The sequence below is a fragment of the Ottowia cancrivicina genome, assembly GCF_029813755.1.
GTDB classification, from domain to species: Bacteria; Pseudomonadota; Gammaproteobacteria; order Burkholderiales; family Burkholderiaceae_C; genus Ottowia; species Ottowia massiliensis.
Window position 1 is genome coordinate 1 of the sequence record NZ_JARVII010000015.1, and the last position, 56,768, is coordinate 56,768.

At 66.8% G+C, this 56,768-nt stretch carries 46 protein-coding genes and 2 pseudogenes (1 of these 48 running past the window's edge); 18 read left to right on the forward strand and 30 right to left on the reverse strand.

Annotated features, from left to right (window positions below):
* A partial coding sequence (locus tag QB898_RS08135) for a hypothetical protein (RefSeq protein WP_279524537.1) occupies nt 1–206 on the reverse strand: 206 nt, incomplete at its 3' end.
* Between the two features lie 55 nt (nt 207–261).
* Nucleotides 262–1,020, reverse strand: a complete 759-nt coding sequence (locus QB898_RS08140; protein WP_279524538.1) for a hypothetical protein — start codon at nt 1,018–1,020, stop codon at nt 262–264.
* A 291-nt stretch (nt 1,021–1,311) separates the two neighbouring features.
* Here QB898_RS08140 and glyQ point away from each other — a divergent pair, with 291 nt between their 5' ends.
* A complete protein-coding gene (gene glyQ, locus QB898_RS08145; protein WP_050716393.1) occupies nt 1,312–2,220 on the forward strand; it encodes a glycine--tRNA ligase subunit alpha in 909 nt (302 codons plus the stop codon).
* A 520-nt stretch (nt 2,221–2,740) separates the two neighbouring features.
* Here the strand turns inward: glyQ and QB898_RS08150 are convergent.
* Nucleotides 2,741–3,340: a hypothetical protein gene (locus QB898_RS08150; protein ID WP_102283784.1), complete on the reverse strand. Its 600-nt coding sequence runs from the start codon at nt 3,338–3,340 to the stop codon at nt 2,741–2,743.
* Between the two features lie 372 nt (nt 3,341–3,712).
* On the opposite strand from QB898_RS08150, the gene QB898_RS08155 reads away from it, so the two are divergent.
* Nucleotides 3,713–5,986, forward strand: a complete 2,274-nt coding sequence (locus tag QB898_RS08155; RefSeq protein ID WP_279524539.1) for a heavy metal translocating P-type ATPase — start codon at nt 3,713–3,715, stop codon at nt 5,984–5,986.
* Between the two features lie 751 nt (nt 5,987–6,737).
* On the opposite strand, the gene gyrB is transcribed toward QB898_RS08155, so the two are convergent.
* From gyrB to dnaA, 3 genes are all read right to left on the reverse strand, one after another.
* The gene (gyrB, locus tag QB898_RS08160) at nt 6,738–9,302 is read right to left on the reverse strand and encodes a DNA topoisomerase (ATP-hydrolyzing) subunit B (protein WP_279524540.1); all 2,565 of its coding nucleotides are present in this window, start codon (nt 9,300–9,302) and stop codon (nt 6,738–6,740) included.
* 269 nt (nt 9,303–9,571) lie between these two features.
* Complete coding sequence (gene dnaN, locus QB898_RS08165; protein ID WP_050714899.1) at nt 9,572–10,702, reverse strand: DNA polymerase III subunit beta; 1,131 nt, start codon at nt 10,700–10,702, stop codon at nt 9,572–9,574.
* 148 nt (nt 10,703–10,850) lie between these two features.
* On the reverse strand, nt 10,851–12,293 hold the full coding sequence (gene dnaA, locus QB898_RS08170) for a chromosomal replication initiator protein DnaA (RefSeq protein WP_279524541.1): 1,443 nt from the start codon (nt 12,291–12,293) through the stop codon (nt 10,851–10,853).
* A gap of 370 nt (nt 12,294–12,663) precedes the next feature.
* Between dnaA and rpmH the strand changes: the two genes are divergently transcribed.
* From rpmH to yidC, 4 genes are read left to right on the forward strand one after another with little or no spacing between them, the layout of a single operon-like run.
* On the forward strand, nt 12,664–12,798 hold the full coding sequence (rpmH, locus tag QB898_RS08175; RefSeq protein ID WP_006299042.1) for a 50S ribosomal protein L34: 135 nt from the start codon (nt 12,664–12,666) through the stop codon (nt 12,796–12,798).
* Between the two features lie 26 nt (nt 12,799–12,824).
* Nucleotides 12,825–13,340: a ribonuclease P protein component gene (locus QB898_RS08180; RefSeq protein WP_279524542.1), complete on the forward strand. Its 516-nt coding sequence runs from the start codon at nt 12,825–12,827 to the stop codon at nt 13,338–13,340.
* Nucleotides 13,341–13,379: 39 nt separating this feature from the next.
* The gene (yidD, locus tag QB898_RS08185; protein WP_279524543.1) at nt 13,380–13,682 is read left to right on the forward strand and encodes a membrane protein insertion efficiency factor YidD; all 303 of its coding nucleotides are present in this window, start codon (nt 13,380–13,382) and stop codon (nt 13,680–13,682) included.
* The gene (yidC, locus tag QB898_RS08190; protein WP_102283789.1) at nt 13,679–15,370 is read left to right on the forward strand and encodes a membrane protein insertase YidC; all 1,692 of its coding nucleotides are present in this window, start codon (nt 13,679–13,681) and stop codon (nt 15,368–15,370) included. Before yidD ends, yidC begins: the two co-directional genes overlap by 4 nt.
* 671 nt (nt 15,371–16,041) lie before the next feature.
* On the opposite strand, the gene lpxC is transcribed toward yidC, so the two are convergent.
* The 15 genes from lpxC to mraZ all read right to left on the reverse strand — a co-directional run bounded on the left by lpxC (nt 16,042) and on the right by mraZ (nt 34,723).
* Entirely contained in the window at nt 16,042–16,965 is a 924-nt protein-coding gene (gene lpxC / locus QB898_RS08195; protein ID WP_279524544.1) for a UDP-3-O-acyl-N-acetylglucosamine deacetylase, read from the reverse strand.
* 122 nt (nt 16,966–17,087) lie between these two features.
* Nucleotides 17,088–18,314 carry a cell division protein FtsZ gene (ftsZ, locus tag QB898_RS08200; protein WP_279524545.1) on the reverse strand — a complete coding sequence of 409 codons (1,227 nt, stop codon included), beginning with the start codon at nt 18,312–18,314 and terminating at the stop codon, nt 17,088–17,090.
* Between the two features lie 130 nt (nt 18,315–18,444).
* Complete coding sequence (gene ftsA, locus QB898_RS08205) at nt 18,445–19,674, reverse strand: cell division protein FtsA (protein WP_050714895.1); 1,230 nt, start codon at nt 19,672–19,674, stop codon at nt 18,445–18,447.
* Nucleotides 19,675–19,706: 32 nt separating this feature from the next.
* The gene (locus tag QB898_RS08210; protein ID WP_279524546.1) at nt 19,707–20,540 is read right to left on the reverse strand and encodes a cell division protein FtsQ/DivIB; all 834 of its coding nucleotides are present in this window, start codon (nt 20,538–20,540) and stop codon (nt 19,707–19,709) included.
* Nucleotides 20,537–21,505 (reverse strand): D-alanine--D-alanine ligase, encoded by a 969-nt coding sequence (locus QB898_RS08215; protein ID WP_102284577.1) that lies wholly within the window; start codon nt 21,503–21,505, stop codon nt 20,537–20,539. The genes QB898_RS08210 and QB898_RS08215 overlap by 4 nt, the downstream gene beginning before the upstream one ends.
* Nucleotides 21,506–21,527: 22 nt before the next feature.
* Nucleotides 21,528–22,946 (reverse strand): UDP-N-acetylmuramate--L-alanine ligase, encoded by a 1,419-nt coding sequence (murC, locus tag QB898_RS08220; RefSeq protein ID WP_279524547.1) that lies wholly within the window; start codon nt 22,944–22,946, stop codon nt 21,528–21,530.
* A 259-nt stretch (nt 22,947–23,205) separates the two neighbouring features.
* On the reverse strand, nt 23,206–24,300 hold the full coding sequence (gene murG / locus QB898_RS08225) for an undecaprenyldiphospho-muramoylpentapeptide beta-N-acetylglucosaminyltransferase (protein ID WP_279524548.1): 1,095 nt from the start codon (nt 24,298–24,300) through the stop codon (nt 23,206–23,208).
* Nucleotides 24,297–25,565, reverse strand: a complete 1,269-nt coding sequence (gene ftsW, locus QB898_RS08230) for a putative lipid II flippase FtsW (RefSeq protein WP_279524549.1) — start codon at nt 25,563–25,565, stop codon at nt 24,297–24,299. The genes murG and ftsW overlap by 4 nt, the downstream gene beginning before the upstream one ends.
* On the reverse strand, nt 25,562–27,067 hold the full coding sequence (gene murD, locus QB898_RS08235) for a UDP-N-acetylmuramoyl-L-alanine--D-glutamate ligase (protein WP_279524550.1): 1,506 nt from the start codon (nt 27,065–27,067) through the stop codon (nt 25,562–25,564). Before murD ends, ftsW begins: the two co-directional genes overlap by 4 nt.
* A gap of 4 nt (nt 27,068–27,071) precedes the next feature.
* Nucleotides 27,072–28,262 (reverse strand): phospho-N-acetylmuramoyl-pentapeptide-transferase, encoded by a 1,191-nt coding sequence (gene mraY, locus QB898_RS08240; RefSeq protein ID WP_279524551.1) that lies wholly within the window; start codon nt 28,260–28,262, stop codon nt 27,072–27,074.
* Complete coding sequence (murF, locus tag QB898_RS08245; RefSeq protein ID WP_279524552.1) at nt 28,252–31,305, reverse strand: bifunctional UDP-N-acetylmuramoyl-L-alanyl-D-glutamate--2,6-diaminopimelate ligase MurE/UDP-N-acetylmuramoyl-tripeptide--D-alanyl-D-alanine ligase MurF; 3,054 nt, start codon at nt 31,303–31,305, stop codon at nt 28,252–28,254. The genes mraY and murF overlap by 11 nt, the downstream gene beginning before the upstream one ends.
* Entirely contained in the window at nt 31,305–33,026 is a 1,722-nt protein-coding gene (locus tag QB898_RS08250; RefSeq protein WP_279524576.1) for a peptidoglycan D,D-transpeptidase FtsI family protein, read from the reverse strand. The genes murF and QB898_RS08250 overlap by 1 nt, the downstream gene beginning before the upstream one ends.
* 35 nt (nt 33,027–33,061) lie before the next feature.
* Nucleotides 33,062–33,361 (reverse strand): cell division protein FtsL, encoded by a 300-nt coding sequence (gene ftsL / locus QB898_RS08255; protein ID WP_050714889.1) that lies wholly within the window; start codon nt 33,359–33,361, stop codon nt 33,062–33,064.
* A complete protein-coding gene (gene rsmH / locus QB898_RS08260) occupies nt 33,358–34,284 on the reverse strand; it encodes a 16S rRNA (cytosine(1402)-N(4))-methyltransferase RsmH (RefSeq protein WP_279524553.1) in 927 nt (308 codons plus the stop codon). The genes ftsL and rsmH overlap by 4 nt, the downstream gene beginning before the upstream one ends.
* A 10-nt stretch (nt 34,285–34,294) precedes the next feature.
* Nucleotides 34,295–34,723, reverse strand: coding sequence for a division/cell wall cluster transcriptional repressor MraZ (gene mraZ, locus QB898_RS08265; protein ID WP_050714887.1), 429 nt, complete (start codon nt 34,721–34,723; stop codon nt 34,295–34,297).
* Nucleotides 34,724–35,118: 395 nt separating this feature from the next.
* On the opposite strand from mraZ, the gene QB898_RS08270 reads away from it, so the two are divergent.
* The 4 genes from QB898_RS08270 to QB898_RS08285 all read left to right on the forward strand — a co-directional run bounded on the left by QB898_RS08270 (nt 35,119) and on the right by QB898_RS08285 (nt 39,208).
* Nucleotides 35,119–36,261 carry a deoxyguanosinetriphosphate triphosphohydrolase gene (locus tag QB898_RS08270; RefSeq protein ID WP_279524554.1) on the forward strand — a complete coding sequence of 381 codons (1,143 nt, stop codon included), beginning with the start codon at nt 35,119–35,121 and terminating at the stop codon, nt 36,259–36,261.
* A 366-nt stretch (nt 36,262–36,627) separates the two neighbouring features.
* Complete coding sequence (locus QB898_RS08275) at nt 36,628–36,876, forward strand: lipopolysaccharide assembly protein LapA domain-containing protein (protein WP_346429804.1); 249 nt, start codon at nt 36,628–36,630, stop codon at nt 36,874–36,876.
* Between the two features lie 8 nt (nt 36,877–36,884).
* Nucleotides 36,885–38,075 (forward strand): lipopolysaccharide assembly protein LapB, encoded by a 1,191-nt coding sequence (locus QB898_RS08280; RefSeq protein ID WP_279524555.1) that lies wholly within the window; start codon nt 36,885–36,887, stop codon nt 38,073–38,075.
* 128 nt (nt 38,076–38,203) lie between these two features.
* The gene (locus tag QB898_RS08285) at nt 38,204–39,208 is read left to right on the forward strand and encodes a recombination-associated protein RdgC (protein ID WP_279524556.1); all 1,005 of its coding nucleotides are present in this window, start codon (nt 38,204–38,206) and stop codon (nt 39,206–39,208) included.
* 174 nt (nt 39,209–39,382) lie between these two features.
* On the opposite strand, the pseudogene QB898_RS08290 reads toward QB898_RS08285, so the two are convergent.
* Nucleotides 39,383–39,637, reverse strand: a pseudogene (locus QB898_RS08290) (hypothetical protein); the annotation flags it as partial.
* On the opposite strand from QB898_RS08290, the gene QB898_RS13435 reads away from it, so the two are divergent.
* From QB898_RS13435 to nagZ, 3 genes and pseudogenes are all read left to right on the forward strand, one after another.
* Nucleotides 39,618–39,875 carry a hypothetical protein gene (locus tag QB898_RS13435; RefSeq protein ID WP_428982775.1) on the forward strand — a complete coding sequence of 86 codons (258 nt, stop codon included), beginning with the start codon at nt 39,618–39,620 and terminating at the stop codon, nt 39,873–39,875. The pseudogene QB898_RS08290 and the gene QB898_RS13435 overlap by 20 nt on opposite strands.
* Nucleotides 39,815–40,582, forward strand: a pseudogene (locus QB898_RS08295) (5-methyltetrahydropteroyltriglutamate--homocysteine S-methyltransferase); the annotation flags it as partial. The gene QB898_RS13435 and the pseudogene QB898_RS08295, both read left to right, overlap by 61 nt.
* Nucleotides 40,583–40,686: 104 nt before the next feature.
* On the forward strand, nt 40,687–41,760 hold the full coding sequence (gene nagZ / locus QB898_RS08300; RefSeq protein WP_279524557.1) for a beta-N-acetylhexosaminidase: 1,074 nt from the start codon (nt 40,687–40,689) through the stop codon (nt 41,758–41,760).
* Between the two features lie 204 nt (nt 41,761–41,964).
* Here nagZ and smc read toward each other — a convergent pair whose 3' ends face one another.
* The 3 genes from smc to QB898_RS08315 form a co-directional block, all read right to left on the reverse strand.
* Nucleotides 41,965–45,486 carry a chromosome segregation protein SMC gene (gene smc, locus QB898_RS08305; RefSeq protein ID WP_279524558.1) on the reverse strand — a complete coding sequence of 1,174 codons (3,522 nt, stop codon included), beginning with the start codon at nt 45,484–45,486 and terminating at the stop codon, nt 41,965–41,967.
* A 132-nt stretch (nt 45,487–45,618) separates the two neighbouring features.
* The gene (locus QB898_RS08310; RefSeq protein WP_279524559.1) at nt 45,619–46,221 is read right to left on the reverse strand and encodes a class I SAM-dependent methyltransferase; all 603 of its coding nucleotides are present in this window, start codon (nt 46,219–46,221) and stop codon (nt 45,619–45,621) included.
* 224 nt (nt 46,222–46,445) lie between these two features.
* A complete protein-coding gene (locus QB898_RS08315) occupies nt 46,446–47,144 on the reverse strand; it encodes an ABC transporter ATP-binding protein (RefSeq protein WP_279524560.1) in 699 nt (232 codons plus the stop codon).
* Between QB898_RS08315 and QB898_RS08320 the strand changes: the two genes are divergently transcribed.
* Nucleotides 47,143–47,826 carry an arylesterase gene (locus tag QB898_RS08320; protein WP_279524561.1) on the forward strand — a complete coding sequence of 228 codons (684 nt, stop codon included), beginning with the start codon at nt 47,143–47,145 and terminating at the stop codon, nt 47,824–47,826. The two genes, QB898_RS08315 and QB898_RS08320, sit on opposite strands and share 2 nt — an antisense overlap.
* Before the next feature lie 130 nt (nt 47,827–47,956).
* Here QB898_RS08320 and QB898_RS08325 read toward each other — a convergent pair whose 3' ends face one another.
* A complete protein-coding gene (locus tag QB898_RS08325; RefSeq protein WP_279524562.1) occupies nt 47,957–48,322 on the reverse strand; it encodes a hypothetical protein in 366 nt (121 codons plus the stop codon).
* 53 nt (nt 48,323–48,375) lie between these two features.
* On the opposite strand from QB898_RS08325, the gene QB898_RS08330 reads away from it, so the two are divergent.
* Both QB898_RS08330 and sstT read left to right on the forward strand, forming a co-directional pair.
* The gene (locus tag QB898_RS08330) at nt 48,376–49,308 is read left to right on the forward strand and encodes a 1,4-dihydroxy-2-naphthoate polyprenyltransferase (protein WP_050714875.1); all 933 of its coding nucleotides are present in this window, start codon (nt 48,376–48,378) and stop codon (nt 49,306–49,308) included.
* 430 nt (nt 49,309–49,738) lie between these two features.
* Nucleotides 49,739–51,004 carry a serine/threonine transporter SstT gene (gene sstT, locus QB898_RS08335; RefSeq protein WP_279524563.1) on the forward strand — a complete coding sequence of 422 codons (1,266 nt, stop codon included), beginning with the start codon at nt 49,739–49,741 and terminating at the stop codon, nt 51,002–51,004.
* A gap of 187 nt (nt 51,005–51,191) precedes the next feature.
* On the opposite strand, the gene rsfS is transcribed toward sstT, so the two are convergent.
* The 4 genes from rsfS to QB898_RS08355 form a co-directional block, all read right to left on the reverse strand.
* Complete coding sequence (gene rsfS, locus QB898_RS08340) at nt 51,192–51,689, reverse strand: ribosome silencing factor (RefSeq protein ID WP_311464622.1); 498 nt, start codon at nt 51,687–51,689, stop codon at nt 51,192–51,194.
* Nucleotides 51,686–52,351: a nicotinate (nicotinamide) nucleotide adenylyltransferase gene (gene nadD / locus QB898_RS08345; protein WP_279524564.1), complete on the reverse strand. Its 666-nt coding sequence runs from the start codon at nt 52,349–52,351 to the stop codon at nt 51,686–51,688. Before nadD ends, rsfS begins: the two co-directional genes overlap by 4 nt.
* Nucleotides 52,352–52,473: 122 nt before the next feature.
* Nucleotides 52,474–53,385, reverse strand: coding sequence for an oxygen-dependent coproporphyrinogen oxidase (hemF, locus tag QB898_RS08350; protein WP_279524565.1), 912 nt, complete (start codon nt 53,383–53,385; stop codon nt 52,474–52,476).
* A 506-nt stretch (nt 53,386–53,891) separates the two neighbouring features.
* The gene (locus QB898_RS08355; protein ID WP_279524566.1) at nt 53,892–55,103 is read right to left on the reverse strand and encodes an aminotransferase-like domain-containing protein; all 1,212 of its coding nucleotides are present in this window, start codon (nt 55,101–55,103) and stop codon (nt 53,892–53,894) included.
* 626 nt (nt 55,104–55,729) lie between these two features.
* Between QB898_RS08355 and QB898_RS08360 the strand changes: the two genes are divergently transcribed.
* Both QB898_RS08360 and QB898_RS08365 read left to right on the forward strand, forming a co-directional pair.
* The gene (locus QB898_RS08360) at nt 55,730–56,467 is read left to right on the forward strand and encodes an ABC transporter ATP-binding protein (RefSeq protein WP_233199867.1); all 738 of its coding nucleotides are present in this window, start codon (nt 55,730–55,732) and stop codon (nt 56,465–56,467) included.
* 23 nt (nt 56,468–56,490) lie between these two features.
* Nucleotides 56,491–56,768 carry the start of an ABC transporter permease gene (locus tag QB898_RS08365; protein ID WP_279524567.1) on the forward strand. The gene runs 2,113 nt beyond the window's last position, so only the first 278 of its 2,391 coding nucleotides appear in the window; the start codon lies at nt 56,491–56,493; its stop codon lies off the right edge, out of view.

Sequence of the window (56,768 nt, forward strand, 5' to 3'; positions counted from 1 at the left end):
TGGCCCAGCAAAGTGCCGTCCTCGTCGCGGTACGAAGCGGTTTCGCCGCCCTGCTTTTTCTGCCACTCGTGATAGCGGCGAATGCGCGCGGCCGCTGCATCGGTGAAATCAGCATCCGCACGCTTCTTCTGCGTCGAAACCCGCCGCTGGCGGGCAAACTTTTGCCGCGTGAAGTTGCTTTGCGCCTGGCTGGTGAAGGCAGGCAAAAAAATGCCGCCGTGCGGAGCAGCGGCGGCATGGTTTCGGAAAGTGCTCTGGCGGTCAGACGGCGCCGTTTTTGTCTTGGCGGCGCGCCTGCCGCTGCCGCGCGGCCAAGCCTGCCACACCAAGGCCCGCCAGCAATAGCGCCCAAGGCGCGTCAGCGGGCACGGCCTGCACGGCGCTGGCAGACGCGGCGTTGCAATTGGCGGTGACGGTCACGGTAGCGTAAATGCCCATCGGGGTTGTTGGGTCCAGCGTAGCTTCAGCGTTCTTGACCTCGAAAATGAGCCGGTTGGCCCCGTGGGTCCAGGCCAGCGCCGGGGTGAATGCGGCGCTCAGCGCGCCGAATCCAGACTGCGCAGTGGCAACGAAAACGCCGCCGGGATTGGCTGTGTTGGACACGCCCGTTCGCAGCAGGTCGTTATCCACGGATACCTGAATGGAAGTCTGGATGCTGCTCAGGTCAATGCGGTTGTTCACCTGAATGCCTGGCGAGCGGAAAGGAATGGGGTTGGTGGTGTCGAACGTTGGGTTGGTGGCCGGGTCGGCGGGCGATAGCCACGCCGTCCCTGCGGGAGGCGTACTGCCGGATGGGTACCAGGCGCTGTTCTTGTATGTAGTAGTGGCCGCACCCCATGAGCCGCTGTGCTGCCGCTCCCAGCCGGCTCCAGTGGCAAACGTTAGGGGCGTGGCCGGGCCTGCTGCGGCCGTGGGGCAGGTGAGTGAAAGCGCGGACTGGCCGTGGGCCGCGCTGGCCAGGGCTGCCAGGGCAACAGCGCCAGCGAGATGGCGCAAGACAGTCACAGTACGATGAACCATGTTTTCTCCTTAAGTTGAATTCGCACAAAGCTTGCATGACACAAGAACAGAATTACGCGTTTTTACGGCCAACAAGTGAAATTGGCAATGTTTGTTCCAAATAGATGCATCAAATACAGGGAACACCGATTGTTGCCTATGTAATACGCAAGCGTCGGACTGCCACGTGAGCGGGCGCGGCGCAGGGTGAAGCGCTTGTTCCGCACGCGCTCCGCGCGGGCCTGCCGCCTAGAATCCTGCGCTTTGCCTGCTTCATCCGTTCAATGGCGCTTGCACGCGCCTGATGCCACCATGCTCAGCTTCCAGCAAATCATCCTTACCCTCCAGAAATACTGGGCCGATCAGGGCTGCGCCCTTTTGCAGCCGTATGACATGGAAGTGGGCGCGGGCACCAGCCACACGGCCACCTTTTTGCGCGCCATCGGCCCAGAGCCGTGGAAAGCCGCCTACGTGCAGCCCAGCCGCCGCCCCAAAGATGGCCGCTACGGCGATAACCCCAACCGCCTTCAGCATTACTACCAGTACCAGGTGGTGCTCAAGCCCGCGCCGGACAACATCCTGGACTTGTACCTGGGCAGCCTGCGCGCGCTGGGTTTTGACCTGAAGAAAAACGACGTGCGCTTTGTGGAAGACGACTGGGAAAACCCCACGCTCGGCGCTTGGGGCCTGGGCTGGGAGGTGTGGCTCAATGGCATGGAGGTCACGCAGTTCACCTACTTCCAGCAAGTCGGCGGCATTGACTGCCGCCCCGCCACGGGCGAAATCACCTACGGGCTGGAGCGCCTGGCCATGTACCTGCAAGGCGTGGACAACGTCTACAAGCTGCTGTGGACCGAGGGGCTGACCTACGGCGATGTCTATCACCAAAACGAAGTGGAGCAATCGGCCTACAACTTCGAGCACAGCGATGCCGATTTTTTGTTCGCCGCCTTTGCCGCGCACGAGAAAAAAGCGCTGGAACTCATTGAAGAAAAACTGGCCTTGCCCGCCTACGAACAAGTGCTCAAGGCCGCCCACACCTTCAACTTGCTGGACGCGCGCGGGGCCATCTCCGTGACCGAGCGCGCTGCCTATATTGGCCGCATCCGCACCCTGGCGCGCGCCGTGGCCCAAAGCTACTACGACAGCCGCGAGCGCCTGGGCTTTCCGCTGGCGCCGCGCGAGTGGGTGGCGCAAATCACGCCGAAAAAGGCGGATTGAGGTTTTGCCGCAGGCCGCTCGCGCCCGGCGGCCTGCCTGGGCCAGCCGTTTTCCTGCTTTCCCGATCAGCCTTTGCCCTGAGCTTGCCAGAGCGCATCAAAAACAGGAGCAAATTTGAGGGGCATAAATACCGGTTTGCGCCCTTTTCACTAGGACTTATTGCTATGGATAAAGGAGCTATATCGAAGCATGCTCCGCATCCATTCCCTGCCAGCGCGTTTCGTGCGCCGTGCGCACGCATGGGAGCTGTTTCAAGAAACCGGCCGCCAGTTGGGCGCTGAAGCGGCGGCCAGAAAAATGGCTGACGGGCAAACCCGTCAGCCATGAGGGAGAGGCTTGAACCCAGTCGCAAGCCGTTTGCGCGATGGGCGTAGCGGCTTTTATGTCAGAACCTGTTTAAAGCCTGGCCGTGATGGGGGTGGACCGGAATGGGCCGCCAACCGCAGACGGGCCTTGCAGCCCAGCGGGAATTTGGCCCCGAGTCTGCGCTTTTGCACCCACGGACAGGCTCCGAATGGTCTCAATTGGCCGGTTCGGGCTGACGCACCTTGAATTGGCGGCATTCGGCTGCGTCCCAGCGTTTGTTGCAGTGCTTCCAGCCGCAGGCGTTGCGCTTGAACGGATTGTTGCCAGCCTGGCGCAGACACTGGCCCAAGGGCGTGCGGGCGCTGTTGCCTTGGTGCGAGAGGAGATCGCCGCCTTCCGGGCACTGGCCCTTGCCCCAGCGGCCCTGGCAGTGCTGGCGCATGCAGCGGCTGCGCGCTACGGGATTGATGCCAACGTGATCCAGGCAGCTTTTGAGGCTGAGATTTGGATTGGCGTGCGGGTTGGCGCCAGAGCTGAAGGGGCGTGGGCGGTTTTGCGTTTCCTCCGCTTCTTCGGCATCGGGCGCGGCACGGCGCGCCGGACTGCGGGCCTGCCGGGCGCGGCTGGGGCCAACGCGCTCGGGTTCGGGGTATTCGCCGCGCGCCTTGGCTTCACGATATTGGCGCAGGGATTCAGCGGCCTGGGGCGAGTTGCCGCTGGCGTGGACGGGCCAGGCCGCCAGCCAGGCGGTCAGCGCCAGCAGGCAGGCCATGAACGCGCGGACGGCGTTGATGCGATGAAAGTGCAACGGCATTTCAAGCTCCTTTCAGAAGAAAAATGTTGCTGAATGCGCTCACCTTAACAGTGCCGGGCCGCAGTCTTGTTGCGGACTGTTTCGTCCGGCTTTGTCTGCAGCAGGGCGGCTTCGCCGCTTCACTTGTTCACGGCCTGCCTTGCGGGCGCGGGAAAAAGAGCTGGAGTGGAGCAGGGCGCGGGTGCAGACCGGGCGAGACGCGCCAAGAAGTTTCCGGTTTGCGGATGCCAGCGGCCACTCATCAACAGGTTCGCGCTGGCGTGGCGCTTGCGAGATAGCCGCCCGCACGTTCAGCCGCTCGTTTTCCATTCAGCCGATAGGGCGATGGGGGCGGTTTGGCAGCGCGCTCGTGACAAGGCGCACACTGCGGGCATGAACGACGAAAACACTTCCCTTCACAGTCTGGACTTGGGCGTGGGCGGCATGACCTGCGCCAGTTGCGTGGCGCGCGTGGAGCGGGCGCTGAAAAAAGTGCCGGGCGTGCAGCAGGCGGCGGTGAATCTGGCGACCGAAAGCGCGCGCGTGACGTATGCCGCCAGCGCAGACGCGGCCAGCATGCCGGCGCTGCTGCGCCGCGCCGTGCGCGACGCGGGCTACGAGCCGCGCGCCGCCGATGCCGCGCTGGCCGCGCCCGAAGGCGGCCCGTGGGCGGGCTTTGCGCCCGTGGGGCTGGGGCTGCTTTTGTGCGCGCCGCTGGTGCTGCCCATGCTGCTGATGCCGCTGGGCGTGGCGTGGATGCCGCCCGCGTGGGTGCAGTTCGCGCTGGCCACGCCGGTGCAGTTCGCGCTGGGGGCGCGCTTTTACCAATCGGCCTGGCACGCACTGAAAAACGGCAGCGGCAACATGGAGCTGCTGGTGTCGGTGGGCACCACGGCGGCCTGGCTGCTTTCGGTGTGGATGTGGCTGTTTTCAGCGCCGGGCAGCGGGCACGCGCACGGCGCGGACGCCAGCGCTTCCGCGCATCTGTACTTTGAAAGCGCCGCCGTGGTGGTGACGCTGGTGCGGCTGGGCAAGTGGCTGGAAGAGCGCGCCAAGCGGCAAACCACATCGGCCATACGCGCGCTGCACGCGCTGCGGCCCGAGGTGGCGCATTTGATGGACTGGGACGGCAGCGAAAAGGACATTCCCGTCGATGAGCTGCGCGCGGGCGACATGCTGGCCGTGCGCCCCGGCGAGCGCATTCCGGCCGATGGCGTGGTGGCCGAAGGCAGCACGCAAGTGGATGAATCCATGCTCACCGGCGAGCCGCTGCCCGTGCCCAAGGCGGCGGGCGACAAGCTCACGGGCGGCGCCATCAACGGCGAAGGCCGCGTGCGCCTGCAAGTGACGGCGGCGGGCAGCGAAAGCGTGCTGGCGCACATCATCCGTCTGGTGCAAGACGCGCAAGCCGTCAAGGCCCCCGTGCAGCGGCTGGTCGATCAGGTGGCCGCCGTGTTCGTGCCCGTGGTGCTGGGGCTGGCGCTGCTGACTTTTGCGGGCTGGTGGCTGGCCGGGCTGGGCGTGGAAGGAGCGGTGATTCGCGCCGTGGCCGTGCTCGTCATCGCCTGCCCGTGCGCGCTGGGGCTGGCCACGCCCACGGCCATCATGGCGGGCACGGGCGTGGCCGCGCGCCACGGCATTTTGGTGAAAGACGCCGTGGCGCTGGAGACCGCGCACAAAGTGCGCACAGTGGCTTTCGACAAAACCGGCACGCTCACCGTCGGCCAGCCGCGCCTGCTGCGCCTGCTGCCCGCGCCCGGCGTGCAGGAAGCGGGCGCGCTGCAACAAGCCGCCAGCCTGCAATCGGGCAGCGAACACCCGCTGGCGCGCGCCGTGCTGGCCGCCGCGCAGCAGCAAGGCATCAAGACCGAAGCGCCGCAAGACGCGCGCGCCGTGCCCGGGCGCGGCACGCAAGGCGTGGTGCAGGGGCAGGCCGTGCTCATCGGCAGCCTGCGCTGGATGCAGGAGCTGGGCGTGGACTTGTCGCCCTTTGCCGCCGCCTTGCAAGAGCAGCAGGCGCAAGGAGCCACGGTGTCCGTCATGGCCGTGCGGCCAGGCGATGCGGGCGGCGATGAAGGCAGCAATGTGCCGCCGCAAGCCGTGGCGCTGCTGGCCTTTGGCGACGAAGCCAAGCCCGGCGCGCGCCAGGCCATTGAAACGCTGCACCGGCAGGGCATACGCGCCGTGATGATTTCCGGCGACAACCGCAGCGCCGCCGAGGGCATGGCGCGCCGCCTGGGCCTGAAGCCCGAGGCGGGCGAAGTGCTGGCCGACGTGCTGCCCGGCGGCAAGGCCGAGGCCATCGCCCGGCTCAAGGCCGCAGGCGGCGCGGTGGCGATGGTGGGCGACGGCGTGAACGACGCCCCCGCGCTGGCCGCCGCCGATGTGGGGCTGGCCATGGGCAGCGGCGCCGACGTGGCCATGCACGCCGCCGGCGTCACCCTGATGCGCGGCGACATCGCGCTTGTGCCCGCCGCGCTGGACATCTCGCGCCGCACGGTCGCCAAGATTCGCCAGAACCTGTTCTGGGCCTTCATCTACAACACGGCAGGCATCCCGCTGGCCGCCTTCGGCCTGCTCAGCCCCGTGCTGGCAGGCGCGGCCATGGCGCTGTCGTCGGTGAGCGTGATGAGCAACGCGCTGCTGCTGCGGCGCTGGAAGCCGTGAGGCAAAAGGGCCGCGCCAACAGCGCCGATGCAGCGCGCAGAACCTGTTCAAAGCCCGGTCATGAACCGGTCTTTGCAGTCCCCCGGTAACCGCTTATTTCGCTACCTGTTTAATAGCATCAAATCCCGTCAAACCATGCGGGAGAGGCATTTTCTTGGTCTTGGATTTGCTCTTCGGAATGAAGCAAGAAGTGCAAGGCCGTGGACACGCCTTGCAGCTCATTCCGATCCGTCCTTTCGTCCCTCGCGAATCGCGCGGACTGCACAGGCCGGCAGGTCGGGTGAGGAAGACAAACCGCCTTGGCCCTGCCGAAAGATCGCTCTGGCAATCGTGAAGTCATGACCATGCGGGCCGAATCCCGTTGGTCAGGCATGAAGTGAGAGGATGGCGCCGCCTGGGCTGCTTGAGTCTGGAAAAGAAGCCCTCCATCAGATAACGGCACTCCATTCACCAAACTGGCGCGGGTCCACTGCGGACAGGGCCGCCAGTGCGCTCAGGCATGAAGCACGGCTTCAGTAAAGGAAAGGGGGGTGCTTTTCCGCTCCTCTTCACTCAGCAGGGCCACCGGGTATGCCAAGGCAGTGCGGGGTCAATAGATCCTAAAAAGAGAGCGAATTTAATGGGGTGAAAACATCGCTCTGCGCACTTTCCACTAGGACCTGATGCTATGAATAGAGGAGCGAAATAACGGCTTTCGCTTTCCGTCTGCGTCTGTCTGCTGTTTCCGCTCCGCTGGCCAGGCCCAAGGTCTTCAGGCATCGATGTTCATGGCGCGCAGGGCGTTGGTTTCGATGAATTCGCGGCGCGGTTCGACTTCGTCGCCCATGAGGGTGGTGAAGACGCGGTCGGCTTCGATGGCGTCGTCAATTTGCACGCGCAGCAGGCGGCGGACGGCGGGGTCCATGGTGGTTTCCCAGAGTTGCTCGGGGTTCATTTCGCCCAGGCCTTTGTAGCGCTGGCGGGCGGTGGTGCGTTCGGCTTCGCTGATGAGCCAGTTCATGGCCTGGTGAAAGCTGGAGATGGCGGCCTCGCGCATTTTTTCGCCTTCGCCGCGCGTGACTTTGGCGCCGGCGCCCAGCAGCTGGCCGAAGGTGAGGGCGGCGTCGTGCAGGGCGGCGTAGTCGGCGCCGCGCATGAAGTCTTGCGTGATGACGCTGCTTTTGGTGTTGCCGTGCTTGCGGCGGCTGATGCGCAGCAGGGGCGCGCCGGTGCGAGGGTCAGTTTCGTGGGCGACACGCACGGCGTTGCCGTTGATTTGGTCGGCTTGCAGGCGGCGGGCCAGGGCTTCGGCGCTGGCGCTCAGGTTGTCTACATCGAGCGTGACGCCGCCGGCGATGGCGCGCAGGGCGTCGGCGTCCATGAAGTGGCTCAGGCGCTCGATGATGTGTTCGGTGACCTGGAATTTGTGGGCCAGATCGGCCAGCGGCTCGCCGGAAAGGGCGCGCGGCTGTTCGCCGCCGGTGTGCAAGGTGGCGTCGCGCAGGGCGATGCGGGTGAGAAAGGATTCCAGCGCGTTGGTGTCTTTCAGGTACAGCTCTTCTTTGCCGGCCTTGACTTTGTAGAGCGGCGGCTGGGCGATGTAGATGTGGCCGCGCTCGACGATTTCGGGCATTTGCCGGTAGAAGAAGGTGAGCAGCAGGGTGCGGATGTGGGCGCCGTCCACGTCGGCGTCGGTCATGATGATGACGCGGTGGTAGCGCAGCTTGTCGATGTTGAAGTCGTCCTGGCTGCCTTTGCCCGATTCGGGGTCAGTTTTGCCGATGCCGGTGCCCAGCGCCGTGATGAGGGTGACGATTTCCTGGCTGGACAGGAGTTTTTCGTAGCGGGCGCGTTCGACGTTGAGAATCTTGCCGCGCAGGGGCAGGATGGCCTGGAACTTGCGGTCGCGCCCCTGCTTGGCGCTGCCGCCGGCGGAGTCGCCCTCGACGATGTAGATCTCGCACAGGGCGGGGTCTTTTTCCTGGCAGTCGGCGAGCTTGCCGGGCAGGCCCATGCCGTCGAGCACGCCTTTGCGGCGGGTCATTTCACGGGCCTTGCGGGCGGCTTCGCGGGCGCGGGCGGCGTCGATGATCTTGCCGCACAAGATTTTGGCGTCGGCCGGGTTTTCTTCGAGGAAGTCGGTGAGCGCGCGGGCGACGATGTCTTCCACCGGCGCGCGCACTTCGCTGGAGACGAGTTTGTCCTTGGTTTGGCTGGAGAACTTGGGTTCGGGCACTTTCACCGAGAGCACGGCGCACAGGCCCTCGCGCATGTCGTCGCCGGAGACTTCCACTTTGGCTTTCTTGGCCAGTTCGTTGTCGGCGATGTATTTGCCGATGACGCGGGTCATGGCCGCGCGCAGGCCCGTGAGGTGCGTGCCGCCGTCGCGCTGGGGGATGTTGTTGGTAAAGCACAGCACTTGTTCGCTGTAGCCGTCGTTCCACTGCATGGCGACTTCCACGCCGATTTCGGTGCCGGCGATGCCGCCGTAGCTTTCGGCGGGGCGGCTGCCGCTGGCGTAAAACGTTGTGGGGTGCAGCACGCGCCGCGCGCCGTTGATGAAGGCGACAAAGCCTTTGACGCCGCCGCTGCCGGCGAAGTCGTCTTCTTTGCCGGTGCGCTCGTCGATCAGGCGGATGCGCACGCCGTTGTTCAGAAAGCTCAGCTCGCGCAGGCGCTTGGCGAGGATGTCGTACTGGAAGGTGTGGTTCTCGCGGAAGATGTCGGTGTCGGGCAGGAAGCGCACTTCGGTGCCGCGCTGGTCGGTGTCGCCAGTGATGCGCATGGGCGAGACTTCAACGCCGTCCACCTTTTCCAGCAGGGGGTTTTGCACGATGCCGCGCGAGAACTGGAGTTCGTGCACCTTGCCTTCGCGGCGCACCACCAGCCGCAGCCACTGGCTCAGGGCATTGACGCAGGACACGCCCACGCCGTGCAGGCCGCCGGAGACTTTGTAGCTGTTTTGGTTGAATTTGCCGCCCGCGTGCAGTTCGGTGAGGGCGATTTGCGCGGCACTGCGGCGCGGCTCGTGCTTGTCGTCCATCTTCACGCCGGTGGGAATGCCCCGGCCGTTGTCTGCCACGCTCACGGAGTTGTCGCCGTGGATGGTGATGAGGATGTCGTCGCAAAAACCGGCCAGCGCCTCGTCGATGGAGTTGTCCACCACTTCAAACACGAGGTGGTGCAGACCCGTGCCGTCGCTGGTGTCGCCGATGTACATGCCGGGGCGTTTGCGCACGGCTTCCAGCCCTTCAAGAATCTGGATGGCGCCTTCGCCGTAGCCGCCGCCGTCTGCGGGCGGCAGGGCATCGGGCGCGGGGGTGTTTTCTTCGGTCATGGGAATGATCCTTTCAGAGGGGCCTGGGCTGCGGCCCGTGGCGCAAGAGCGAGCGGGCTGCTTTTGAAAAGCCGAAACCCGCCGTGCGGGGCGGGTTGGGCGAGGCGGTTTACATCAAGAAAAAGAGCAAATTCAAGGTGCCTGGAAAGGCCTTTTGCGCACGTTTCACTAAGACTTGTTGCTATTGAATCAGGAGCTATTTCAGGGGCTGACTGAGGCATGGGGGAGAAGCGGGCGCGAGGGCCGCCGCCAGCTTTGTGCGCCCTGGCTCAGATGCGCATGGGCATGACGACGTATTTGAAGTTGTCATCGCCCGGCAGGGTGATGAGCGCGGAGCTGTTGGCGTCTTGCAGGCCGATGGTGATCATCTCCTGCTGCTTGAGGGTGGAGAGCACGTCCATCAGGTAGGTGACGTTGAAGCCGATTTCGATGGCGTCGCCGCCGTAGTCAATGTCCAGCTCATCCACCGCCTCTTCCTGCTCGGCGTTGCTGGAGGCGATGCGCAGCGTGCCCGGCTCCAGGTTCAGGCGCACGCCCTTGAATTTGTCGCTGGTCATGATGGCGGTGCGTTGCAGGCACGCCAGCAGCACGGCGCGGCCCAGCGTGACGCTGTTCTTCGGGCTTTGCGGGATGACGCGGTTGTAGTCAGGAAACTTGCCCTCCACCAGCTTGGTGACGAACTCCATGCCTCCAAAGCTGAATTTGGCCTGGTTGGCGGCGAACTGCATTTCAATCATGGGCGCTTGCTCGCCTTCGGGCGCGGCGGCGTCAGACAGCAGGCGCTCCAGCTCGATGACGGTTTTGCGCGGCAGGATGACTTGCTGCCGGGGCACTTCCACATCCAGCGTGGCGCTGGTGAAGGCCAGGCGGTGGCCGTCAGTGGCCACCAGGCTCAGGCGCTTGCCGTCGGTCTCGAACAAGATGCCGTTGAGGTAGTAGCGGATGTCGTGCACGGCCATGGAAAACGACACCTGCCCCAGCAAATCCTTCAGTGTTTTCTGCGGCACGCTGAAGGCAGGGCCAAAGCCGGGCGCTTCCTGCACGAGCGGGAAGTCTTCGGCGGGCAGGGTTTGCAGGGTGAAACGGCTTTTGCCGCCCTTGAGCAGGAGCTTTTCCTGCTGCGACTCCAGGCTCACCGTCTGGTCGGCGGGCATGGTGCGCAAAATGTCGATGAGCTTGCGCACGCCCACGGTGGTGGCAAAGCTGCCTTCGTCGCCGCCCAGCTCGGCATGGGTGCGAATCTGGATTTCCAGATCGCTGGTGGTGAGCTGGATGCTGCCGCCTTCCTTTTTCAGCAGCACGTTGGCCAGCACGGGCAGCGTGTGGCGGCGCTCCACGATGCCCGCCACCGATTGCAGGGCGGACAGGAGCTGGTCTTGCGAGGTTTTCAGGACGATCATGTGGTTTTCCCGGGAAATCTGGCGGCGTATTGTGACTTTGGAAATGCTATTGATAAGAGCGCGACGAAACGGGCCTGAATCCGTCTTTTGTCTTACAGGAATATGAGGGTTCAGCTATTGATTCGTGAGCGAATTCAGCCTGGACGCTTCATCCCTTGATGGTTTGCTCCAGCACATGCAGCTGCTGGTTCAGTTCGGTGTCTTGCTTGCGGTCAGCGCCGATCTTGCGCACGGCGTGCAGCACGGTGGTGTGATCGCGCCCGCCGAAGGACTCGCCAATTTCAGGCAGGCTTTTTTGCGTCAGCTCCTTGGCCAGGTACATGGCGATCTGGCGCGGCCTGGCAATGGCGGCGGGACGGCGCTTGCTGTACATGTCAGCCACTTTGATTTTGTAGAAGTCGGCCACGGCCTTCTGGATGTTTTCCACGCTGATCTGGCGGTTCTTGATGGACAGCAGATCGCGCAGCGCCTCTTTGGCCATCTGGATGGAGAGCTTTTCGCCATTGAAGCGCGAGTAGGCCAGCACCTTGTGCAGCGCGCCTTCCAGCTCGCGCACGTTGGAATGCACGCCCTTGGCGATGAAAAAAGCCACTTCTTCGGGCAGCTCCACGTCCACGGCGGCGGCCTTGTTCATCAGGATGGCCACGCGCATCTCGAACTCCGGCGGCTCCAGCGCCACCGTCAGGCCCGAATCAAAGCGCGAGACCAGGCGCTCGTGAATGTTGGTCAGCCCCTTGGGGTAGGTGTCGCTGGTCATCACCACATGGCTTTTCTTGGCCAGCAGCGCCTCGAAGGTGTTGAAGAACTCTTCTTGTGTTTTTTCCTTGTTGCCGGTGAAAAACTGCACGTCGTCGATCAGCAGCAAGTCCAGCGAGTGGTACTTCTCGCGAATGGACTCGAAATTCTTGTTCATGGAGGCGCGCACCACGTCCGAGACGAACTGCTCGGCGTGGATGTAGAGCACGCGCGCTTGCGGATTGAGCTGCTGCAAACGGTTGCCCGTGGCGTGCATCAAGTGCGTTTTGCCCAGGCCCACGCCGCCATAAATGAACAGCGGGTTGTAGAGCTTGCCGGGCGCGCTGGCCACGTGCAGCGCGGCAGCGTGCGCCATGCGGTTGGCGGTGCCTTCCACCATCGTCTCGAAGGTCAGGGACGGATTGAGCTGGCTGCGCGGACGCTCGGCGGGCGCAGGCGTGTCTGCTTGTTGAGGCTCTTGCCGGGCGGTTTGAGTGGTTGGTGCGGCTTGTGCCGGCGCCGGGCGCGCGGCGGCCGCTTTGGGCCGGGCTGCGGGCGCGGCGGCCACGGCCAAGCGCACCTGCACGGGCGCGCCACAGACTTCTTCCAGCGCAGCGGCGATGTGGCCCGCGTATTTCTCGCGCACGAAGTCCAGCTTGAAACGGTTGGGAGCGAACACGGTGACGCTGGCGCCTTCGTCATCCATCTGCGCCGTCAGCGGCTTGATCCAGAGGTCAAACAGCTTCTGGTCGATTTGCTGCGACAGTGCTTCGACGCAAGCGGGCCAGGGCGAAGCGGCGTGCGGGAAGGAAGCAACTGGAGAAGAAGCAGAGGGCGGGCGGGCGGCGCTGGGCATGGAGAGACGGGCGGAAAGCAGCAAACGAAAAACAGAAGGGCGGCAGATGAAGCAGCAGGCCAAAGCGGCGGGCGGCGCCCGGTCGGCGCTGAGCGCAGGGCGCGGAAAGCGCGGCGGCGGGCCAAGCCTGCGGCGCTTGCGCATTCCCATGACAGCGAAAAGGAAACAGGAGTCGAAGCGCGCGGAAAACGGAGCCGGGCAAAAATTCTATCCACAGGCTGCGGCTTGACACAATCCCGCCCCTGATGGCAGGCAATTGCCCGTGCCCGCTGATGATGGCGGAATTTGTGATAATCCGCCGTTTACCTGCGCTGCGGCGCAGCTGCTTTTTTCCGACTCTCGTACTGCAAAAAGGACAAGCATCATGGCCATGAAACGCACTTACCAGCCCTCCAAGATCCGCCGCGCCCGCACGCACGGCTTTTTGGTGCGCATGAAAACGCGCGGCGGCCGCGCCGTCATCAACGCCCGCCGCGCCAAAGGCCGCAAACGCCTGGCCGTCTGAGCCGTCGCGGCGGCTTCAAAAGGCACATGAGCGCAGGGGCAGCAGGCGAACCAGACGCGGCGGGCCGCGCGCTTTCAGCCGCAGCGCCCCGCTCCTGGCTGCGGCTGAAAACGCGCGCCCAATATCAGGCCGTGCTCAAAAATCCGCCAGCATCCCGCACGGCGCATTTCGCGCTGCACCGTCTGGCGTGGAGCGGCAGCGCCGCCGTAACGCCTGCCGAAAGGCAAAAACCGGTCTTCACGCCCGCCAGCGGCGTGTGGCTGGGCGCGATGGCGCCCAAGCGCTGGGCGCGCCGCGCCGTCACACGCAACGCCATCCGGCGCCAGATTTATGCGCTGGGGCAGCAAAAGGCGGGCGGCTGGCCCGCTGGCGCCTGGCTGGTGCGTTTGCGCGCCGGCTTTGACCGCAGCCAGTTTCCCAGCGCTTCATCCACTGCCCTCAAACGCGCCGTTCGCAGCGAGCTGGAGCGGCTTTTCGCGCGCGCCTTGCCGTCTGCAAACACAAAGCCCGCAGCGGATTTACTGCCGCCCGGCCTTTCCTAACCGCCCAATCGCTTCCCGGATTGCCTTTCTTTTCTCGCCATGTGCAAGCTGCTCATTGCCCTGGTTCGCGGCTACCGCCTGTTGCTGTCGCCCTGGCTGGGATCGGCCTGCCGCTTTGAGCCGACTTGCTCTCTTTACGCCATTGAAGCGCTGGAGCGCCACGGTGCGCTGGCAGGCAGCTACCTCACGCTGCGGCGGCTGGGCCGCTGCGGCCCCTGGTGTGCAGGCGGTCATGATCCCGTGCCTGACGCGCCGCCGCGCCTCTGCCGTCTTTTCACTTCGCCGCCGGCTGCTTCACGCCGCCCGCCAGCGTCCGCTTCCCCAACCGAACCAACTCCATGAACGACATTCGCCGCACCATCCTGTGGGTCGTTTTTGCCCTCTCCAGCATCTTGCTGTGGGACAAATGGCAGGTCCACAACGGCCGCCCGGCCACGTTCTTTCCCAGCCCGGCGGCCACAGCCCAGGGGCCGCAAGGCGCGGGCGCTGCGCCTTCAGCCGTGCCTGCGGCCACGGGCGCATCCGGCGCTTCTGCGCTTTTGCCCGGCCAGGCCGCGCCAGCCGCTCTGCAACCGGCCAGCGAGCGCATCGAAGTCACCACCGACGTGATGAAGCTCGTGTTCGATACCCGGGGCGGCTCCATCATCCACAGCGAATTTCTGGCGTATGACGAGGCGGGCCGCCCCGGCAAACCCTTCGTGCTGCTGGACGACAGCCGCGAGCGCATCTACCAGGCCCAGTCCGGCCTGGCCAACCCGCAAGGCGCGCCTTTGCCCACGCACGAAACCGTCATGCAGTTCAGCGGCGAGCGCGCGCTCAAGGACGGCGAAAACACCCTTACCCTGCGCTTTGAATCGCCCGAAATCGGCGGCGTCAGACTTGTAAAAACCTACACGCTGGAGCGCGGCTCCTACGTCATCCACACTGCGCACGAAATCATCAACGGCGGCCAGCAGCCCGTTTCGCCTCAGCTCTACGTTCAGCTGGTGCGCGATGGCGGCAAGGAAGCGGGCGAGACCGGCTTTTATTCCACCTTCACCGGCCCGGCCTTCTACACGCCCGAAAAGAAATACCAGAAGGTTGAATTCAAAGACATCGCCAAAGGCGACGCCAGCTACCAGAAAACATCGCCAAACGGCGGCTACGTCGCCATGGTGCAGCACTACTTCGCCAGCGCCTGGGCCTTCGATGAACAAACCGCGCTGGAAAACTCCGCCCGCCAGGTGTCGCCCAACCTGTATGCAGCCACCATGCTCACGCAGCCCAGGCTGGTAGCGCCCGGCGCAAGCGAAACGCTCAATGCGCGCCTGTTCATCGGCCCGCAAATCGAAACCGTGCTGGAGCATGTGGCCCCCGGCCTGGAACTGGTCAAGGACTATGGCTGGTTCACCATCCTCTCCAAGCCGCTGTATGCCCTGCTCAACTGGCTGCACAGCCTGCTGGGCAACTGGGGCTGGGCCATCGTCGCCCTGGTCGTGCTGCTGAAAATCGCCTTCTACTGGCTCAACGCCAAGGCCTACGCCAGCATGGCGAAGATGAAAGCCATCAGCCCGCGCATCACGGCCCTGCGCGAGCGCTACAAGGACAAGCCGCAAGACATGCAGCGCGAGATGATGCGCATCTACCGCGAAGAAAAAGTGAACCCCCTGGGCGGCTGCCTGCCCATCCTGATCCAGATTCCGGTGTTCATTGCCCTGTACTGGGTGCTGCTGTCCAGCGTGGAAATGCGCGGCGCGCCCTGGATTCTGTGGGTCACTGACCTGTCGGTGAAAGACCCCTACTACATCCTGCCGCTGGTCATGGCGCTCACCACCCTGTTTCAAACGGCGCTCAACCCGCTGCCGCCCGATCCCATGCAGGCCAAGATGATGTGGATCATGCCGCTCGTGTTCAGCGTCATGTTCTTCTTCTTCCCTGCGGGCCTGGTGCTCTACTGGATCACCAACAACATCCTCACCATCGCCCAGCAGTGGATCATCAACACGCGCCTGGGCGTGCCACCGCAGTTCAACCTGCCCAAGTTCAAGTAAAACGAAAAAGCCCGCAATTGCGGGCTTTCTCGCGTTTGTCCGCGCACCGTTTTTGGGAATGCGTTGCGGAAGGAGGCGGCGCTTCAACGCAGATGTGTTCGCTTCCGCCTTGCGGCGGCCTTTCACGGCAAAGCGAAGTTCTGACGTTGGACAAACGCGCTGGTCACATGTCCTATCGCCCGCAAATCTTCAGAGCGTGTTCACAATCTGCCCGGAATGGCGAAAAGCGCAAGCTCAGGCGGGCTTGCGGGCGATTGACCGCTGCGCGCCCCTGAGCGGATGGCACCCACCAAATGGCATCAGAAACAGGAGCGAATTTGGGAGGCATGAAACACTGCTTTGCGCAATCCCTACTAGGACATCATGCTATTGATAAAGTAGCAAAATATTGCCTGCCCGCTTTTTCGAGATGAGGCCAAAAGCAGATTCAAAGGCACTCTTGAAGGCACAGGCAACAGGTGGCAGATGCTGGATGCACCTCTGTCATGCTTGTCTATTCATAGCTGAATGTCCTCGTGAAATTTGCGCGAAACGGCGGTTTCTGCCTCGTAAGTTCGCTCCTATCTTTGAGGCAATATGACAAGCTGGTTTTGCTGTTTGACAAAGCCTTGCTGCATGGCGAACCTTTCGGAGGCGCCTTTGGCATCTATGCACGGATTGCGGGCGGTTTTCTACCAAGCTTTGGCCAGCTGGCCAAAGCCTGCTGGGGCCTGCTGCTCGTCTGCGAAGCTCACGATTTCATAAGCGTCGGGCTGCGCCAGCAGTGCGCGCAGCAGCTGGTTGTTCAGCGCATGGCCAGAGCGGAAAGCGCTGTAGGCTGCCAGCATGGCGTGGCCTATGCAATAGAGGTCGCCAATGGCATCCAGGATCTTGTGCTTGGCAAATTCTTCGTCGTAGCGCAGGCCATCGGGGTTGAGCACTTTCACGTCGTCCATCACGATGGCGTTATCCAGTCCGCCGCCCAGCGCCAGGCCATGTGAGCGCATGGCTTCGACATCGCGGCTGAAGGCGAAGGTGCGCGCGCGCGCGATGTCACGGCTGTAGCGGCCTGATCCCAGATCAAACGTCACGCGTTGCGTGGTCGCGTCCACGGCGGGGTGGCTGAATTCGATTTCAAAGCTCAGTGTGAAGCCGTGCAGCGGCTCCAGCCGCGCCCATTTGAGCTGAGGCCCTTCGCCTTCGTGCACTTCCACGGGCCGCTTGACGCGCACGAACCGCTTGGGCGCGGGCTGGATCTCGATGCCCGCGCTTTGGAGGAGATAGACGAAAGCGGAGGCGGAGCCGTCCAGAATGGGAACTTCTTCCGCCGTGATGTCGATGTAGAGGTTGTCAATGCCCACGCCTGCACAGGCCGACATCAGGTGTTCGATGGTGCGTACGCGCACGTCGCCTTGAGTCAAGGTGGTAGCCAAGCGCGTGTCATTGACCGAATCGGCGCGCACGGCAATGGTGACGGGCGCGGCCAGGTCGATGCGCCGGAACACGATGCCCGTGTTCACGGGCGCGGGGCGCAGCGTCAGCTCAACGCGCTTGCCGCCGTGCAGGCCAACGCCTGCGGCGTGGACGATGGATTTGAGGGTGCGTTGCGCAAGCATGGTTTCAGGTGATCGGAGCGCGTCAGCAAAAAAGCCGGTGACGCAAGTGGCAAAAGGCCGGATGGCTTTTTGCACAGCCATCCAGCCTCTTGGGGGCAGGGCGCCTGGAACGTGCGCGAAATTCAGTCTGCCTGCTTGCGCAAAAAGGCAGGAATGTCGTAGTTATCCACTCCGCCGCTGACGGCCGGGCGCGCGGCGGGCGCTCCGGGGCGGGCGGCGCCTGCGCGCGCAGGCGAGGCGCGAAACGCCGAGGAAGACAGGCCCAGGTGACCGAAGTCGGAGGTCTGGAAGCCATTGCCTGCGGCGGGCGTGGACAGCATCACGTTGTCCGTGCCCGTGCGCAAGCCGCCTTGCAGCACCGACATGGGCTGGCGCATGGCGTTGGGATTGGACAGGCCCGTGGCCACCACGGTCACGCGGATTTCATCGCCGAGCGCATCGTCATAAGCCGCGCCATAGATGGTTTGCGCTTCAGGCGAGGCATAGTGGCGAATGGCCTCCATGGCCGTTTTGGATTCGTTCAGCTTGAGCGAACCGCGCGCCGCCGTGATGAGCACCAGCACGCCACGCGCGCCGGAGAGATCAATGCCTTCCAGCAAGGGGCAGGCCACGGCTTTCTCTGCGGCAATGCGGGCGCGATCGGGGCCGCTGGCCGTCGCCGTTCCCATCATGGCTTTGCCGGGTTCGCTCATGACGGTGCGCACGTCTTCAAAGTCCACGTTCACGAAGCCATAGTCGTTGATGATTTCAGCGATGCCGCCCACGGCGTTTTTCAGCACATCGTTGGCTTCGGCGAAGGCGTCTTCCTGCGTGATGTCGTCGCCCAGCACGTCAAGCAGTTTTTCATTGAGCACCACGACCAGCGAATCGACGTTGGCCTCCAGCTCCTGCAAGCCCGCCTCGGCATTGGCCATGCGGCGTCCGCCTTCCCATTCAAACGGCTTGGTGACCACGCCCACGGTCAGAATGCCCATGTCCTTGGCAATACGCGCAACCACGGGAGCCGCGCCGGTGCCCGTGCCGCCGCCCATGCCTGCCGTGATGAACAGCATGTGCGCGCCCCGGATGGCCTGGCGGATTTCGTCGGCGGCGGCTTCAGCGGCTTCGCGGCCCTTGTCAGGCTTGCTGCCAGCGCCCAAGCCGCTGGTGCCCAGCTGAATGGCCTGACCCGCGCGGGTACGGCCCAACGCTTGCGCATCCGTATTGGCACTAATGAATTCGACGCCTTGCACATTGCGGTTAATCATGTGATCTACGGCGTTGCTGCCGCCGCCGCCTACGCCGATGACTTTGATGCGTGTTCCTGTATTGAAGCCGCTGGCATCGGTGTCGATCATTTCAATGGGCATTTTTCTGTCCTTTATTTGGTTTTCTGTGCTGTCACAGAGGGAAAGTCAATGAAATCTTTTGCTACAACCCCGGATGATCCGGAGAATGAATAAACCAAGGCATTATTTTGCAGGAAATATGGCGCTCATGTCATAGATTCCCTATAAAAAAGTCCCTGATACGGCTGAACATCAATTTGATGCCGCCCGCTTCTGCGGCTTTGAAGCCACGCATGCGCGCCAGGCGCGCTTCTTCCAGCAAACCCATGACCGTGGCCACCCGAGGGTGCGCCAGCATGTCGGACATTTCCTGCGCGCGCCTGGGCACGGCCACGCGCACGGGTTTGAGAAAAATGTCTTCGCCCAGATCAACCATGCCCGGCATGGAGGCGCTGCCGCCTGTCAGCACGATGCCTGCGGATTGCATCTGCTCTTCCAGGCCGGACTCGTGAATGACTTGCTGCACGAGGGAGAAGATTTCAACCACGCGCGGCTCGATCACGCCCGCCAGCGCCTGCTTGCTGATCTGGCGCAAGTCTTGCTCGCCCATGCCGCTCACGTCCACATCCACTTCGCGGGGCGCCAGCATCTGCTTGGCCACGCCATGCTCCACCTTGGTGTGCTCGGCGTTTTCCATGGTGGTGTGCAGGCCGATGGCGATGTCGCTGGTCATCAGCTCGCCCGCAATGGGAATGACGGCCGTGTGGCGTATGGCGCCGCCAAAGAAGATGGACACATCGGTCGTGCCCGCGCCAATGTCCACGCAGACGGCGCCCAGCTCGCGCTCGTCGTCCGTCAGAACGGCCAGGCCCGAAGCCAGCGGGTTGAGCATGATCTGGTCCACCTCCAGGCCGCAGCGGCGCACGCACTTGAGCACGTTTTCGGCCGCGCTTTGCGCGCCGGTGACGATGTGCGCGCGCGTTTGCAGCCGTTTGCCGCTCATGCCCACGGGTTCGCGCACCAGATTGCCGTCGATGATGAATTCCTGCGGTTCCACCAGCAGCAGGCGCTGGTCGGCCGCCGTGTTGACGGTCTTGGCCGAATCCACCGCGCGCGCCACGTCTTGCACGGTGACTTCCTTGCCCTTGACCATCACCATGCCGCTGGTGTTGAGGCTGCGGATATGGCTGCCTGTCAGGCCCGTGTGAACGCGGCTGATGTTGCAGCCCGCCGTCTGCTCGGCCTCCTTGATGGCTTGGTCAATGCTGCCTACCGTGGCTTCAATGTCCACCACCACGCCGCGCTTGATGCCCTTGCTGGCCGCTGTGCCCAGCCCTACCAGGCGCAGCTGGCCGTCGGGCTGCACTTCGCAAGTCACGGCCATGACTTTGGCGGTGCCTATGTCCAGGCCGGTGATCAGGTTCTTGTGTTCTTTCGCCATAACGTTTCTCTTGTGCGTCCTTTCTCCTGAAGTCAGGGCTGTGCGTGAGTGGTGCTGATGCCGTGCAGCCGCAAGGCGTAGCCGCCGGAGTGGCGCAAGTCCGCCGAGGCAATGGCTTGCGGCTGGCGCTGGTGGCGCGCCGCCACTTCGCCCGCCGTGGCCGCGAACTGCGCCAGGCGCGTGGCCAGCTCGTCCGCCGTGCCGCCGCCCAGCTCCAACGTGGCGTTCTGGTTCAGGCGGGCGCGCCAGTTGCCGCGCTCAAGCAAGGTCAGCTCCTGCATGCGCAGGCCAAGAGGCGCGAGCAGGGGCGCCAGCCGCTGATACATGGCCAGCACTTCGGCCGCCTGATCCGGCGGCCCATCCAGCCGGGGCATGGAAGACATGGATCCGGATGCAGCCGTTTCGCTTTCCGGCGCCAGACCGTCAGGATCGGCGCTGCCGTCGTCGTCTCCATCCTGCCCGTCAAAGATTTCGCCTTGGGCATTGAGCAGCTGCTTGCCCTCTTCTCCCCAGTAGGCCACGGGCACGTGCTCCTGCAAGGTCACGTGCAGCAGATTCGGGAACTCCCGCCGCACCACGGCCCGCCGCACCCAGGGGGCGGATTCAAAAGCCGCTTGCGCCTGCGCCATTTGCAGGGTGATGAAGTTGCCCTGCAGCAGCGGCACGATGTTGGCTTGCAGGCTGCTTGCGCTGTTGTGCTCCACATCGCCATCCACGGTGATTCGCCCTATGGCGAACACGGGCTGGCGCAGCGCCCACCATGCGGCAGCGGCCACGCACGCCAGCGCCACGCCGGCCAGCAGCAATCTGGCGGCGAAGTCCATCAGGCGCACGTCCCACGACGCCATGGCGGGCGCGCCGCTCATGCGCGGCCCTCCGCGTAGTCCAGCGTGGCCTCGGCCAGCAGGCGCAGGCACAAGTCCTCGTAGTCCAGGCCCGTGGCGCGGGCGGCCATGGGCGCGAGGGAGTGGCTGGTCATGCCGGGCGAGGTGTTGATCTCCAGCAGCCAGGGCTGGCGCGTGGCGCGGTCAATCATTACGTCCAGCCGCCCCCAGCCACGGCAGCCGATCACGCGATAGGCGCGCTCGGCCAGGGCATGCAGCCGGGCTTCTTCCTGCGGCGGCAGGCCGCTGGGCACGTGGTAGCGCGTGTCGTTGCTGAGGTATTTGTGCTCGTAGTCGTAGTTGCCGCCTGGCGCTTCAATGCGCACGGTGGCTTGTGCTTGCGCCGTCTCGCCCGCGCCCAGCACCAGGCAAGTCACTTCCTCGCCGTCTATGAACTGCTCGCACAGCACGTCGGCGTCCAGGCGGGCAGCGGCTTCAACGGCGGCGGCCAGCTCGCCGGCCTGCATGACTTTGGTCAGCCCCAGCGAAGAGCCTTCGCGTGCGGGCTTGACGATGAGCGGCAGCCCCAGCGTCTGCACCACCTCTTGCAACTTCTGCGGGGCATGGCCGCCCTGGCGCAAAAAGACGTGGCGCGGCGTGGGCAGCCCTTCGGCCAGCCACACGCGCTTGGTCATGATTTTGTCGATGGCAATGCTGCAAGCCTGCACGCCCGCGCCGGTGTAGGGCAGGCCCAGCAGCTCCAGCGCACCCTGCACGGTGCCGTCTTCGCCGTAGCGGCCATGCAAGGCGATGAAGCAGCGGGCAAAGCCTTCGCGCCGCAGCTCGCCCAAGTCGCGCTCTGCGGGGTCGAAAGGGTGGGCGTCCACACCGCGCGCGCGCAGCGCCTGCAAAACGCCCTGTCCCGATTGCAACGAGATTTCGCGCTCCGACGAGCGCCCGCCCATGAGAACGGCCACTTTGCCAAACGGCTTGTCTTGCACGGTCATGCTGTTTTCTTTCAATGAATCATCAGGCTGCGATTTTGATAGCAGGCCGGGCCTGTTCCACCACTTTGGCGGGCACGCTGCCGATGGAACCCGCGCCCATGCACATCACCACGTCGCCCGCGCGCGCGTGGGTCAGGATGGCTTGCGGCATGTCGGCAATGTCGTCCACGAACACCGGCTCCACCTGGCCTGCCACGCGCAGCGCGCGCGCCAGCGTGCGGCCATCGGCGTGGGCCACAGGCTCTTCGCCGGCGGCGTACACCTCGGCCAGCAGCACGGCGTCGGCGCTGCCGATGACTTTCACGAAATCCTCGAAGCAGTCGCGCGTGCGGCTGTAGCGGTGCGGCTGGAAGGCCAGCACCAGCCGCCGCCCCGGAAACGCGCCGCGCGCCGCCGCCAGCGTGGCCGCCATTTCCACGGGGTGGTGGCCGTAGTCGTCTATCAGCGTGAAGCGCCCGCCTCCGGCGGCCTGCACTTCGCCGTAGCGCTGGAAGCGCCGGCCCACGCCGTTGAATTCGGCCAGGGCTTTTTGCACGGCCGCGTCAGGCAGGTTCAGCTCGGTGGCAATGGCAATGGCGGCCAGCGCGTTGAGCACGTTGTGCTCGCCCGCCAGATTGAGCGTGACGGGCATGTCCGGCAGGCGTATGCCATTGGCGCGCTGCACCGTGAACTGCATCTGGCCGCCAGCGGCGCGCACGTCCACGGCGCGCACTTGCGCATCCTGGCCAAAGCCGTAGGTCGTCACGGGGCAGTTCACCTCTTGCAGGATTTCGCGCACCGCCGGGCTTTCCACGCACAGCACGGCCACGCCGTAAAAGGGCATGCGGTGCAGGAAGTCGACAAAGGCTTTTTTCAGCCGCGCGAAGTCGTGGCCGTAGGTTTCCATGTGGTCGGCGTCGATGTTGGTGACGGCCGCCATCACGGGCATGAGGTTGAGAAACGACGCGTCCGATTCATCCGCCTCGGCCACGATGTATTCGCCCGCGCCCAGCCGCGCATTGACGCCGGCGCTGTTGAGCCGCCCGCCAATCACGAACGTAGGGTCCAGCCCCGCCTCGGCCAGCACGCTGGCCACCAGGCTGGTGGTGGTGGTTTTGCCGTGCGTGCCCGCAATGGCGATGCCCTTGCGCAGGCGCATCAGCTCGGCCAGCATCACGGCGCGCGGCACCACGGGAATGCGCTTTTCGCGCGCGGCCAGCACCTCCGGGTTGTCGGGCTTGACGGCGGTGGAAGTCACCACGGCGTCAGCGCCCTCGATGTGCGCGGCCTCGTGTCCCACGAAGGCGCGTATGCCCAGCTGCTGCAAGCGCCGCAGCGTGGCGCTGTCGGCCAGGTCCGAGCCGCTGATGACGTAGCCCAGGTTGTGCAGCACTTCGGCGATGCCGCTCATGCCGGCGCCGCCCATGCCGACGAAGTGAATGCGGCGTATGGCTTGTTTCATGGTGTCAGGTCTTTCACGATGTCCAGGGCCTCTGTCTGCGCGTCTGCACAACTGGATAATTCGCTTCTTTTTCCATAGCTTGATGTCCTAGTGAAACGTGCGCAGCAGGCGTTTTTCGATGCCTTTGATTTGCTCCTGATTTCGGAGTAACTTGATGGAATGGCGCAGGCGTGCCTTCCAGCCTGCTCCGGCCCGTCCGGCCTGATGGAACGAGGGCCTTGCGCTCTCATCCTGGCAGCAAGGGGCAAGACTGGGGCGTTCATGGCTGGCGCAGCTCCTGGCAGGCGTCGGCCACGGCCTGCGCCGCGCCGGTTTTCTGTTTCTCCCGGGCCGCCTGCGCCTGCTTGAGCAGCGCACTGCGGCTGGCGCTGCCCAGCAGGCGCGCGAGCTTTTGCGGCGTGAGATCGGCCTGCTGAATCAGCTGGCCCGCGCCGGCATCGGTCAGAAAGCGCGCGTTGGCGCTCTGGTGGTCATCCACGGCGTAGGGAAAAGGCACGAACAGCGCGGCCGCGCCCACGGCGGCCAGCTCCGTCACCGTGGCCGCGCCCGCGCGGCAAATCACCCAGTCGGCATCGGCAAACGCCTGCGCCATGTCGTCAATGAAGGGCACGGTTTCGGCCTGCACGCCAGCGGCGGCGTAGGCGGCCTTGAGCGCATCAATCTGCTTGGCGCCGCTTTGGTGCAGCACCTGCGGGCGCTCGCCTTCAGGCAGCAGGGCCAGCGCCTGCGGCACGATGTCATTGAGCGCCTTCGCGCCCAGGCTGCCGCCCACCACCAGCAGGCGCAGCGGGCCGCTGCGGCCCGCAAAGCGTTCGGCAGGCGGCGGCACTTGCAAAAAGGCCGATCGCAACGGGTTGCCCACCCATTCGCCGCGCGGCAGCGCGCCCGGAAAGGCGGTGAACACGCGCCGCGCCAGCCGCGCCAGCAGCCGGTTGGACAGGCCCGCCACCGAGTTCTGCTCGTGCAGCACCAGCGGCTTGCCGCACAAGGCGCCTGCCAGCGCGCCCGGCACGGTCACGTAGCCGCCCATGCCAATCAGCACGTCGGGCCGCACGCGGCGCACCACGGCACGCGCCTGGCGCAAGGCGCGCCACAGCCGCCAGGGCAGCGCCAGCAGCGCGCGCCAGCCCTTGCCGCGCACGCCGCCAAATTCAATGGCCTCAAAGGCAAAGCCGCGCGGCGGCGCCAGCTGCTCTTCCATGCTGCCGGGCGTGCCCAGCCAGTGCACGCGCCAGCCGCGCGCGCGCAGCTCTTCGGCCACGGCCAGGCCGGGAAAGATGTGGCCGCCGGTGCCGCCGGCCATCATCAGGGCGCAAGGCGGCGGGTTCTGGCTTGTCTGGTTTGCCTGGCTCATGCGCGTGCTCCATAGCCGTACATCAGCTGGCGGTTTTCCGCGTCCACGCGCAGCACGATGGCCAGCGCCACCAGATTGACCACCAGCGCCGAGCCGCCGTAGCTCATGAGCGGCAGCGTCAGCCCCTTGGTGGGCAGCGCGCCCAGATTCACGCCGATGTGAATGAACGCCTGAAAGCCCAGCCACAGGCCGATGCCCTGCGCCACCAACCCCGAATACACGCGGTCAATGGCGATGGCCTGCCGCCCGATGAGCAGGATGCGGCGCGTCAGCCACATGAAGGCCAGCGTCACGCACACCACGCCCGCCAGGCCCAGCTCTTCGCCGATGACGGCCAGCAGAAAGTCGGTGTACGGCTCGGGCAGCCAGTGCAGCTTTTCCACGCTTGCGCCCAGCCCCACGCCCCACAGCTCGCCGCGCCCCAGCGCGATGAGCGCCTGCGTGAGCTGGTAGCCCTTGTTGCGGGCGTTCTCCGGATCCCAGGGGTTCATGAAGGCCAGCATGCGGGCGCGCCGCATGTCCGAGAAGTACAGGATGAGCGCCATTACCGCCGCCGTGAGCGCCAGCACGATCAGGAAGATGCGCCAGTTCACCCCGCCCAGCCACAAAATGCCCAGCGCGATGATGGCGATCACGATGAAAGTGCCCATGTCCGGCTGCTTCATCAGCAAAATGCCCAGCAGGCCCACAATGCCCACCAGCGGAAACACCGTGCGCACGAAGCCATCGCCGCTCTCGATGCGCCGCACCATGTAGCCCGCCACGTAAAGCGGCGTGACGACTTTCAGCAGCTCCGCCGGCTGGAAAGTGAACACGCCAAAGTTGATCCAGCGCCGCGCGTTGTTGTAGACCACGCCCACGCCCGGCAGCAGCACGGCGATCAGCAGCGCCAGCATGGCCGCGAAAATCCAGGGCGAGGCCCGCTCCCACCACAGCATGGGCACCTGAAAGGCCAGCGCGGCGGCAATCAGGCCGATGACCATCCACTTGAGCTGCCCCAGCAGGAAGTTGTAGGGCGACAGGTGTGCAAAGCGCGGGCTGTCGGGCAGCGCGATGGTGGCCGAAAACACCATGACCAGCCCCAGCGCGAGCAGGCACGCGGCCACCCAGATCAGCGCCTGATCCATCTCCGGCACGCGCGTGGGCGTGCTGGCCACGCGCACGTATTGCGCGCCGCCAATGCGCACGGGCAAATCGTCCACCGCCGCACGGGCCGGGCGCGCGGCCCAGCCCGCGCCAAACAGGGATGCAAACCACTGCCTCACGGCGCGGCCTCCAGCAGCGCGCCCGCTTCGGCGGCCTGCGCCTGCACGGCTTGCGCGAAGGCTTCGGCGCGGTGCGCGTAGTCGCGGAACATGTCCATGCTGGCGCAGGCGGGCGAGAGCAGCACGGCGTCGCCCGGCTGCGCGGCGCGGCGGCACAGGGCCACGGCCTCGTCCATGCTGGCGGCCTCGTGCAGGCTGACGCCAGCGCCAGCCAGCGCCTGGCGGATTTGCGGCGCATCGCGCCCGATCAGCACCACCGCGCGGGCGCAGCGCGCCACGGGCGCGGCCAGCGGCGAAAAATCCTGCCCCTTGCCCAGCCCGCCCAGAATGACAACCAGCTTGCGGCCGGCCCCCAGCCCTTGCAGGGCCGCCACGGTGGCGCCCACGTTCGTGCCCTTGCTGTCGTCAAAGTATTCGACCCCGGCAAAGCAGCCTATGGATTGCACGCGGTGCGGCTCGCCCCGGTATTCGCGCAGGCCGTAGAGCATGGGCGCCAGCGGGCAGCCTGCCGCGTGCGCCAGCGCCAGCGCCGCCAGCGCGTTGAGCGCGTTGTGGCGGCCCTGAATGCGCAGGGCGTCTGCGGGCATGAGGCGCTGCAAGTGCAGCGCATCGTCCGCGCCTCTTGGGCCTTCGGCATCGTGCGCGCGCACCAACCAGGTCATGCCATGAACCGTTTCCAGCCCGTAATCGCCTGGCTGCGCGGGCAGGCCGCTGCCAAAAGTGATGACCGTGCGCGGCGCGGGCCGGGGCGCTCCTTTGATCGATCCTTTGGCTGTTTTCGCCGCCACGGGCGCGGGGCGCATGGCGGCCACCCATTCGTCATCGCGGTTGAGCACCATCGCGCCAGCTGCGCCAAACACGCGCGCCTTGGCCGCCGCGTAAGCCTGCATGCTGCCGTGCCAGTCCAGATGGTCTTGCGTGACGTTGAGCACGGTGGCCGCCGCCGGCTCGAAGGCATGCGCGGCGTCCAGCTGAAAGCTGGACAGCTCCAGCACCCAGACATCGGGCAGGGCATCGGCTTGCAGCCTTTCGGTGAGCGTGTCCAGCAGCGTGGGGCCGATGTTGCCGGCCACGGCCACTGTTTTGCCCGCGCGCTCTGCGAGCTGGCCCGTGAGCGCCGTCACGGTGGTCTTGCCATTGGTTCCCGTGATGGCGATGACGGCGGGCGCGTAGCCGCGCTGCGCCTTCAGATCAGCCAGCGCCTGGCTGAACAAGTCCAGCTCGCCCGCCACGGTCACGCCGCGCCGCGCCGCTTCGTCCAGCACGGGCTGCAACTGGGCCGGGGCCAGGCCGGGGCTGCGCAGCACGCAAGTCACGGTTTCATCCACCAGGCTGGCGGTCAGTGCGCCGCCCGCAAAGCGCACGCCTTCAGGCAGGCTGGCGCGCTGCGGCGGAGCCTCGCGCGTGTCGGCCACCGTCACCTGGTCGCCCTGGCGCAAGCGCCAGCGCGCCATCGCCAGCCCCGAAAGGCCCAGACCCAGAATCAGCACGTGTGCGCCCATCGCCTTACCTCAGCTTCAGCGTTGCCAGCCCGGCCATGCACAGCAGCATGGTGATGATCCAGAAGCGGATGACCACTTGCGTTTCGGCCCAGCCCTGTTTTTCAAAGTGATGGTGCAGCGGCGCCATCTTCAGCAGCCGCCGGCCTTCGCCGTAGCGGCGTTTGGTGTATTTGAAATAGGCCACTTGCGCGACGACCGACAGCACCTCGGCCACGAACACGCCGCCCATGATGGCCAGCACGATTTCCTGGCGCACCACCACGGCCACCGCGCCCAGCGCGCCGCCCAGCGCCAGCGCGCCCACATCGCCCATGAACACGCGCGCCGGCGGCGCGTTGAACCACAAAAAGGCCAGGCCCGCGCCCATCATGGCGGCGCAAAACACCAGCACTTCTCCCGCGCCGGGAATGAAGGGAAACAGCAGGTATTTCGAGAACACCGCGCTGCCGCTCACGTAGGCGAAGATGCCCAGCGAGGAGCCGACCATGATGACCGGCATGATGGCCAGCCCGTCCAGCCCGTCGGTGAAGTTCACGGCGTTGCTGGAGCCGACGATGACGCAAAAGCTCAGCGCCACAAAACCCAGCACGCCCGCCGGGTAGCCGATTTCCTTGAAAAACGGCACCAGCAGCGTCAGCCGCGCGGCGTTTTCGGGCGCGAAATCCAGCGGCAGACCCGCCGCCACCCATTGCGTGAACAGCGCCCAGGCTTCCTGCGTGGAATTGCCCAGCAGGCTGAAGGCCAGCAGCAGCACGGCCAGCAGGCCCACCAGCGTTTGCCACATGAATTTCTCGCGCGAGCGCATGCCCTCCGGGTCTTTGCGCACCACCTTGCGCCAGTCGTCCACCCAGCCGATGGCGCCAAAGCCAAAAGTCACCAGCAGCACGATCCACACGAAGCGGTTGGAGAGGTCAAACCACAGCAGCGTGGCCACCGCAATGGCCAGCAGCACCAGCACGCCGCCCATCGTGGGCGTGCCGTTTTTGGCCAGGTGCGTCTGCATGGCGTAAGTGCGCACGGGCTGGCCGATCTTCAGCTCCGTCAGGCGGCGGATGACCCAGGGGCCAAAGGCAATGCCGATCAGCAGCGCCGTCATGGCGGCCATGACGGCGCGAAAGGTGATGTATTGAAAGATGCGCAGAAAGCCCCACTCGGGCATCACGCCTTGCAGCCACGCGGCCAGATTAAGCAGCACCGCTTGCTCCTTGTTGTTCCAGTGTCCGCACGAGCCGCTCCATCTGCATGAAGCGCGAACCCTTGACGGCGATGCAGCCCGCTTGCGGCAGCAGCGCCAGCGCCGCCGCTTGCAGGGCATCCATGTTTTCAAAATGACGGCCGCCCGCGCCAAAGGCCCGCACGGCGTGCGGCGTCAGCCCGCCCAGCGCCAGCAAATGCGTGACGCCCCGGCTGCGGGCATACGCGCCCGCTTCGGCATGAAAAGCCGCGCCCTGGCGGCCCACCTCGCCCATGTCGCCCAGCGCCAGCACGCGCGGGGCGGGCATGCCCGCCAGCACGTCAATGAGCGCCAGCACGGAATCGGGGTTGGCGTTGTAGGTGTCGTCAATCAGCGTGACGGCGCGGCCTGCCACGTGCAGCAGCGCCGCGCGCGAGCGGCCCGCCACGGGGCGAAAGGCTGTCAGCCCTGCCGCCATCGCCTCAACCGGCGCGCCCGCCGCCACGGCGCAGGCCAGCGCGGCCAGCGCGTTGAGCAGGTTGTGGCGGCCTGCGGCGTGCAGGCTGAAAGCCACTTCGCCCACGGGCGTGACGGCGCTGGCGCGCCAGCTTTCGCCTTGCCAGAGCGCCTCGCGCGCGAACACGCCCGCGCCTGCGGCCTGCTCTCCAAATGAAAGCAGGCGGTGCGGCCCCGCAAGCGATGCCCACAGCTTTTCATGGGCATCGCCCGCCGGAAAAATGGCCGTGCCGCCTGTTTGCAGGCAGCCAAAGACACTGCCGTTTTCCCGCGCCACGGCTTCCACGCCCGGCATGAATTCCTGGTGCTCGCGCTGCGCGTTGTTCACCAGCGCCACGGCAGGCGCGGCCATGCGGGCCAGCACGGCGATTTCGCCGGGGTGGTTCATGCCCAGCTCCACCACGGCCACGCGGTGTGCGGGGCGCAGGCGCAGCAGGGTCAGCGGCACGCCCACGTCGTTGTTCAGGTTGCCTTGCGTGGCCAGCGCGGCGCTGCCGTGCCAGGCGCGGAAGATGGCGGCCAGCATTTGCGTGACCGTGGTTTTGCCGTTGCTGCCCGTCACGGCCACCAGCGGCCCGGCAAAGCAGCGGCGGCGCCAGCCAGCGGCCATTTGCCCCAGCGCGCGGCGGGCATCGGGCGCGGCTAGGCCGGGCAGGCCGCTGGCTTGCAGCTGCGGCCAGCTGGCGGTATCCACCAGCGCGCAGGCCGCGCCTTTGCGCGCGGCTTCGGGCAGAAAGTCAGCGGCGTTGAAGCGCTCGCCGCGCAGCGCCACGAACAAGTCGCCCGGCGCGAGCGTGCGCGTGTCGGTATGCACGCGGGCCACGGGCGTGGCCGCATCGCCTGCCAGCTGCGCGCCTTCCACCCATTGCGCCACTTCGCCCAGCGTCAGGCCCATGTCTTGCGCCGCCGGGTCGTTGTCAGAGGTTGGTTTGCTATTGCTTTGATAGCTGAAAGTCCCCGTATTCAAAGGACCTGCGCCGGTTTTGGCTCTGTTTCGGGCCAAGGCGCGGCGGGCTTCGGCCTGATCCGAGAAAGGGCGGCGCTCACCCTTGATTTCCTGATAGTCCTCATGGCCCTTGCCGGCGATCAGCACCACGTCCGCCGGCTGGGCCGCCTGCAAGGCCAGGGCGATGGCGCGGGCGCGGTCAGGCTCGGCGCGCGGCTGGCTGCCGGGCGGCAGACCGCGCAGCACGTCGGCCATGATGGCTTGCGGGTCTTCGCCGCGCGGGTTGTCGCTGGTGACGAGCACTTCATCGGCCAGCCGCGCGGCGGCCGCGCCCATCAGCGGGCGCTTGCTTTTGTCGCGGTTGCCGCCGCAGCCGAACACGGCCCAGAGCCGCCCGCCGCGCGCAGCCGCCAGCGGGCGCAAGGCTTGCAGGGCTTTTTCCAGCGCGTCGGGCGTGTGGGCGTAGTCCACCACGGCCAGCGGCTGGCCGGCCGCGGCAATTTGCTCCATGCGGCCCGGCACGGCGGGCAGGCGGCTGCACGCACGCGCGGCGGCGGCCAGCGGCACGCCCAGCGCGCGCATGGCGGCCATCACGCCCAGCACATTGCTGACGTTGTAGGCGCCCACCAGCTCTGTTTGCAGCGCGCGGGGCGCGCTGCCTGCTTCATGCACGGTGAAGGCCAGCCCTTGCGGGCGCTGCTCCAGTCCGCTGGCCCACAGGCGCGCGCCTGCGGCGGGCGCTGCGCCGCCCTGGCACAGCGCGTAGCCCCACACGTCCACGCCGCGCTGGCCGGTGGCTTCGGCCAGCGCGGGGCCTTGCGGGTCGTCCAGGTTGATGACGGCCGCTTGCAGGCCGGGCCAGGCAAACAGCGCGGCCTTGGCCTGCCAGTAAGCCTGCATGCTGCCGTGCCAGTCCAGATGGTCTTGCGTGAAGTTGGTGAACACGGCCACGCGCACGGCCAGCCCGGCCATGCGGCGCTCGGCCAGGCCGATGGAAGAGGCCTCCATCGCGCACGAGCGCGCGCCTTCGTCCAGCATGCGGCGCAGCCCGGCTTGCAGCTGCACGGGGTCGGGCGTGGTCAGGCCCGTGGCCTGCAAGCGGCCCGGCAGGCCCATGCCCAAAGTGCCCGCAAAGCCGCATGGATTCAGCGCAGGCAGCTCCTGATCTGATAGCAAACCGGGATGCGAGAGCGCCGCCGCCAGCCACCAGGCGCTGGAGGTTTTGCCATTGGTGCCCGTGATGGCGATGACGGGCATGCGCTGCGAAGGGTGGCCGTAGAACGCGGCGGCCACCATGCCGGCCTGCGCCTTCAGGCCGGGCAGGCAGGCCACGGGCGCGCCAGCGGGCAGGCCGGCCAGCGCGGCCTGCGCTTCTGCGGGCGAGGCGGGCGGCTCCATCAGGCAGGCCGCAGCGCCTTGCGCCAGCGCGGCGGCCATGAAGCGCCGCCCGTCGGCCGCTGCGCCGGGCCAGGCGATGAAGCCGTCTCCCGCCTGCACCTGGCGGCTGTCGGTGCGCAGCTGGCCGCGCACGCGCTGGCGCAGCCACTGGGCAGCTTCTTCGGGCGTGCGCAAGTGCGCAATGGGGGCGTCAGCCAGGGGCATCACATGGACTCCTCTGCCGCGTCGCTCACGATTTGCGGCTTGACTTTCAGGTCGGGCTGCACGCCCAGCGTACGCAGCGCCTGCTCGGTGACCAGGCTGAACAGGGGCGCGGCCACCAGGCCGCCGTAGTAGCCGCCGCTGCTTGGCTCGTCAATCATCACGACGATGACCAGCTTCGGGTCGCTGATGGGCGCCATGCCCACGAACCACGAGCGGTATTTGCCATCGCCATAAGAGCGGCCCACCAGCTTGCGGGCCGTGCCGGATTTGCCGCCCACGGAGTAGCTGTCGGTCTGCGCCTGCTGCCCCGTGCCGCCGGGGCCGGTGGCCATTTGCAGCATCTTGCGGATGGCGCCGGCCGTCTTGGCGGTGAACACCCGCGCGCCCTGCTCCAGCGGGTGGTTTTCGTCCACGCGGTTCAGGCGCAGGCGCGTGACATGCCCGTCTCCGGCAAAGGCCGAATAGGCGCGCGCCAGCTGCACCAGGGAGGCCGAGAGGCCGTAGCCGTAAGACATGGTGGCCTTTTCCGTGGGCCGCCACTGCTTCCAGGGGCGCAAGCGGCCCAGCGCCGCGCCCTTGAGGCCGATTTCGGGCCGCTGGCCGAAGCCCAGCGCGGTGTAGCTGTCCCACATTTGCTGGGGCTGGAGCTTTTGCGAAATCTTGAGCGAGCCGACGTTGCTGGACTTCTTGATCACGCCTTCCACCGTGAGCGTGCCGTAGTTGTGCACGTCGCGGATGGTGAAGCGGTCCAGCTGGTAGTAGCCGGGCGCGGTGTTGATGAGCGTCTGCGGCGTCACTTGCCCGGCGTCCAGCGCCATGGCCACCGTCACGGGCTTCATGCTGGAGCCAGGCTCGAACGCTTCGGCCAGCGCCATGTTGCGAAAGCGCTCCTGCCCGGCCTTTTTCCACTTCTCGCGGTTCGGCCACTCTTCCGGCTCGTAGCTGGGGTAATTGACCATGGCGATGATTTCGCCCGTCAGCGCATCCAGCGCCACCACGCTGCCGGCGCGCGCCTTGTGCTGCATGACGGCATCGCGCAGCTTGCGGTAGGCGTAGGCCTGGATGCGCGCGTCAATGGACAGATACACATCCTGCCCGTCCACCGGCGGCTCTTCTTCGCCCACCACCTCGATCACGTGGCCCAGCTGGTCACGGATGACGCGGCGCGAGCCGGGGCGGCCCGCCAGCTCCTTTTCATACAGGCGCTCGGCGCCTTCCAGCCCCACATTGCTGTCTCCCGCAAACCCCACCACGTGGGCGGCGGCAGCGCCTTCGGGGTATTTGCGGAAGAAGTCGCGCTGCACTTCCAGCCCCTTCATCTTGAGCGCGGCCACTTCGGCGGCCACCGAGGCGTCCAGATAGCGCTTCAGCCAGACGAAGTTCTTGCTCACGTCGTCGAGCTTGCGGTCCAGCTCGGCCCGCGGCACGTCCAGAATTTTTGCCAGCTGCGCGCGCTTGATGCCGTCTTCCTCGCGCACCTGGCGCGGGCGCACCGCCACGCTCACGGTCACGATGGAAGAGGCCAGGATTTGCCCATTGCGGTCCAGAATGCGCCCGCGCGTGGCAGGCAGGCTCATCGTGGTGACCAGGTGCACCTCGCCTTTTTGCTGGAGAAATTCCTTGCTCAGCACCTGCACATGAATGGCGCGCCCGACCAGCCCCAGAAAGACCAGGGCCAGGCCGGCCATGATGAAGCGGCTGCGCCACACGGGCGTTTTCATGTCCAGCAGCGGGCTTTGGGCGTAGCGGATGTCGTTCACGGCGCCTCCCCGCTTTGCGCCGCTGCGGGCGCAGCCTTGAGCTTCACGCGCTCCGTGATGGATGGCGTGGCCAGACGCATGCCCAGCCTCTGCATGGCCACCTCCTCCACGCGCAGGGAAGTGGCCAGCGCGCGCTTTTGCACTTCCAGCCGCGCCCGCTCCGAATCCAGGCGGCGCTCTTCGGCCATGGCCACATCCAGCTCGGCGAACAGGCGGCGCGCCTCGTGCTGCACGCGCACCATGTGCAGCGCGCTCATCACCACGGCCACCAGCAGGCAAAAAGCCAGTTTGTTCATGCCGCCTCCCCGCTCCAGGGCGCGGCCGTGCGCTCGGCCACGCGCAAGATGGCGCTGCGCGCGCGCGGATTGGCCGCCACCTCGCGCTCGCCGGGGCGCGTGCGGCCCAGCAGGCGCAAGGGCAGCGCCTGCGGCGCGGCAAACGGCGCGCGGCGGTCCACCACTTCACGCGAGTGGCGGGCCATGAACTGCTTGACGATGCGGTCTTCCAGCGAGTGAAAGCTGATGACGGCCAGCCGCCCGCCTTCGGCCAGCACGCCCAGGCTGGCCCGCAAGGCGGCGGCCAGATCGTCCAGCTCGCCATTGATGAAGATGCGTAGCGCCTGAAAGGTGCGCGTGGCCGGGTGCTGGCCCGGCTCGCGCGTTTTCACCGCGCCGGCCACCAGCTGCGCCAGCTCCGCCGTGCCCGTCAGCGGCTTTTGCTGGCGGCGCGCGGCGATGGCGCGGGCGATGGCGCGGGCAAAGCGCTCCTCGCCAAAGTCGCGGATGACGCGGGCGATGTCTTCTTCCGCCGCCTCGACCAGCCACTGGGCGGCGCTTGTGCCGCGCGTGGGGTCCATGCGCATGTCCAGCGGGCCATCGGCGCGCAAGGAAAAGCCGCGCGCCGGGTTGTCAATCTGCGGGGAACTCACGCCCAAATCCATCAGCACGCCGTCAACGCTGGCGGGCACCAGCGCGCCCAGCGCCGTAAAGCTCGCGTGGCGGAATTCAAAGCGCGCGTCGCCCATGCGCGCGGCCTCGTCCATCGCCTCCGGGTCCTTGTCAAAAGCAATCAGCCGCCCGGCAGGCCCCAGGCGCTCCAGAATGGCGCGGCTGTGCCCGCCCCGGCCAAAAGTGGCGTCCACATAGCAGCCTGCGGGGCGGGTGACGAGCGCGTCCACCGCCTCCGCCAGCAAAACCGTGGTGTGTGTCCAAGCCTGCACGCCAGCGCCCTCACAAGCAGATGTCCGCCAGCGCATCGGGCATGGGCGCCTGCATGCTCTGCGCCTCTTTGGCGCGGTAAGTGGCCCGGTCCCACAGCTCCAGATGGCTGAGCATGCCCAGCAAGATGGCCTCGCGCGAAATGCCCGCCGCCTCGCGCAGCTCCGGCGCAATCAGCACGCGGCCCGCGCCGTCCATCTCCACATCCACGGCATGGCCCAGATAAATGCGCTTCCACCACTGCGCCGACATGGGCAGCGCCGCCACGCGCTCGCGGAACTTCTCCCACTCGGGCCGGGGAAACAGCAGCAGGCAGCCTTCCGGATGGCGCGTGAGCGTGAGCTGGCTGCCGCAGCACTCGCGCAGGGCGTCACGATGCCGGGTCGGCATGGAAAGCCTCCCTTTGGCATCAAGAACGATGGACGACGGCCCCTGGAACAACGCGCACCCTTTCAAAAGGCCCGAAATCCAGTCAGAACACCACTTGCTGACTGCTTTTTGACCCCTTCAACCCACTTTTTTGCAAGGCCGGGAATGTAGCAAGGAAAGCCTTTTTCCGCCGATGGGAGCTACAAACTCTTTCAAAGGAATCAATGGTTTGGCTGTATTTGTGTTCAGGTGTTTTCAGGCCGTCCGGCGGGTACAGACCTGGCGGCAAAGCCTGAAATTCGCTCCTGTATCCATAGCGTGATGTCCTAGTGAAATCAGCGCAGGAGCTATTTTTACGCCTGTATATTTGCTCCTTTTTCTGATTGAAAAGCGGCAAAGTCCGCCAAGGCGTGCGCCACAATGTCCGCGCCGCCGGCCTTCCCGCCCCGGCCCTTTCCCGCTTTGCCATGACTTCATCTCTCGCCCCCTGGGCCAGCCGCCCCGGCCTCTCGCGCGGCAGGCGCTACCCGCAGCCGCCCGCGCCCACGCGCAGCGAGTTCCAGCGCGACCGCGACCGCATCGTTCACTCCTCGGCCTTCCGGCGGCTGGTTTACAAAACGCAGGTGTTCGTGAACCACGAAGGCGACATGTTCCGCACGCGCCTCACGCACAGCCTGGAAGTGGCGCAGCTGGCCCGCGCCATCGCCCGCGCGCTGAATCTGGAAGAAGACCTGGCGGAAGCCATCGCCCTCGCGCACGATCTGGGCCACACCCCTTTTGGCCACGCCGGGCAAGACGCGCTCAACGCCTGCATGGCCGCGCACGGCGGCTTTGAGCACAACCTGCAAAGCCTGCGCGTGGTCGATGTGCTGGAGCAGCGCTATCCCGATTACGACGGCCTGAACCTCTGCTTTGAAACCCGCGAAGGCATCCTCAAGCACTGCTCGCCATCCAACGCCCGCCGCATCGAACAGGCCGAGCCGGGCGGCGTGGCCCGCCGCTTTCTGGACGGCACGCAGCCCTCGCTGGAAGCGCAGCTGACCAACCTGGCCGACGAAATCGCCTACAACGCGCATGACCTGGACGACGGCGTGCGCTCCGGCCTGCTCACGCTGGAACAGGTGGCCGCCGAGCCGCTGGCGGCCCGCTTTCACGCCCAGGCGCTGGCCGAACACCCCAAGCTGCAAGGCCGCCGCCTGCTCTACGAAACCATTCGCCGCATGCTCAGCGAGCAGGTATACGACGTGATCCGCCACACCCGCGCCGCCCTGGCCGAAGCCGCCCCAGCCAGCGCCGACGCCGCACGCGCCGCCCCCGCGCCGCTGGTGCGCTTTGGCAGCGACATGCGCGCGCAATCCAGCGCGCTCAAACGCTTTCTCTTCGCCAACCTCTACCGCCACCCGCAAGTGGAAGCAACCATGCAGGCCGCCCGCCAGATCGTGCGGGAGCTGTTTGCCGCCTACTGCGCCGACCCCGCGCAGATGCCCGCCAGCTTCGCCGCCCGCGCGGAACGCGAGCGCGCCGTGGCCGATTTCATCGCCGGCATGACCGACCGCTTCGCCATCAGCGAGCACGAGCGCCTCACAGGCCGCCGGCTCATGCCCCGGTAGGCGCGGCAGGCTGCGCCCCAAAGCCCCGGCGCCAGCCCACGGCCCGCCAGCGAACGCCAAAAGGCGGATCGAAACGAGCCTGACGCAGGCTGCAGCAGCCCGGCGCTATTTCGCTCTTCTATCCATAGCATGAGGTCCTAGTGCATATTGCGCTGAAGGGCATATGCTGCCCCTCAAATTTGCTCCTGTTTTTAATTGGAAACAGTGCGCCAGCCCTCGATGACAACGGGCAGATGGAGGCCATCAGCAGCTGGCCCAGCGGCCATGCGCCCGCGCTTTTCGTCTGCGCTTTTTGCGCCCACGGTCAGGTTCTGAACAGCTTTTTAGAATCCCGCCTCTTTTCCCCGCCCGCCCCGTCTTTAGCCCATGCCCCAAGTTCTGAGGCCGCTCAAATGGCTGCTGAAAGCCGCGCTGTTTCTGCTTTTGTTCGCCTTTGCGCTCAACAACCAGCATGAAGCCGTTTTGCGTTTTGCCTTCGGGTTGTACTGGCAGGCTCCCATGGCGCTGATCGTGCTGCTGGCCTTTGCGGCGGGGCTGGCGGCGGGCGTGGCGGGCATGCTGCCCGCCTGGCGCAAGCGGCAGGCGGCAGGCGGCGGCAACGCGCGCCAGGAGTGAGAGGCGTCATGGAATTCGATCTGAGCTGGGTTCTGCTGGGCTTTCCCTTCGTGTTTGCGCTGGGCTGGTGGGCCTCGCGCATTGACTGGCGGCAGTGGCGGCTGGAAAACAGCCAGGCGCCCCGGGCCTATTTCAAGGGCCTGAACTTTCTGCTCAACGAGCAGCAGGATCAGGCCATAGACGCCTTCATTGAAGCCGTGCAGAAAGACCCCGAAACCAGCGATCTGCACTTTGCGCTGGGCAGCCTCTTTCGCCGCCGGGGCGAATTTGACCGCGCCATTCGCGTGCACGAGCACCTGCTCTCGCGCGCCGATCTGCCCCGCGACGACCGCGAGCGCGCCCGCCACGAGCTGGCGCTGGACTTCATGAAAGCGGGCCTGTATGACCGCGCCGAAGCCGCCTGGGCCGAGCTGGAGCGCACTGCTTACGCGCAAGAGGCCGCGCTGGGCCAACTGGTCATTTGCGAGCGCTGGCATGACTGGCCGCGCGCTGCCGCGCTGGCGCAAAAGCTGCTGGCAGGCCAGGGCCAGATGCCGCTGACGCACGATCTGGCGCGCAACCTCGCCCACAACCTGGCCCATTACCTGTGCGAGCAAGCCGCCGCCGCGCAAGAGCCGGGCGAAAAACTCGCCCTGCTGGAGCAGGCGCAAGCGCGCGCGCCCGACGCCGCCCGCCCCCGCGTGGAACGCGCCCGCCTGCTGGCCGCCCAGGGCCAGCCGCAAGCCGCGCTGCAAGCGCTGGCCGAGCTGCCCGCGCACGCCCCGCAAGCGCTGCCGCTGGTGGCCTGCGAGATGGTGGCGCTGGCCGCGCAGTGCCAGGCGCTGCCGCAAACCCGCGCCCTGCTGGAGCAAAGCTACGCGCAAGCGCCCGCGCTGGATGTGGCCGAAGCCCTGGCGCAAGCCTGCCGCGCCAGCGATACCGGCGACGCCAGCCAGCAGCAGGCGCGCCAGATTTACGTGCGCCATCTGGAGCAAACTCCCTCGCTCAACGCCGCCGCCCGCTGGCTGGCGGGCGCGCCCATCGCCCCGCCCGAAACGCACGCCGCCGTGCAGCGCGCCGTGGAGCGCGCCGCCCGGCCGCTGGCCTGCTACCGCTGCGCGGCCTGCGGCTTTACCGCCAAAACCCACTTCTGGCAATGCCCCGGCTGCCAGGCATGGGACACCATGCCCCCGCGCCGCGTGGAAGAGCTGGACAAATAGGCCGCCGCACCCCGCCATTTCCAGCCGCATTCCGCTATTTCCAGCCGCATTCCGCCCCGTCCCGCCGCGCGCCGCCCTGAAGCCGCCGCGCCTTTCTTCCCGTTCCCCCGCCTTTCGCAGACTTTTTCATGTTCAAGAACCTCATCCTCTACCGCATCCAGCCCGGCTGGCAGCCCGACGCCGCCCGGCTGGAGCAGGCGCTGGCCGCCGAGCCTTTTGCCGAATGCAGCGCCACCCAGCAAAAGTCCGCCGGCTGGCTGCCCCCGCGCGGCCACGCGCACGGCGCGCTGCTGGAAACCGTGGACGGCCAGTGGCTCATGCGCTTTGCCATCGAAACCAAATCCGTGCCTTCGGACGCCATCCGCCGCAAAGTGGAAGAAGAAGCCGCCCGCATCGAAGCCGCGCAAGGCCGCAAGCCCGGCAAAAAAGAGCTGCGCGACATGAAAGACGACGCCCTGCTGGCCCTGCTGCCGCAAGCCTTCGCCCGCCGCGCTGCCTGCTGGGTGTGGATCGACCCGCAGGCGCGCCTGCTTGCCATTGACGCAGGCAGCCAGGGCCGGGCCGACGAAATCACCACCAGCCTCATGCGCACAGCTGGCGGCGGCCCGGGCGCGCTGGCACTGGCGCTGCTGCAAACGCGCACGGCCCCGCAGGCGGCCATGGCCGCGTGGCTGGCCAGCGAAGATGGCGCTGCGCTACACCCCGAATTCAGCATCGAGCGCGAATGCGAACTCAAAGGCAGCGGCGAAGAGCCGGCCGTCGTGCGCTTTGCCCGCCACCCGCTGGAAACGCCCGAAGTGCGCCAGCACATTCAGGAAGGCAAGCTGCCCACCCGCCTGGCGCTGGGCTGGGCCGGCCGCATGAGCTTTGTGCTCACGCAAGCGCTGCAACTGAAAAAACTGCGCTACGCCGACGGCCTGTTCGACAAAGACGGCCAGAGCGACAACCGCGACGAGCGCTTTGACGCCGACGCGGCCCTGGCCACGGGCGAACTCTCGCGCCTCATCCCCGATTTGATCGAGGCGCTGGGCGGCGAAATGAACGAAATGAGCGAACCCGGCAGCGCCGCGCCTGCCGCCACGCCCGCCGTCGCTGCCGTCCAGGCTGGCGAAGACGCGGGGCCGCCATTTTGAAAACCTGCCTGTCATCTGCCATGCGCATGGCCATGAACAGGCAGAGTTGAAAACACGCCTTTTTTGCTTTTTTATCCATAGCGTGATGTCCTAGTGAAAAGGGCGCAAAGCGGCATTCAGGCCCCCTTTGATTCGCTCCTTTTTTTGATGCATCCAGTCAGGCGCCCTCCCTTCTCATGAAGCGGACGGGCAGGCGGGTTCATTGGCCCCGCCCGGCTCGTCCGCTGACTGGAACATGCTGCGCGCCAGTTCGATGAAGCCGCGCAGGCTGGCGGCGGCCTGATCGCCTTGCAAGTCGTCCGTCCGTGCGCCCAGGTGAATTTGCTTGGCGATGCCGCGCGCGCCCAGACGCACCGTGGCCAGGGGCAGCTGGCGGGCGTAGTCCTGCGCCAGCCAGCGCGGCAGGGCCGTGACGCCACGGCCGCTGGCCGAGCGCCTGGGCGAGCGCCTGTGGCTGGCGCCTTCGTGCCCGCTGCTGCACGTGCCGGTGGACCTGGCGCAGGGAGATCGGCTGGACGCGGGCATTCGCGACTGGCTGGCCTTTGTCCTGCAAAAGCTGGACGAGCTGCAAGTGCTGGGCACGACTTTGCGCCAGGGGCGCGAGGCGGTTCGCGCTGCGTCAAGCCGCCCATCCTCTTTGGCGACATCCGCCGCCCGCATGCCATGACGCTGGAATGGGCCACGTGGGCGCAGTCGCTCACGCCGCGCCCCGTCAAGGGCATGCTCACCGGCCCCGTCACTCTGCTCAACTGGTCTTTCGTGCGCGACGACCAGCCGCGCCCGCTCACCTGCCAGCAGCTGGCGCTGGCCATCCGCGAAGAAGTGCTGGATCTGGAAAAGGCGGACATTGGCGTCATCCAGATTGACGAGCCGGCCCTGCGCGAGGGCCTGCCCCTGCGCCGCCAGCAGTGGCCGGCGTATCTGGACTGGGCCATTGCATGCTTTCGCCTGGCCGCCAACGGCGTGCGCGACGAAACGCAAATCCACACCCACATGTGCTATTCGGAGTTCAACGACATCATCAGCGCCATCGCGCAGATGGACGCCGACGTCATCACCATCGAAGCCTCGCGCTCCGGCATGGAGCTGCTTGATGCCTTCGTGAACTTCCACTACCCCAACGACATCGGCCCTGGCGTGTATGACATCCACTCGCCCAACCTGCCCACGCAAGAGCAAATCGTGCAACGCCTGCGCCAAATCGCCCGGCGCATCCCGAAAGAGCGCCTGTGGGTCAATCCGGACTGCGGCCTGAAAACCCGCCAATGGCCCGAAGCCACGGGCGCGCTGGCCCGCATGGTGGCGGCGGCGCGGCAGCTGCGGCAGGAGACGGCGCAAAAGACGGCGCAAAAGACGGCGCAAGAAGAGGCGTGACGGCGGCGGACGGCAGGGCGCGGCCTTGGGCCGGATGAAGGCCGGATGAAGGCCGGATGGGGTTCTGATTCAATCGCGGCTTCGTTTTTTCACCCGCACGGCTCATGCCCCACGCTCCGCTCATCATCGACATCGCAGGCGCCGCCCTCACGGCGGAAGACCGCCGCCGCATCGCCCATCCGCTGACGGGCGGCGTCATTTTGTTCACGCGCAACTGGCAAAGCCGCCAGCAGATTGCGGCGCTGACGGCGGCCATCCGCGCCATCCGGCCTGATGCGCTCATTGCCATCGACCACGAAGGCGGCCGCGTGCAGCGCTTTCGCGAAGGGGGCTTCACGCCGCTGCCGCCCATGCGCGCCCTGGGCCGCCTGTGGGAGGAAGACGCCCTGCAGGCGCTGGCCGCCGCCACTGCCTGCGGCTACGTGCTCGCCGCCGAGCTGCGCGCCTGCGGCATTGATCTTTCGTTCACCCCCGTGCTCGATCTGGACTGGGGCCGCAGCGCCGTGATTGGCGACCGCGCCCTGCACCCGCAGCCGCAAGCGGCGGCCCAGCTGGCCAAAAGCCTGCTGCACGGCCTGCTGCTGGCGGGCATGAAAGGCTGCGGCAAGCACTTTCCCGGCCACGGCTACACGCAGGCCGATTCGCACACGCACCTGCCGCAAGACGGGCGGCCGCTGGCCGAGCTGCTTCAGGCCGATGCCGCGCCCTACGGCTGGCTGGGCCTGGCGCTGCCCGCCGTCATGCCCGCGCACGTCATCTACCCGCAAGTGGACGAGCGCCCCGCCGGTTTTTCGCCTTACTGGCTGCAAGACGTGCTGCGCGGCCTGCTGGGTTTTGACGGCGCTATCGTCAGCGACGATTTGGGCATGGCCGCTGCGCGCCAGATGCAGGGCCGCCAGCTCACCCACGCCGAAGCCGCCTGCGCGGCGCTGAACGCGGGGTGCGACCTGGCGCTGCTGTGCAACCAGTGTCTCGACGGCGGCGCGGCGCTGGATGCCGCGCTGGAGGGGCTGCAAGCCGCCCGGGGCGTGCACTGGCAGCCCCGCGCCGCCAGCGAGGCCCGCCGCCGCGCGCTGCTGCCTGCTTTTGACGCGCCAGACTGGGCCGCCCTCATGGCCCAGCCCGCCTACCAGCAGGCGCTGTCGCTCGTTGAAAAACTCGCCGCGCGCCGGGGCTGAAAAGCGGTTCAGAGCGCGCTGCCCACGGCCTTCTCGGCAGAGCGCCCGGCAGCCAGCCGGATGGCATCAAAAACAGGAGCGGATTCAGGAGGCCTCAAAACGGCTTCTGCGCTTTTTCCACTAGGACGTCATGCTATGAATGAAGGAGCGAAAACAGGCTTTCCGCAGCTTGTTCCCGCCGCCCGTTTTGCCTGAGGCTGCAGCCTACTGCGCCATGCGGATGGCGCTTTCCATGTCCACGGCGACGATGCGCGAGACGCCTTGCTCCTGCATGGTCACGCCGATGAGCTGCTCGGCCATTTCCATCGCAATCTTGTTGTGGCTGATGAAAAGAAACTGCGTGCCCTGGCCGCTCATGGCCGTGACCAGACGCGCGTAGCGCTCGGTGTTGGCGTCGTCCAGCGGGGCGTCCACTTCGTCGAGCAGGCAAAAGGGCGCGGGGTTGAGCTGGAAGATGGCAAAGACCAGGGCAATGGCCGTCAGCGCCTTTTCGCCGCCGGAGAGCAGGTGAATGGTCTGGTTTTTCTTGCCCGGCGGCTGGGCCATGACTTGCACGCCCGCGTCCAGGATTTCGTCGCCGGTCATCACCAGGCGCGCCTGGCCGCCGCCGAACAGTTCGGGAAACATGCGGCCAAAGTGCTCATTGACGGTGTGGAAGGTGTGGCCCAGCAGCTCGCGCGTTTCCTGGTCAATCTTGCGGATGGCGTCTTCCAGCGTGTTCATGGCCTCGGTGAGGTCATGGCTTTGCGCGTCGAGAAACTGCTTGCGCTCGCGGGCGGCGGCCAGCTCTTGCAGGGCGGCCAGATTGACGGCGCCCAGCGCCGCAATGCTGCGGTGCAGGCGGTCGATTTCGCCTTGCAGGCCGTGCAGGCGCACGCCGCTTTCTTCGATGGACTGGGCCACGGCGGCCAGGTCGGCGCCTGCGTCGGCCAGCAGCTGGGTGTATTGCTCGGCGCCCAGGCGCGCGGCCTGCTCCTTGAGTTGCAGCTCGGTGATGCGCTGGCGCAGCGGCTCCAGCTCGCGCTCGAGCTGCATGCGGCGCTCGTCGCTGGCGCGCAGGCGCTGGGTGAGGTCGTCATAGCGGCTGCGCTGGGCGGCCAGGGCCTGCTCGCGTTCGAGCTTGGTCGCCAGGGCCTGTTGCAGGCCGCCCTGGGCGGCAGATTCGTTCAGGCGGGCCAGTTCTTCTTCGGCGCGGGCCGCTTCGCCTTGCAGGCTGGCGGTTTGCGCGGCGGCGGTGTCGATGGCGCGGGCCAGTTCGGCGCGGCGCGCTTGCAGGCTGCGGCGGGCGAACTGGGCTTCTTGCGCCTGGCGCTCCAGGCCGCGCTGCTGCTCGCGGGCGGCTTGCAGCTGGCGGTCGGCCTGCATCACGCGGCTTTCAAGCTGGGCGTGGCGCTCTTGCTGGTCGGCCAGCTGCATGTCCAGCTCTTCAAAGCGGGCTTCGGCGCTGGCCTGGCGCTCTTGCAGCTCATCGAGCGCGGCGCGGGTTTCGGCCAGGTCGGCGTCCAGCTGGCGGCTGCGCGCTTGCGCCTGGTCGGCCAGCTGGGTCAGGCGCAGGTTTTGCACTTGCAGCTCGTGCGCGCGGTTTTGCGCTTCGGCGCGCTCGCGCTGGGCGGCGTCCAGGCGCTGGGCGGCGTCGGCGCAGGCGGCTTCGGCCTTGTGCAGGGCGGCCTGGGTTTCTTCGGCAATGAGGGTTTGGGCGCGCAGCTGCTTTTGCAGGTTTTCGATTTCTTGCGCGCGGGCCAGCAGGCCGGCCTGTTCCGAGTCGGGCGCGTAAAAGCTCACGCCGTGCGCGGTGACGCTGTGGCCGCCGGGCACATAGACCGTCTGGCCGGGCGCGAGCTGCGCGCGCAGGGCCAGGGCTTCGGGCAGGGCGCTGGCGCAAAAGCAGCCGGCCAGCCAGTGGGCGAGCAGGGCGTGCAAGGCTGCGTCGTGCAGGCGCAGGCGGCTGGCCAGGGGCTGAAGGCCCGCCGCCTGCCCGGCAGGGCCTGCCGCCGATGGCGTGGGCAGCGCGTAGAAGGCCAGGCGCGCGGGCGGGGCGTCTGGCGCGAAGGCGGCGGCTTGCTCCAGGCGGCTGATTTCCAGCGCGCCCAGGCGCTCGCGCAGGGCGGCTTCGAGCGCGCTTTCCCAGCCCGGCTCGGCTTGCAGGCGGCTCCACAGGCCCGGCAGGGCGTGCAGGCCATGTTTTTGCAGCCAGGGCTGGAGCTTGCCGCCGGTTTTCACCTTTTCCTGCAAGGCCTGCAGGGCGCCGAGGCTGGCGGCCAGTTCGGTCTGGCGGGCGGCTTCGGCGCCAGCGGCCTGCTGGCGCGCGCGGCGCTCTTCTTCCAGCGCGGGGGCCTGTTCTTGCAGCGCTTGCAGGCGGGCTTGCAGCGCCTGGGCGGCGGCGGCGGCTTGCGCCAGTTTGGCTTGCAGGGCCGCCAGGCGCTGGGCGTCGGGCGCGGCCAGGGCGCGGCGCTCGGCTTGCAGGCGCTCGTGGCGCTGCTGCTGCTGGCGGGTTTGCTCGGCCAGGCCGCGCTGCTCGGCGGCCAGCACCTGGATTTGCTGCTGCACCTGCGCCACGGCGGCGGCCTGCTGGCTGGCGGCGGCCTGTGCGGCGCGGTGGGCGTCTTCCAGGCCGGGCAGGGCGTGCTGCTGCTCTTCGAGCTGCGCGGCAAGGCATTCGGCCTGTTCTTCGGCCTGCGCGTCTTGCTCTGCCAGCTCTTCGGTTTGCGCCTGGGCCTCGGCCTGGCGGCCCGCCCATTCGGCGGCCTGCTCTTTCAGCTGCGCCAGGCGCTGGGCGGCGCGCTCGCGGTTTTCCAGCACGAAGCGGATTTCGGCTTCCAGCTTGCCCACTTCGGCGCTGGCCTCATACAGCAGGCCCTGGGCCTGATTGACTTCGCTGCCCGCTTCGTAGTGGGCCTGGCGCACGGCTTCCAGATCGGCCTCCACGCGGCGCAAGTCGGCGCTGCGCGATTCCAGATCGTTGCGGGCCTGATCGGTGTCGGCCTTCAGGTGGCTTTGCCCCTGCTCGGCCTCGCTGCGCTTGAGAAACCACTGCTGGTGCTGGCGCAAGGTGGCGGCCTCTTGCAGCTCGTTGTATTGGCGTGCGACTTCGGCCTGCTGCTCCAGCTTTTCAAGGTTGGCGTTCAGCTCGCGCAGGATGTCTTGCACGCGGGTGAGGTTCTCGCGCGTGTCTTCCAGGCGGCCCTGGGTTTCGCGGCGGCGTTCCTTGTATTTGCTCACGCCCGCCGCTTCTTCCAGAAACAGGCGCAGCTCTTCGGGGCGCGATTCGATGATGCGGCTGATGGTGCCCTGCCCGATGATGGCGTAGGCGCGCGGCCCCAGGCCCGTGCCGAGGAACACGTCTTGCACGTCGCGCCGCCGCACGGGCTGGTTGTTGATGAAGTAGCTGCTCGCGCCCTCGCGCGTGAGCACGCGGCGCACGGCGATTTCGGTGAACTGGCCCCACTGGCCGCCCGCGCGGTGGTCGCTGTTGTCAAACGTGAGTTCAACCGAGGAGCGGCTGGCCGCCTTGCGCGTGGTGGTGCCGTTGAAGATCACGTCCTGCATGGACTCGCCGCGCAGCTCGCTGGCCCGGGACTCGCCCAGCACCCAGCGCACCGCGTCCATGATGTTGGACTTGCCGCAGCCGTTCGGCCCCACCACGCCCACCAGCTGCCCGGGCAGCATGAACTGGGTGGGTTCGGCAAACGACTTGAAGCCCGAGAGCTTGATGGAATTCAGACGCACGGCGCAGGCGGAAAGTAAAGGCGCAAAAAAGCGGCGGATGATAGGCCGCCGCCATGCAGGCCAGCCGCGCCGCGCGCCCGAAGCGGCAGACCCCGGCACGTCGCTTCACTCAGCCAGGGCGGCGATGGACGCCTACCGGCAGGCTCTTCTGGCCCAGCGGAGTAGGTAGCGGTAGTAGAGGCCACGGCGGATCCGGACGCCTGGCAGCAGGTTGCGCGCGGTGGTGCGGATCTCAGTCAGGCAGGTGGTCGGTGGCGTCGTCAGGACCCCAGGGTCGGTTTCGTGATGGAGCGCTGAGCCGAGCCTGGCCCAGGGAAGTGCCAGCGCGGCAAAGGCCCAGTCCCAGGGGGTGCGTTCCTCCGCCAGCCCGACGACCAGGAGGTCGCCGTCCGGTGCCAGGAGGTCGCGCGCCTTGGTCAGGGAGTCAGCCAGGTCCATGTGGTGCAGCGACGCGACGAAGGTGATCAGGTCGTAGTGCTTCGTTCCCGGATCAAAGGCCGCGAAGCTGGAGGCGTTGAGCGTGACGTTGGGGATGCTGGCCAGACGGGCCTGTGCGCGGCAGAGCGCCGCGACGTCTGGCTCGATGCCGGTGAGGTGACCGGCGTACGGCGCGAGTCGCTGCAACAGCAGCCCGTCGCCGCACCCGACGTCCAGGATGCTCCGGCGGGGCCGCTCGGCGGCGATGCGCTGCAGCCACGGATGATAGGCGGTGTTGTGGTTCCAGTAGTCGCGCATGCGTCCATTCTCCACGTGGGAGGAGTACCGGCTAAGAAGCGGCCCGTGCTTTAGAAACAGGAGCTGATTTGAGGGGTTGAAAAGCAGCCTCTGCGCAGGTTCCACTAGGACGTCATGCTATTGATGAAGGAGCGAAAAAAGCTGGTTGCACGCCTTGCGAGCCGGGGCGCACGAAGCGTCTGGCGTGGAATGGGGCTGGCCCAGGCAGCGCCTGCTGGCATTGTTCATTCGCCCTCCGACACCCGTCCCGCTTCCACCACCAGCCGCCGCTCGCACAGCGCGGCCAGGGCGCGGTCGTGGGTGACGAGCACGAGCGTGGTGCCCAGCTCGCGGTTCATCTCCAGCATCAGCTGCATCACGCGCTCGCCGGTGGCGAAGTCCAGGCTGCCCGTCGGCTCATCGGCCAGCAAGGCGGCGGGGCGCATGACGAAGGCGCGCGCCAGCGCCACGCGCTGCTGCTCGCCGCCGGAAAGCAGCTTGGGGTAATGCCCCAGGCGCGCGGCCAGGCCCACGCGCGCCAGCATCTCGCCGGCCTGCTGGCGCGCGCGCGGCGCGCCGGCCAGCTCCAGCGGCAGCATCACGTTTTCCAGCGCCGTCATGCCGCCCACGAGCTGGAAGTTCTGGAACACGAAGCCCAGCCGCCGGGCGCGGATGGCGGCGCGCGCGTCTTCATCTACCGCAAACAAATCCTGCCCGGCAATGCGCACCGTGCCGCTGCTGGGCACGTCCAGCCCCGCAATCAGCGACAGCAGCGTGCTTTTGCCGGAGCCGGAAGCGCCGACGATGGCCGCCGTCTGCCGCTGCGCCAGCGCAAAGCTCACGTCACGCAAAATGGGCAGCTCGCCCGTGGCGTCGCGCACGGTTTTGCACAGGCGCTGCACCTCGATCAGGGGCGGCGCTTCATTCACTGGTTCTCCACTCATGTCCATTCGGGGCCTCAAACGCCGCAACTTTATCTGCCAGCTTGCCGCCGCACTCGCGCTGCCTGCCGGGGCGCGGGCGCAAACACAGGAGCAAACGCAAAGGCCCGCCATCCTCGTGGTGGGCGACTCGCTTTCAGCCGAATACGGCCTGCCGCGCGGCACGGGCTGGGTGGCGCTGCTGGAGCAAAAGCTCGCCGCTGAAAAGCAGGGCCAGCAAGGAGACTGGCGCGTGCTCAATGCCAGCATCTCGGGCGACACCACCGCTGGCGGCCGCGCGCGCCTGCCCGGCCTGCTCAAAAAGCATCAGCCCGCCATCGTCATCATCGAGCTGGGCGGCAACGACGCCCTGCGCGGCCTGCCGCTGGATGCCACCGAGGCCAACCTGCTGGCCATGACGCAGACGGCCCAAAAAACCGGCGCGCGCGTGCTGCTTGCCGGCATGCAGACCCCGCCCAACTACGGCGCGGACTACACCCGGCGCTTTGCCGGCATCTACCCCCGCATCGCCCGGCAGACGGGCGCCGCCCTCGCGCCCTTTTTGCTTGCCGGCGTGGCCGACCAGCCTGACGCCCTGGCGCACTTTCAGCCCGACCGCATCCACCCCAAGGCCGAGGCGCATCCGGCCATTCTGAACAACGTGTGGGAGCCGCTGCAAAAGCTGCTGCATGGCGGGCGTGAATAGCAGGCGTGAATAGCGGGCGGGGCGCGCCCCGCAATGCATTTTCATCGCTCACCGGGAGCGCATGGTTTTCATGTTTTCCGCTCCAAATGGCTCCGGGATGCTGCCGGATATTTGAAACGCCATCCGCAATTCAATGGCAATAAGGGCTGCGCCGTGAAAGGCGCATCGTGCCGCCATTTTCATGAAATCTGAGAAATAAGCGCTTTGCGTACCGGCGGATGAAAAGCACATTATGCATTTCATCCGGCCATTGCTCTTCTGGCAAAAATACAGGGCATTGGCGTTTTTCAGCCTGGCGCGGCGGATTTTGCAGGGCGAGGCGATTCATTTTCTTCAAGCCGAATATGCGCAAGACTGCCATTTGTTTTGCGGGCGGAGTGATGCGCCATTTCGGAAGCGGTTTTCCGCTTGCATATTCACCCATTTGCGCCAACGCGCATGCGCCCGGCCCGTTTTTGCGCTCTTTTTTCCGCTCTTGCCTGAAAGCGGGTCGCATCTTCGGGTTTCCAGCGCCCTTGAATCCTGTGGCGCAACGCTAGGATTGGCCGGATGAAGTCTTCCGCCGTCTCGTGGGTTGAAGTGGTCCGGCTGCGGACGCTGCCCGCAGCCATTGCGCCCGTTTTGCTTGGCACGGGCGTTGCCTTTGCGCTGGGCGCGGCCTCGTGGGCGCGCGCGCTGCTGGCGGCGGGCGTGGCGCTGGCCCTGCAAATTGGCTGCAACATCGCCAATGACTATTTCGACGGCCTGCGCGGCGTGGATGACGTGCGCTGCGGCCCGCCACGGCTGACGGCTTCGGGCGCCGTTGCGCCCGCTGCGGTGATGGCGCTGGCCCTGGCCAGCTTCGCCGTGGCCGTGGCGCTCGGGCTGGCGCTGCTGGCGCTGTGCGGGCAGTGGTGGATGCTGGGCCTGGGGGCGGCGGCCATTGCGGCGGCGTGGTTCTACACGGGCGGCCCGCGCCCTTACGGCTATCGCGGGCTGGGCGAGGTGTTCGTGTTTCTTTTTTTCGGGCTGATGGCCACTTGCGGCACCACGTACGTGCAGGCCGGGCGCGTGCCGCTGTGGGGCTGGGTGGCTGGCGCGGGCGTGGGGCTGATTGCCTGTGCGCTGCTGATGGTGAACAACCTGCGCGATATCCACACCGACCCCGTTCACGGCAAGATCACGCTGGCCGTGCGCCTGGGCGAGCGGCGCGCGCGGCAGGCGTTCATGATTTTGCTGATCGCCCCGTGCCTGCTGGGCTTGCTGGCCCTGGCGGGCGCTGGCGCGGAGGTGGCGCCTTTTTTTCCGCGCCCCGGCATGGCGCTGCTCATGGCGGCGCTGCTGGCGCTGTGGGGGCTGATGGTGCGGCGCGCGGGCCGGCCGGTGCTGCGCCTGGCCATTGGGCGCGATCTGGCGCCTTCGCTGCGCGATGCCGGTCTGTACGAGCTGCTCTACAGCCTGAGCCTGACGGGCGCGCTGGTGGCGCTGGTGGCGCTGGTTTGAGGCGGGCCGCCTGGAGCGCCGAAAGCTTCCTTGCGGCAGTGATGGCTGCGCCTGCCGCGCTGTTCTTTCCAGCCGGGGGAGCCGTGCGGATAGGGCAGGGCCTGCGGGCCGCCCCAGCCTGCTGGTGCGCATCAGAGTGGTTCGTAAAAAAAGGAGCGGATTCAGGGTGCCGAAAACCCGCTTTGCGCTGGTTCCACTAGGACGTATTGCTATGAATAGGGTAGCTAAATAAGCCGGTCTGTCCGGCCCGCCGTGTTCGCGCCCGCATTCCGCGCCCGCATTTCGCGCCCGCATTTCGCGCCCGCGCGGCGCACTCTGCCCGGGCGCGAGCTTGCAGGCGCGGTCTCCGGGGGCCAGGTGTGCAATCCGTCACAATCCACATGCAAGCGGCGCGCGTTTTGTGTCGCCATTTTTTTCAGGAGTTCAAGCAATGGAGAAACAAGGTTTCATCGCCCGGCTGGACCGGCTGGGGCTGGTGATGCAGATCGTCATTGGCCTGGCGGCGGGCGTTTTGGTGGGCGCTGTGGCGCACAACGCCCTGCCGGCCGATCCGGACGTGGCTGCGCCGCAGTTCGTGACCCTGGTGGGCGAGCTGGGCAAGCTGCTGGGCGGGCTGTTCGTGGGCGCGCTCAAGGCGGCGGCGCCGGTGATGGTGTTTGTGCTGGTGCTCTCGGCGGTGTCGCAGCACCGCAAGGGCAATCCGACCAACATCCGCCCCATTCTGGCGCTGTATCTGGTGGGCACGTTCGCGGCCGCGCTGGTGGCCGTGGCGGCCAGTTTCGCCTTTCCGTCCACGCTTTCGTTCAAGGGCGTGGAGGCGGCCCAGAAGGTGGCGCCCGGCGGCATTGCCGAGGTGCTGCGCAACCTGCTGATGAACCTGGTGGCCAACCCGGTGCAGGCGGTTTCTTCGGGCAACTACATCGGCATTCTGGGCTGGGCCGTGCTGCTGGGCATTTCGCTGCGCCATGCCGCAGACGGCACGCGGGCCATGCTGGCCGATCTGGCCGAGGCCGTCTCCAGCGTGGTGCGCTGGATCATCCGCTTCGCGCCGCTGGGCATCTTCGGGCTGGTGCTCACCACCATCGTGGTGGAAGGTTTCAAGGGCATTTACCAATACATCCACCTGCTGGCCGTGCTGCTGGGGGCGATGGCCGTGGTGGCGCTGGTGGTCAATCCGCTGCTGGTGTTTTCGCAAACGCGGCGCAACCCCTTCCCGCTGGTGTTCACCTGCCTGCGCGAAAGCGGCGTGACGGCTTTTTTCACCCGCAGCTCGGCGGCCAATATTCCGGTGAACATGGCGCTGTGCAAAAAGCTCGGCCTGCATGAAGACACATATTCCGTCTCCATTCCCCTGGGCGCGACCATCAACATGGCCGGCGCGGCCATCACCATCACGGTGCTGTCAATGGCGGCCGTGCACACGCTGGGCGGGCAGGTTGATTTCTGGACGGCGCTGGTGCTGAGCGTGGTGGCCTCGCTGGGCGCTTGCGGCGCTTCGGGCGTGGCTGGCGGCTCGCTGCTGCTGATTCCGATGGCGTGCAGCCTGTTCGCCATTGACAACGACACGGCCATGCAGGTGGTGGGCGTGGGTTTCATCATTGGCGTCATTCAGGATTCAGCCGAAACGGCGCTGAACTCTTCGACCGACGTGCTGTTTACCGCTGCCGTGGACGACGCGCACAAGTCGCCCCAATGAACGCGCCGTAACCTGCCATGAGCGCGCTGCGGCAAGCGGCCGCCCGTTTCTGACACGTTTCTGACGCCGATGGCCGCTCACGCGGCCATCTTTTTTGGGGCTGCGCGGGCGCGCCTCACGGCTTTTCGCGGCCCCGCGCCCGCCCGCAGCTTCAGGAAAGAGAAAGAAGCCGCAAGGGCCGCTGGCTCTACCCGGCCGCCGTTTTCTTTGCGGCGGGCTTGCGCGGCGCGGCCGCCTTGCGGGCGGCGGGCCGGGCGGGCGTTTCAGGCGGGGCGCTTGGCCCGGCGGCGGCCTTGGCGCGCGCGGCGGCGGCTTTTTCGGCGGCGGTCTTGAGGCGCACGGGCTTGCCGCCCCAGATTTCTTCCAGCTTGTAGTACTGCCGGAAGGCCGGCTGCATGATGTGGGCGACGGCGGGGCCGCAGTCCACGATGATCCATTCGCCGTTGTCTTCGCCTTCGGTCAGGGGCTTGCCCAGGCCGCTTTCGCGCACCTTGTCGCGCACGCTGGCGGCCAGCGCCTTGGTCTGGCGGTTGCTGGCGCCGCTGGCGATGATCACGCGCTCGAACAGCGGCGAGAGCGCTTCGGTGTTGAAAACGCGGATGTCCTGCGCCTTCACGTCTTCCAGCGCATCGACGATGGCGCGCTGGAGTTTCTGGATTTTTTTCTGGGCGGTGGTGTCGCTCATGAGCTTGCCGGGTGTGTGTAGAGATGGTGGCGGGCAATATACCGCGCCACTGAAGGCGGCACGCAGCCTTGCAGGGGCAGGCCCTGGGCGGCGAGCTGGCGCGCCTGCGTGGAGCTGTGGGGCATGGCCGGCAGGCGCAACACGTGGATGCGGGCGGCCGCCTGCAAGGCGGGCGGCAGGCCCGGCAGCGGGCAAAGCGGATCGAAAGGCGCATGCCCCTGGCCGTCCTGACCCGCGCGGATGGCAATGGAAAGCGCGGCCATTTCAAGAATGCGCGCCGCGTCTTTCCAGGTGTGAAAGGCGGCGGCCTGGTCGGCGCCGATTTGCAGATAGAGCGCCGCGCCCGGGTATTCGGCTTGCAGCGCGGCCAGCGTGTCGATGGTGTAGCTGGGGCCGTCGCGGCGCGTCTCGCGTCCGTCCACCACGCAGCGCGGCTCATGGGCGAAAGCCAGGCGGCACATGGCCAGCCGCTGCGCGGCGGGGGTGAGCGGGCGGCTTTTGTGCCAAGCCTGGCCGGTGGGAGTGACGTGCAGGCGGCTCAGGCCCAGCTGGCGCACGGCGGCGCGCGCCAGGGCCATGTGGGCGTAGTGCGGCGGATCGAACGCGCCGCCGAACAGGCCGATGCGCGGCGGGCCGGGGGGCCGGGGGGCGTTTCCGGGCACTTCAATTCGCTCCTTGTTCGATAGCGCAGGGTCTTCGCCAACAGGGCGCAAGATGCCTTTTCATGAGGCTGAATCCGCTCCGCTTTCAATAGCGTGACAAGCCAGGACGCGGCCCGCCTGGCTCAAACCCAGTCCCGTGGCTGAAGGTAGAAGTCCGTCAGCTTCGCTTCCGGCGTGCCCGGTTCGGGCTGGCGCTGCCAGGCCCAGCGCGCCAGCGGCGGCATCGACAGCAGGATGGACTCGGCGCGCCCGCCCGATTGCAGGCCGAAGTGCGTGCCCCGGTCCCACACCAGATTGAATTCCACGTAGCGCCCCCGGCGGTAGAGCTGGTGCTGGCGCTCGCGCTCGCCCCAGGGCATGCCCTGGCGGCGCTGCACGATGGGCAGGTAGGCGGGCAAAAAGGCGTCGCCCACGGCCTGCGTGAGCGCCAGGCCGCGCTCGAAGCCGCCTTCGGTGAAGTCGTCGTAGAAGATGCCGCCAATGCCGCGCTGCTCGTTGCGGTGGCGGTTGCAAAAGTATTCGTCGCACCACGCTTTGAAGCGCGGGTATTTGTCGGCGCCAAAGGGCGCCAGCGCGCTTTGGCAAGCGGTGTGAAAGTGCGTGCAGTCTTCGTCAAAGCCGTAGTGCGGCGTCAAGTCCATGCCGCCGCCAAACCAGCAGACCGCTTCGCCGCGCTGGGCCGGGCAGGCCGCAATCATGCGCACGTTCATGTGCACGATGGGCGCGTAGGGATTGAGCGGGTGAAAGACCAGCGAGACGCCCATGGCCTCGAACGGCGCGCCCGCCAGCTCCGGCCGGCGCTGCGTGGCCGAAGGCGGCAGGCCGGGGCCGCGCACATGCGAAAAGCCAATGCCCGCGCGCTCGAACACCGCGCCGCCCTCCATGATTTGCGTGACGCCCTCGCCTTGCAGCGCCTCGCCCGGCGCTTTGCGCCAAGGCTCGCGCGCAAAGCGCCCGCGCCCGTCCGCCTGCTCAATGGCGGCGGCGATGCGCGATTGCAGATCGAGAAGATAGGAGCGGAGGGTTTCGGTCATGGCTGTGGCGGCTGATGGCAGCCGGTGGCGGCAAAACGCCGTTTGTAAGGCCAGGCGCGCCAGGCCAGACGCGAAAGCGGGCAAAAGCAGCAGGCGCGAAGGGCTTTTGCCTGGCGGCCCCAAGACCGGTTCAAAGCCTGGCCTGGCCTGGCCGTGAAGGCGGCGGATCGGCATGGGCCACAAGGCGCCAACGGGCCTGTCAGCAGCAGCCCGGCGGAGACGGGCAAGGCCCGCAAGCGCGCAAGGCCCGCAAGCGCGCAAGGCCGCGCTTTTTTGGCTTGCACGGACGGAATCCCAGTCTCTGCCCGCAGCCTGCCGTGCAAGTGCAAGCCAGGAAAAGGGAAGGGGGGAAGGCGCTGGCAGCCTTTATTTCGCTCCTTTACCCATAGCATGATGTCCTAGTGGAATCTGCGCAAGGCGGCATTTTTAACCCTTCAAATCTGCTCCTGTTTCTGATGCCCTCCCAGCAGGCGGCGCCTGCGGCGCGGAAACGCTGGAACTGGCTCTCAGACCCGCAGCGCGCGCGCCAGGCGCGCCACGCCTTCGCGGATGTCGTCCTCGCCTGCCGTGGCAAAAGAAAGGCGCAGCGTGGCGGCCTCGGGCTGGGTGGCGAAAAAAGGCGCGCCGGGCACGAAGGCCACGCCCTGGGCAATGGCCTTGGGCGCGAGCGCCGCGCCATCGGCCAGCGCGCCGCCAGCGCCCGTCAGCCGCGCCCAGATGAACAGGCCGCCCTGGGGCGGGGTGAAGGCGATGGCCTGGCCCAGCTGCTCGTGCAGCGCCTGGCCCATGACGCGCGCGCGGCGGGCATAGACGCGGCGTGCGTTTTCCAGCGCCTGGCCCAGGTGTCCGGCGGCCAGGTAATTGGCGGCCACGGCCTGGGCGAAGGCGCTGGTGTTGGCGTCGCTGAACTGCTTGCACATCACGGCCTGGGCCAGCAGCGGCGCGGGCGCGGTCATCCAGCCCAGCCGCAGGCCGGGCGAGAGGATTTTGGAGAGGCTGCCGCAGTGAATGAGCCAGTCGCGGCTGCCCGGCACTTCGGACGTGAGAGCGAGCAGGCTGGGCGGCGGCGGCGCGTCAAACCACAGCTGGCCGTAGGGGTCGTCTTCGATGATCAGGGTCTGATGCCGCACCGCCAGCTCCAGCACGCGGCGGCGGCGCTCCAGCGTGAGCGTGGCCCCGCCGGGGTTGCCGAAAGTGGGAATGAGATAGACAAAGCGCGGGCGGTGCTCTTCAATGAGCCGCTCCAGTGCGCCCGGCTGCACGCCGTGGGCATCGGCCGGGGCGCTGATAACTTGCGCGCCGTAGAGGCGAAAGCACTGAATGGCGGCCAGAAAAGTGGGGCCTTCAACGATGACTTTGCAGCCCGGCTCGGCCAGTGTTTTGCCCACCAGGTCCAGCGCCTGCTGGCTGCCGGTGGTGACGATGAGCTGCTCTGCCCGCACACTGGCGCCGCGCGCCTGCATGAGCGCGGCCAGCTGCTCGCGCAGGGGCATGAAGCCTTCGGTCGCGCCGTATTGCAGCGCCTGCGCGGCCTGCTGCGCCAGCGCCTGGCGGGCGGCTTCTTCGATGTGCGCCACATCAAACAGGGCGCTGTCGGGAAAGCCGCCCGCAAAACTGATGATGCCGGGCCGACCCAGCAGCTTGAACACTTCGCGAATGGCGGAGGTTTCCACATGGCCCAAGCGCTGGGCGAAGGGGTAGGAGGGGGCTGGCTGCATGGATGAACCGCTTGGAGGAACAAAGGGAACAAAGAAAAGCCACCCGCCGGGGGGGTGGCTTGAAGTGGTGCCTGAGGCCGGAATCGAACCGGCACGCCTTGCGGCCAGGGATTTTCTTCCCGCTTCGGCTTTCGCCGCCGGCGGCTTTTCGCGCAGGAAAAGCCGCCGTTCGTGGGCTGGAGCACGCCTTCGCCCTGGCCTTGCGGCTTTAGGCGCCCGCCGTCTGCTCTCTACACCTTCCTGCGCTGGCAGGCTTGGCTCGGCGTTGGCCGGGCACGGGGCCGGGGGCGTTCGCCGAATTTGACGGGTTTCACTCCGGGCGTTTCCGCGCGGAGGCTCAAATTGTTTCAAGTCCCTTGTGTCTACCGATTTCACCACTCAGGCTTTTTTTCCGGAAATCCGCCGCGCAGCCGTCTGAAAGGGCGTTTTCCGCTCCTTCATTCATAGCACGATCTCGCGTGGATACGGCGAGGACGGGCCTTTTCATGGGCTTGAATCTGCTCTTGTTATCAAAGCAGGTTTCGCTGTTTCCACGGCGGCGGCGCGGGCTGGCTGGCCGCGCGCCGGGTTCCGGAAAGGGGCAGATTGTCGCAGAGGCGGCGAATGCCTTCCGCATAATCCGCCGCATGCGCACGCCTGAAATGCCTGAAGTTGCAGCCGCTGCGCCCGTTTTCCGGGCGCAAGGGCTGACCAAGACCTATCACATGGGCGATGTGCAGGTGCGCGCGCTGCGCGGGGTGGATCTGGCGCTGGAGCGCGGCGAGCTGGTGGTGGTGCTGGGGCCTTCGGGCAGCGGCAAGTCTACCTTGCTGAACATTCTGGGCGGGCTGGATGTGCCCAGCAGCGGGCAGGTGTTTTATGGCGGCGAGGATTTGAGCCGCGCTGATGACGCGGCGCTCACGCGCTTTCGGCGCGAGCACGTGGGCTTCGTGTTCCAGTTCTACAACCTGATTGCGAGCCTGACGGCGCGAGAGAACGTGGCGGTGGTCACGGAAATCGCCCGCCATCCGCTCGCGCCCGAAGAGGCGCTGGCGCTGGTGGGGCTGACGGCGCGGCTGGACCACTTTCCCGCGCAGCTTTCGGGCGGCGAGCAGCAGCGCGTGGCCATTGCGCGCGCCATTGCCAAGCGGCCTGCGGTGCTGCTGTGCGACGAGCCGACGGGCGCGCTGGATTCGGCCACGGGCGTGCGCGTGCTCCAGGCGCTGGAGCAGGTGAACGCCGAAATGGGCGCCACCACGGTCATCATCACCCACAACGCCGACATCGCCCGCATGGCCAGCCGCGTGCTGTGGATGCAAGACGGCCAGATCGTGCGCGAGCAGCGCAATGCCACTCGCCAGCAGGCGGCCAGCCTGCAATGGTGAGCCGCTGAAGGAAAAGGCCAGGCATGCCGGTATCCGCCCTGACCCGCAAGGCGCTGCGCGATTTGTGGCTGATGCGCGGGCAGGCGCTGGCCATTGCGCTGGTGATTGCGGCGGGCATTGCCATGCTGGTGATGTCGCAATCCACGCTGGACTCGCTGCGCACCACGCGCGACATGCTGTATGCCCAGCAGCGCTTTGCGCACGTGTGGGCGCACCTCAAGCGCGCGCCCAGCGCGGTGGAGCGGCAAATTGCCGATCTGCCCGGCGTGGCCGAAACGGAAACCCGCATCGTCTCGTTCGC

Excerpts from the sequence above, each read along its gene's own strand:
- QB898_RS08140 (WP_279524538.1), bottom strand. The coding sequence starts at position 1,020 with ATGGTTCATCGTACTGTGACTGTCTTGCGCCATCTCGCTGGCGCTGTT.
- glyQ (WP_050716393.1), top strand. The coding sequence starts at position 1,312 with ATGCTCAGCTTCCAGCAAATCATCCTTACCCTCCAGAAATACTGGGCC.
- QB898_RS08150 (WP_102283784.1), bottom strand. The coding sequence starts at position 3,340 with ATGCCGTTGCACTTTCATCGCATCAACGCCGTCCGCGCGTTCATGGCC.
- QB898_RS08155 (WP_279524539.1), top strand. The coding sequence starts at position 3,713 with ATGAACGACGAAAACACTTCCCTTCACAGTCTGGACTTGGGCGTGGGC.
- gyrB (WP_279524540.1), bottom strand. The coding sequence starts at position 9,302 with ATGACCGAAGAAAACACCCCCGCGCCCGATGCCCTGCCGCCCGCAGAC.
- dnaN (WP_050714899.1), bottom strand. The coding sequence starts at position 10,702 with ATGATCGTCCTGAAAACCTCGCAAGACCAGCTCCTGTCCGCCCTGCAA.
- dnaA (WP_279524541.1), bottom strand. The coding sequence starts at position 12,293 with ATGCCCAGCGCCGCCCGCCCGCCCTCTGCTTCTTCTCCAGTTGCTTCC.
- rpmH (WP_006299042.1), top strand. The coding sequence starts at position 12,664 with ATGAAACGCACTTACCAGCCCTCCAAGATCCGCCGCGCCCGCACGCAC.
- QB898_RS08180 (WP_279524542.1), top strand. The coding sequence starts at position 12,825 with ATGAGCGCAGGGGCAGCAGGCGAACCAGACGCGGCGGGCCGCGCGCTT.
- yidD (WP_279524543.1), top strand. The coding sequence starts at position 13,380 with ATGTGCAAGCTGCTCATTGCCCTGGTTCGCGGCTACCGCCTGTTGCTG.
- yidC (WP_102283789.1), top strand. The coding sequence starts at position 13,679 with ATGAACGACATTCGCCGCACCATCCTGTGGGTCGTTTTTGCCCTCTCC.
- lpxC (WP_279524544.1), bottom strand. The coding sequence starts at position 16,965 with ATGCTTGCGCAACGCACCCTCAAATCCATCGTCCACGCCGCAGGCGTT.
- ftsZ (WP_279524545.1), bottom strand. The coding sequence starts at position 18,314 with ATGCCCATTGAAATGATCGACACCGATGCCAGCGGCTTCAATACAGGA.
- ftsA (WP_050714895.1), bottom strand. The coding sequence starts at position 19,674 with ATGGCGAAAGAACACAAGAACCTGATCACCGGCCTGGACATAGGCACC.
- QB898_RS08210 (WP_279524546.1), bottom strand. The coding sequence starts at position 20,540 with ATGAGCGGCGCGCCCGCCATGGCGTCGTGGGACGTGCGCCTGATGGAC.
- QB898_RS08215 (WP_102284577.1), bottom strand. The coding sequence starts at position 21,505 with ATGACCGTGCAAGACAAGCCGTTTGGCAAAGTGGCCGTTCTCATGGGC.
- murC (WP_279524547.1), bottom strand. The coding sequence starts at position 22,946 with ATGAAACAAGCCATACGCCGCATTCACTTCGTCGGCATGGGCGGCGCC.
- murG (WP_279524548.1), bottom strand. The coding sequence starts at position 24,300 with ATGAGCCAGGCAAACCAGACAAGCCAGAACCCGCCGCCTTGCGCCCTG.
- murD (WP_279524550.1), bottom strand. The coding sequence starts at position 27,067 with ATGGGCGCACACGTGCTGATTCTGGGTCTGGGCCTTTCGGGGCTGGCG.
- murF (WP_279524552.1), bottom strand. The coding sequence starts at position 31,305 with ATGCCCCTGGCTGACGCCCCCATTGCGCACTTGCGCACGCCCGAAGAA.
- QB898_RS08250 (WP_279524576.1), bottom strand. The coding sequence starts at position 33,026 with ATGAAAACGCCCGTGTGGCGCAGCCGCTTCATCATGGCCGGCCTGGCC.
- ftsL (WP_050714889.1), bottom strand. The coding sequence starts at position 33,361 with ATGAACAAACTGGCTTTTTGCCTGCTGGTGGCCGTGGTGATGAGCGCG.
- QB898_RS08270 (WP_279524554.1), top strand. The coding sequence starts at position 35,119 with ATGACTTCATCTCTCGCCCCCTGGGCCAGCCGCCCCGGCCTCTCGCGC.
- QB898_RS08275 (WP_346429804.1), top strand. The coding sequence starts at position 36,628 with ATGCCCCAAGTTCTGAGGCCGCTCAAATGGCTGCTGAAAGCCGCGCTG.
- QB898_RS08280 (WP_279524555.1), top strand. The coding sequence starts at position 36,885 with ATGGAATTCGATCTGAGCTGGGTTCTGCTGGGCTTTCCCTTCGTGTTT.
- QB898_RS08285 (WP_279524556.1), top strand. The coding sequence starts at position 38,204 with ATGTTCAAGAACCTCATCCTCTACCGCATCCAGCCCGGCTGGCAGCCC.
- nagZ (WP_279524557.1), top strand. The coding sequence starts at position 40,687 with ATGCCCCACGCTCCGCTCATCATCGACATCGCAGGCGCCGCCCTCACG.
- QB898_RS08310 (WP_279524559.1), bottom strand. The coding sequence starts at position 46,221 with ATGCGCGACTACTGGAACCACAACACCGCCTATCATCCGTGGCTGCAG.
- QB898_RS08320 (WP_279524561.1), top strand. The coding sequence starts at position 47,143 with ATGTCCATTCGGGGCCTCAAACGCCGCAACTTTATCTGCCAGCTTGCC.
- QB898_RS08315 (WP_279524560.1), bottom strand. The coding sequence starts at position 47,144 with ATGAGTGGAGAACCAGTGAATGAAGCGCCGCCCCTGATCGAGGTGCAG.
- QB898_RS08325 (WP_279524562.1), bottom strand. The coding sequence starts at position 48,322 with ATGCGACCCGCTTTCAGGCAAGAGCGGAAAAAAGAGCGCAAAAACGGG.
- QB898_RS08330 (WP_050714875.1), top strand. The coding sequence starts at position 48,376 with ATGAAGTCTTCCGCCGTCTCGTGGGTTGAAGTGGTCCGGCTGCGGACG.
- sstT (WP_279524563.1), top strand. The coding sequence starts at position 49,739 with ATGGAGAAACAAGGTTTCATCGCCCGGCTGGACCGGCTGGGGCTGGTG.
- rsfS (WP_311464622.1), bottom strand. The coding sequence starts at position 51,689 with ATGAGCGACACCACCGCCCAGAAAAAAATCCAGAAACTCCAGCGCGCC.
- hemF (WP_279524565.1), bottom strand. The coding sequence starts at position 53,385 with ATGACCGAAACCCTCCGCTCCTATCTTCTCGATCTGCAATCGCGCATC.
- QB898_RS08355 (WP_279524566.1), bottom strand. The coding sequence starts at position 55,103 with ATGCAGCCAGCCCCCTCCTACCCCTTCGCCCAGCGCTTGGGCCATGTG.
- QB898_RS08360 (WP_233199867.1), top strand. The coding sequence starts at position 55,730 with ATGCGCACGCCTGAAATGCCTGAAGTTGCAGCCGCTGCGCCCGTTTTC.